The sequence below is a fragment of the Sphingomonas zeae genome (genome assembly GCF_014197135.1).
Lineage (GTDB): Bacteria > Pseudomonadota > Alphaproteobacteria > Sphingomonadales > Sphingomonadaceae > Sphingomonas > Sphingomonas zeae.
Genome location: NZ_JACIFA010000021.1, coordinates 1 through 46,172, shown reverse-complemented (window position 1 = coordinate 46,172; position 46,172 = coordinate 1). Strand labels below are relative to the sequence as shown.

Sequence of the window (46,172 nt, the reverse complement as noted above, 5' to 3'; positions counted from 1 at the left end):
CCCGCTACGATCGGTGCCCAACCGCCTTCTTCTCCGCCGTCGCCCTCGCTGCCACCATCATCTTCTGGCTTTGATCAACGAGTCCTGACCCTAGCCGATATAGTTGACGAGCACCGTCGCATCCGCGCCGGGCTTGGGTCCGCTCGCGGGGCGCAGCACCGTATAGCCGAGCCCGGACGGAGTTTGCGTGGTGCACGAACGCTGCGACGCCGGCACGATGGGCGTCAGCGGCAAGGGAATGATGCCGGCGTCCGGCATGGGCTTCGGGGCCGGGGCATTTGTCGACTTTCCGACCTGCGCCATCGCCGCGGTTGACGGGGCTACGATAGCCGCAGACAGGACGATGGCGACGGGCAGCCGACGGAGGGCGGGAGCAAAGGACTTCATGGTCGCGGTCGTAGTCGGCCTCCGCCCGGCAGATCAAGCCGTACCCGCCTTGCAGTGATCGTTACGGCTTCGCCTGGCGAAAAGCCCGCATCAATGCGGCGTCCAGCGCCGAGAGAAAGCGTGACCGATCCTCCTTACCGAACGGGGGTGGTCCGCCGACGCGATCACCTCCCGCCCGCAGGTCGGCCATGATGGCTCGCACGGCGACCGCGCTGCCGATCGAGCTGGTGGTAAAGGGCCTGCCGTTCGGCGCGATCACCGCCGCGCCCGCCTTGATGCAACGGTCGGCAAGCAGGATGTCGGCGGTGATGACGATCGCCATTCGGTCGACGCGTTCGGCAATCCAGTCGTCGGCGGCGTCGAAGGCATCGCCGACCACCATGCGCGTGATCAGCGGGTGGTCCGGCACGCGGAGCCGCGCGTTGCTCACCACCGTCACCGGGACGTCCAGGCGGTAAGCGACGCGGTAGATTTCGTCCTTCACCGGGCAGGCGTCGGCGTCCACAAGGATATAGGGGCGATGCTCCACGGCCGGGCCATGCCATGGTTGCAGACCGAAGCGCAATGTTATGGAAGCCGCGCCTGCCTCCCCCGGGGACCGATCCGGCCCAGCGCGAGTTTGCCTTTTCCGAAGGGAAAGCAAATGGATGACAGGATGGGGCAGGGGGCCGCGGCAGGCGAAGGAGCAACCGATCAGCGTGCTGGCGAAGGCGCGCGTTCGCCGCTTCAGGTGCCTCCCCGGGGTTGGCTGGCCGTCGTCAAACGAACCTGGAAGGAGATGGGCGACGACAATATCGGCATCATCGCCGCTGGTATTGCCTTCTATGTCTTTGCCGCGATCGTCCCGACGCTGGGCGCCGTCGTGCTGAGCTACGGACTGTTCGCCGATGCGGAGACGGTGCAGCATAATGTCGAGGCTGTCTTCGCATCGCTGCCGCGTGACGCCGCCTCGATCATCACGGATCAGTTGCTGACGGTCGTGGAGAGCGCGAAGGACAAGCAGGGGACCGGGCTGGTTATTGCGCTGGCTCTGGCCTGGTACGGGGCGACCAAGGGGTCCTCCGCCATCGTCACGGGGCTGAACGTTGCCTATGATACCCGAGAGACGCGGGGCTTTGTCCGGCTGAACCTGTTGCAATTCGCGATCGTCGCCGGTGGCGTCCTGCTGATCTTCGTCGCGATGGGTACGACCATGCTGCTGGCGTTTCTCGACGGGCTCATCCCCGGTGCGCCCGGAGTGGTGCTGGTGGCGGTGAGGCTGGGGGGCTATCTGCTGCTGGCGATGTTCGTCGTGACAGCGGCCGCGATGCTGTTCCGCTATGGACCGGACCAGCGGCAACCGCGATGGGTGTGGCTGTCCCCCGGGTCGGTCGGCGCGACGCTGCTGTGGCTGGCCGGCACAGCCGCGTTCGGCTTCTATGTCTCGCATTTCGGCAATTACGGGGCGACATATGGCTCGCTGAGCGCCGTCATCGTGACCCTGACATGGCTCTGGCTCAGCGCCTATGTCTTCCTGATGGGCGCGGAACTGAATGCCGAGCTGGAACGCCAGGTCAAGGGCGACGCGCCCACTTCCGTGCGTGCGCGAGAGAAGCATTCCATGTCATCGACCACCCGGCCACAGGCGGAGGCTTTGTCCGGGCGGATTGAACCGCTTGGCACCGCAGTGGTGCTGGCCGGTAGCGGAACCGTCGCGACCATCGGCTTCGCCTTGTTGCGCAGGGGGCGTCCCCTCGGTGTCCTCGCGATCACGATGGCGGCGCTTGCGGCCTGGCAGAAGCGGCCGAAATCAGAGGCATAGCCTCGTAGTTGTTGTCGTCGAGGCGGGGCGATGCCACAACCAGGTCTTTGGCGGAGCAGGTTTCAGATGCGGTTTTTCAGCGGGAACGTGGCGGTTGTGGTGACATCGGCGCTTCTTTGCGGAGCGGCATCGCAAGCCAGCACACTGGCGCCGTCAGGCGGCCATGATTTCGCAAGCGGCGATGCGGTTCGCGCACAGGTGGCGGCGATGCTCGCGGACATGAAGCCCGGTCAGGGGTTCGCATGGCGTCCGCTGGTCCAGGATGGCCCGCGGGTCGTGGCCATCGAGATCTGGAAGAAGCCCGGCCGACCAGCGATGCATCCGACAGAAGCGGAATATGTCGTCGTGCTGGAGGGGGCCGGTACGCTGGTGACGGGCGGAACATTGGTCGCGCCGGTCACGCGGGCGGCCAATCTCGTGGAGGGAGAGCGGATCGACGGCGGCACGACGCGGCCGCTTCGGCCCGGTGACGTCCTGCTCCTTCCCGCAGGGGTGCCCCACTGGTTCGGGGTCACGGGCGATCGCCTGGTGCTCCTCGGCACGAAACTGCCCGTCAGCCGATGACGGCTCTATAGGCTGTGTAGCCCCTGCGGCGTTCCTTTCTGTCCAGGATCCACATCAATGGAAATGGATTAGGGGGCCAGCCTAACGGTTAATGACCGAAGCGTCCCACAGACGCTTTCTGAAGAGCGGAAGCCGCCGAGGAGGTCAAGGACCGCGTCTCAGCCTCTCCCTCCCGCCCGCTCGGGCAGTCCGCGTACCGTCCCAATGATTTCCTGCGGCGCTGCATCAAATCAACGGGTTAGGCGTTGAGTGTGGCCGACCGATATGGCGCGGTCGAAGTGAAGCGCGTACCGATAATCAGGCTCCGATACCAGTGACACCATCGCATGATCAGGGGCCTTTGCCGCCCTGGAACGAAACGGCCCGCCTGGCAGCGCTCGACCGCTACGCCATTCTCGACACAGGCCGGGAGGCCGCCTTCGACGACGTGGTCCGCCTGGTCGCCGATTTGTTCGAGGCGCCGATCGCCGTCATCACCTTCGTTGCAACCGACCGGCAGTGGTTCAAGGCCGAGATCGGGATCGGGACGGATACCCTGCCGCCCGCCGCATCGCTGTTTCGGCACGCGATCCTTCAGCCCGACGTGTTCATTATACCCGACATGGTGGAAGACGAACGGTTCAGCCACCATCCCCTCGTCGTCGACGATCCCGGGCTCCGCTTCTACGCGGGGGCGCTGCTGGAGACGTCCGAGGGGCTGCCGATCGGCACGCTGAGCGTGCTGGATACCCAAGCGCGCTCCGACGGCGTCACCGAGCAACAGCGCTTCGCCCTGCGCCTGCTGGCACGCCAGGTCATGACGCAGCTGGATCTGCGGTACGAGATCGCGATGCGCGAGGAACGCGCGCGGCGTCTGGAGGCAGAGATCGCCGGACGCACCGCGGCGGACCAGGCCCATCGCGACAGCGAACGCCGCCTCGACGCCGTCCTCAACAATACGCGCATGGCCGTGTTCCTGATGGATGAGCATCAGCACTGCGTTTATGCGAACGCCGCGGCAGAGACGCTGACCGGCTATTCGCTGGCCCAGATGACGGGGCGGCCGCTGCATGACGTGGTGCATCACACCCGGCCCGACGGATCGCATTACCCGTTGGAGGAATGTCCGATCGACCGGGCCTTTCCCGAACGCGCGCAAATGGATGGCGAGGAGTTGTTCGTCCGGTTGGATGGTAGCTTCTATCCGGTGCGCTTCACCGCCAGCCCGCTGCTCGACGATCGCGGCCAGCCGGTGGGTACGATCATCGAGGCGCGCGACATCACCGCCAGCCGTGCGCGTGACGCCGCGTTGCGCGAGTCCGAGGCGCGGTTCCGCAACATGGCCGATCATGCGCCCGTCATGATGTGGGTCACCGATGCGGGGGGCCAGTGTACCTATCTCAACCGCGCCTGGTATGAGTTCACCGGACAGAGCGAGGACGCGGCGCATGGCCTGGGCTGGCTGGACGCGGTTCATCCCGACGATCGGGGCTGGTCGGGCGAGATGTTTCTGGCCGCCAATGCCACGGCCGAGGCGTTCCGGCTGGAATATCGGCTGCGCCACCATGACGGCACCTATCGCTGGGCGATCGATGCCGCGTCGCCGCGCTTCGGCGCGGATGGCGAGTTTCTGGGCTATATCGGCTCGGTCATCGACATCAACGAGCGGCGCGAAGCCGAGAACGCATTGCGGATCAGCGAGGAACGCTATCGCACCCTGTTCGAGTCGATCGAGGTCGGGTTCTGCATTGCCGAGATACAGTTCGATGGCGACCGCGCCGTCGACTACCGCTTTATCGAAGCCAATCCGGCATTCCAGAAACAGACCGGCCTGTTCCATGCCACGGGCCGCAGCGCGCGGGAGCTCGTTCCCGAACTCGAGCAGTCGTGGTTCGATCGCTATGGTCAGGTCGCCCGCAGCGGCGAGGCCATCCGTTTCGAAAGCGGATCGGACGCGATGGGCCGCTGGTTCGACGTCCATGCGTTGCGGGTCGGACAGCCGGACGCGAACAGGATCGCGATCCTGTTCAACGATGTCAGCGCCCGGCGGCAGGCGGAACTGCAACTGCGCGAGGTCAATGACACACTCGAACTGCGCGTTGAAGAGGCCGTCGCCGAGCGCAAGCTGTGGGCCGACGTCATCGAGAATACCGACGCATTGATCGCGGTGGTGTCTTCCGAATTCCGCTATCTCGCGCTGAACGCCGCCTATGCCGAGGAATTTGAACGAATCTTCGGCATTCGACCCAAGGTCGGCGATCATCTGCCCGGGCTGATGCGCCAGATGCCCGAGCATTGCGAGCCTGTTCTGGCCATCTGGCGCCGAGCGCTGGCGGGCGAGAATTTCTCGATCGTCGAGGAATTTGGCGACGCCAACCGCGCTCGCCCCTATTATGAACTGCGCTTCAACGCCTTGCATGATCGCATGGGCCATTTCGTCGGCGCGTTCCAATATGCGGTCGACGTTTCGGACCGGCTGCGCGACCAGGCCCGTCTCGCCGAGGCGGAGGAACAGTTGCGCCAGGCACAGAAAATGGAAGCGGTCGGCCAGCTCACAGGCGGCATCGCCCATGATTTCAACAATCTGCTTGCCGGCATCATCGGCAGCTTGGAGATTATCGAGCGTCGCCTGTCGACCGGCCGCGTCGATGGCCTGGATCGTTTCATCAGCGGCGCTCAGACATCGGCGCAGCGCGCCGCCGCGCTGACCCAGCGGCTGCTCGCCTTTTCCCGGCGGCAAACGCTCGACCCCAAGCCGACCGACGTCAACCGGCTGGTGTTCGGCATGGAGGACCTGATTCGCCGCACGGTCGGGCCGGCCATCAGGGTCGAGGTCGTGGGAGCCGGTGGTCTCTGGCCAGCCAGGGTCGATGCCGCGCAGCTCGAAAGCGCGCTGCTCAATCTGGCGATCAATGCAAGGGATGCCATGCCGACCGGTGGCCGGCTGACGATCGAAACCGCCAACAAATGGCTTGATGATCGCGGTGGGCGCGAACGGCAGTTACCGCCCGGCCAGTATCTGTCGATCTGCGTCACCGACAGCGGCACCGGCATTCCCAGGGATCTCATCGACCGCATTTTCGATCCGTTTTTCACCACCAAGCCAATAGGGCAGGGCACAGGCCTCGGCCTGTCGATGATCCATGGCTTTGTGCGGCAGTCGGGCGGCCAGGTGCGGGTCTATTCCGAAGCGGGGCACGGGACGACGATGTGCCTGTATCTGCCGCGCTACCTTGGCGAAGTCGGCGACGATCAGGTGCCGGACGAGGCGATCGTGGACGATGGCACCGGGCGAACGGTGCTCGTTATCGATGACGAAGCGACGGTCCGGATGTTGATCGTCGAAGTCCTGCAAGAGGCCGGCTATACCGCCGTGGAGGCCGAGGACGGCCCGTCCGGCATGAAAATCCTCCAATCCGCCATCCCGATCGATCTGCTGATCACCGATGTCGGCCTGCCGGGCGGAATGAACGGGCGGCAGGTCGCCGATGCGGCGCGGGACATTCGCCCTGATCTGAAGATCCTCTTTGTGACCGGCTTTGCCGAAAATGCGGCAGTCGGCAACGGACACCTGGCGCCGGGCATGGCCGTCATGACCAAACCATTCGTCATGACCGAGCTCGGCAACAAGATCGTGGAGATACTGGAACCGTCCGCCGGCCCCGTAGAATCCGCCTGAGCGACGGCGATCCGTCCCAACCTGTGCGGCATCATATCGAAAGCCATGAGGAACCGCTGCGATGGCATGGGGCCGCCCCCGGATCGGACCGGGGGCGGGCCGGGGCTTAGCTGTCGAGCGGCGCCTCCGGGTGGGCGCGACGCTGCGTCTTCGTCCAGCGCGAGGCCCAGGCGGTGATCGCCGGTAGCACGACCAGGGTCAGCGCGGTCGAGGTGATCAGCCCGCCGATGACCACCGTTGCGAGCGGCCGCTGGACCTCCGCCCCCGTGCCGGTCGCCAGCGCCATCGGCACGAAACCCAGCGAGGCGACCAGCGCGGTCATCAAAACGGGGCGCACCCGCTCCATCGCTCCGTCAGCGATGGCGCGATCGTCGTCCACCCCCATTGCGCGGTGGCGGGCGATGGCGCTCATCATCACCAGCCCGTTCAGCACCGCCACACCCGACAACGCGATGAAGCCGACCGCCGCGGTGATCGAGAAGGGGATGCCTCGCAACAGGAGCGCAAAGACGCCCCCCGCCAGCGCCATCGGCACCGCCGAGAACACGATGAGCGCCGGGATGAAGCCGCCCAGCGCCATGAACAGCAGTGCATAGATGGCCAGGAAGCAGATCGGTACCACCAGCATCAGCCGAAGCCGGGCCGATTGCAGGCTCTGAAAGGTGCCGCCCCAGTCGGTATACATGCCCGGCGGCAGCGCCAAGCGCGCAATCCGGGCCTTCGCCTCCTGGACAAAGCCGCCCAAATCGCGGCCCCGGACATTGACCTGGACGGTCATCATCCGCTTGCCGTTCTCACGGCTGATCTGGTTCAGCCCCTGGGTGTAGTGAAAGCTCGCCACCTCACGCAGCGGCACCGAGCGCGCGGTTTGTCCCTCGGCGGCGGGAAGCATCACCGGGATGGTGCCCAACGTGTCGATATCGTCGCGCTGGACATCGGGCAGGCGGACGACCACGTCGAACCGACGATCCCCTTCGAACAAAAGCCCGGCCTCGCGCCCGCCCAGCGCCGCGGCGACGGTAGCGGCGATCGTGTCGACCGACAGGCCCAGCCGACCCGCGGCCTGCCGGTCGATCCGGACGTCGAAGGTCGGCGCGCCACCGGTCTGCTCCACGCCGACATCCGCCGCGCCGGGAATGGTACGCACGGCATCGGCGATCTTCTGCGCCTCGATGCCCATGGCGTCGAGGTCGTCGCCATAGAGCTTGATCGCGACATCGGCGCGGACGCCCGCGATCAGTTCGTTGAAGCGCATCTGGATCGGCTGCTGGATTTCGGTCCGGTTGCCGATCACCTGTTTCATCCGCTCTTCGATCCGACGGACGATGTCGGCCTTGGTCCGCACCTCGGCGGGCCATTCGCTCTCGGGCTTGGGAATGACATAGGTGTCGGAGGCGTTGGGCGGCATCGGGTCGGTGCCCAGATCGGCATTGCCGTTCTTGGAAAAGACCAGCGCCACTTCGGGCAGCGTCTTGAGTGCATTCTCGATCCACATCTGCATCTGCGTCGACTGGTCGATCGAGGCGGAGGGAACGCGGAAATTGGTGATGGTAATGTCCTTCTCGTCCAGCTGTGGCATGAACTCCTCGCCGAGCAGCCCAAAGCCGAGGATCGCGACCGCGAATAGCGCGACCCCTCCCAGGATAACCGGACGGGGTCGGGCGATGGCGCGGGTCAGAACAGGTCGATAACGCGCCTTGAACCAACGGATCGGCCGGACCTCCGTCTCGTCCACCCGGCCCTTGATCAGGATCGCGATCATGGCGGGCACGAAGGTCAATGACAGGGTGAAGGCGCAGGCGAGCGCGATCATCAGGGTGATCGCCATGGGGGCGAAGGTCTTGCCCTCCACCCCCTGGAAGGTGAGAAGCGGCATGAAAGCCAGGAAGATGATCGCCTGGCCATAGACGGTGGGGCGGATCATCTCGCGTGCCGAGGCGGCGGTGGTCTCCAGCCGTTCCGCAAGGCTCAACAGCCTTCCCTGGACATGCTGGCGCTCGGCGAGGTGGCGCAATGCATTCTCGACGATGATGACTGCCCCGTCGACGATCAACCCGAAGTCGAGCGCCCCCAGGCTCATCAGATTGCCGGAGACGCCCAGCACGTTCATCCCGGCCGCGGTCATCACCATGGTGATCGGGATGACGGCCGCAGTGATCAGCGCCGCGCGGACATTGCCGAGCAACAGGAAGAGCACCACGATGACCAGCAATGCACCCTCGACCAGATTTTTCCGGACCGTGGCGATGGTCGCGTTGACCAGCTTCGACCGGTTATAGACCGGCTCGGCAAAGACGTCGGGGGGCAAGGTGCGATTGACCTGTACCAGCTTGTCGGCGACCGCGGTCGACACGACGCGGCTATTCTCTCCCATGAGCATCAGCACCGTGGAGATGACCGCCTCCGACCCCATGCGGCTGCCGGAGCCGGTGCGGACCGCGCCGCCGATCGTCACCTGGCCAAGATCGCGTACCCGGACGGGTACGGCATTTCGGGTGGCTACGACGGCGTCCTGAATGTCCTCGATCGACTTCAGCCGTGCATCGGCCCGCACCAGAAAGCTTTCGCCCGCGCGGCGGACATAATTGGCCCCGGCCGAGACATTGGCGCGCTCCACCGCGTCGGCCAGTTCGGTCATCGAGATGCCGTGGGAGGCGAGCGCCGCCAGATCGGGCTCGATCAGATATTGTTTGACGTAGCCGCCGTTGGAATCGACGCCAGCCACCCCTTTCACGGTGCGCATCTGCGGCCGGATGATCCAGTCCTGGACCGTGCGCAGATACGCCGCCTTGGCCAGCTCGGTGGTCAGCCGCTCGCCCTCGGGCGTCATATAACTGCCGTCGCTTTGCCAGCCCGGCTTGCCGTCGACCCGGGCCGCGCCGCGTCCGTCAGGATGGCGAAAGGCGATGGAGTAGAAGAAGATTTCGCCCAGCCCCGTGCTCAGCGGCCCCAGATTGGGCCGCGCCCCGGCGGGCAGGCTGTCCCTTGCCTGGGCGATCCGTTCGGTGATCTGCTGCCGCGCGAAATAGATGCTGGTGGAGTCGGTGAACACCGCCGTCACCTGGCTGAAGCCGTTGCGCGACAGCGAGCGGGTCATCTCCAGCCCCGGAATGCCCGCCAGCGCGGTTTCGATGGGGTAGGTGACCTGCTTCTCGACGTCGACCGGTCCCAGCGAGGGGACGAAGGTGCTGACCTGCACCTGACGATTGGTGACGTCGGGCACCGCGTCGATCGGCAGCCGGGTTGTCTGCCACGCACCGAACGCGGCGATGGCGAGCGTCAGGACCGCGACCAGCCAGCGCAGCCGGACCGAGCCGGACAGGATGGCGGCGATCATTCCTCGCCTCCCATATCCTTTTCGAGCTCGGCCTTGATCAGAAAGGCGTTGCGCGTGGCGATCCGCGTCCCCGCCTTAATGCCGTCCGCGATCGCGACCGTCCCGCCTGACCGGCCCGCGATCTGCACCGGCTTCGCCTGGAAGCCCCCGGCCGTGCGGAGGAAGACCACGTCGCGCCCGCCCAGCGTCTGGACCGCATCCTGCGGGACCAAGACGCCATCATGCGCGACGCCGCCACTGGCGAAGATGCGCGCTTGGACCATTTGTCCGGGAGCCAGCGCGCTGCCCGAGGCGGACGGCGTGACGATGACGGTCGCGGTGCGCGACTGCGGATCGACAACGCCAGTCGCAGCACGGACCCGGCCCGCGATGGTCTGTCCATCGCGAACGATCAGCTGAACCCGGTCGCCGCTCCGGATGCGCGCGGCCTCACCCGGCGGCACGGCGGCAGTGATCTCCAGGCGGCGGGGATCAGCGACGTGGAAAAGATCGGTCTCGGCCGCGACATATTGACCGAGCCGCGCGGCGGTCATCGTCAGGCGCCCGGAGATCGGACTGGTGACAGCGACGAAGCGGCCATCGCCGGTCACGCGTACCGCGCCCGCCGCTGCGGTCGCGCGAAGGGCATCGGCCTGGGCCACCGACAGATTGGCTCGCGCGGCGTCGAAATCGGCGCGGGGCGACACGCCTTGCGCCAGCAATCCGCGCTCGCGCTCCAGTTGCCGCCGGGCCAGCCCTACCCGGGCGGCGGCGGCGGCGCGGTCCGCCGTGATCTGCGAGGCGTCGCGGCTCTCGATCAGCGCCAGCGTCTGTCCGGCGCGTACCGTATCGCCCATGCGGACGAGGATGCGCGTGATGGTCCCCGGCGCGCGCGCGGTCAGCACCGCGTCGGCATCGGGCGTGGCCTGAACGGTCGCGGCCGCGATGATGGCGCGGTCCAACGTACCCGTTCCGGCGGCGGCGACGCCGATCTGCGAAGCGGCGATGGCTTGCGGCGAGATGGTCAGCGCGTCGCGGGGGCCTGTCTCGGCGGCCGGCGGGGCGGCGACGTGCGCGGCAGGCGCGTCGGGCTGGGTCAGACGCGCCACGCCGAAGCCGAAGGCGGCCGCCGCGAGGCCCAGTGCTGCACCCGCGTAAAGACGATGTTTGGCGATCATTGGACCGGTTCTCCGGCGATGCTGAGGCCCGCGAGGCGAGCGAGCGTGGTACGCGCATCGAAGCGCGCCATGTCGGCGTCCAGAATAACGCTGCGCGCGGCGCCAAGATTGTGCCGGGCGGACAGCAGCTCGATCAGCGGTGCCTTGCCCGCTTCATAGGCGATCCGTGCCAACCGATAGGCTTCCTCGGCGGTGGAGAGCGTCCGTCGCGCCGCCTCGCCGCGCGCATCGGTTGCAGCGATCAGGGCGCGGGCGGCGCGAGTTCCTGCCTCCGCTTCGAGCCGCGCGGCGGCGGCGCGCGCCTCCATGCCCTGCAACTCGGCCTGGGCGGCGGCGATATTGCCCCGGTTGCGATCGAACACCGGCAGCGGAACGGTGACGCCCGCGACGACGGCGGGGCCGTTTGCGACCCGCAACTGGCGCACGCCGAGTTGCGCCGTGATGTCGGGTGTCGCGCTCCTTTGCTGCACGGTGAGCGCGCGGGCGGCAGCCTCGCGCTCGGCCTGGGCCAGCCGGACGGCCGCGCTCTGCATGGGGTCGACCGGGCCGCTGGCTGGACGCGCGTTCATCCGGTCGATCAGCGATTCGGCCAGCCCCGTATAGGGCGTGGGCGAGCCCGCCATCGCGGCCAGCCTGGCGAGCGCGCCGACCCTTTGTGCGCGGGCAACTTCAAGATCCGATTCCATCGTGTGCAGCTCGGCCTCGGCCTGAACCTGACGCAGCCGCGCCTCCTTGCCCGCCGCGACCAGCGCACGCGCGACCTTCAGCACATCGGTGGCCTCCTGGACCTCATCCTCGGCCAGCGCGATGCGGCGGTCGGCGATCTCGGCCGCGGCATAGGCGCGCGCCAGTTCGGCCGCAAAGGCCAGGCGCCCTTCGATTCCGCGTGCCTGCGCCACCGCGACACCCGCATCCCCGGCGGCGATCCGTGCCGCGCGCTTGCCCCCCAGCTCGATCGGCTGATCGATCTGAAGCGTCGTCTGCTGCTGGTCGCGAGCGTTACGGCGCAGGTCGCCGACGAAATTCTCGCCATAGAGATTGATCGAGGGATTGGGTCGCGCGCGAGCCTGTTCGGCTTTGCCAAGCGCCTGATCCACATCGGCGTCGAGCGCCGTAATGCGTGGCGCCTCGCGGGCTTCGCGCAAGAGCTGTGCAAAGGGGGGCGCGGTCCGCGCCCATATCGCACCGGCGGGGTATAGCACCGCCAGCGTTCCGGCCAGCGCAAGGGTGCGCGACCGGCGAATGGAGCCGTTCATATCTTTTGTTCCTGCTACGATGGAGCTTGTCGGCGCGCTGGCGCCAGACGGGGCTCAGCGGCGCGGCGGTCGCAGCAGGGCGGCGGGATCAAGGCCGCCGGGCAGGTCGTAATTTGCGATCGCCTAGCGCCGGTCGGCGATGGGGATCAGGTGCGGGGTGGGGATGGCCCCGCCATAATCGACCCATTGGCCGATCGAATGGGCAAGCAGATGGATGGGCGCGTCCGGATCGCTTTTCGATCCGGCGTGATTGTGGACCACCGACACGACATGGACGGGATCTTCGTCATGCACCACCGCGTCATGCCATCCCGACAGCCCGATCAGGCCGAAGACCGCCAGCAAAGCCAGCAGGGCGCCCAGAACGGCGGATCGGGAATGACGCCTCGCCATGGTGGACAGGATAGACATGGAGCCGACCCCGAGCAAGCGGCTTGGTCGCGCCTATGACACGGGGACATCCGTGGCCGGCACCGTCCGGCACGATAGGCCGTCCATTCCTGCCAGTCCGTCTATGTTGTCGACCATCCCGCCACTTCACCCGTGATGCATCGCGACAGGCGAAACCGGGAAGGGATGATAGTCGCCAAGCACCGTTCCCCTTTGGGTGCCAGCGGAATAGGTAACGCGGTATGCGTGGCGCCGGGACAGGCGGCGACGTGGGGGAGTAGGGGAAGTGGTCGGTGTGGTTCGATCGCGCTGATCGGCTGATGGCCACGGACGCCCGTTCGCCCAGCACACCTATATGCCGTGGCAGAATCGGCGGTACAGGGGCTCTGGCCATCGCGCGCGGAAAGGCACGTGGGCTGTTCGGTAAACGGGGGAAGGGCATGGGCATGAACGCCGATCGGGAGACGACATCGCCTGACACGGGCCGGGTCGGGGAGGTGTTTCTCGCCTTCCTCAAGCTCGGTCTCACCTCGTTCGGCGGACCGATCGCCCATCTCGGCTATTTCCGCGACGAACTGGTGCTACGCCGCAAGTGGGTCAGCGAGGATGCCTATGCCGAGCTGGTGGCATTGTGCCAGTTTCTGCCCGGCCCGGCCTCCAGCCAGACCGGTTTCGTCCTGGGCCTTGCGCGCGCTGGCCCGCTCGGCGCGATCGCGGCATGGACGGCGTTCACCTTGCCGTCTGCGCTGCTCATGCTGGCCGTGGCGTCCGGCGCATCGCGGCTGCAAGGTGGCGTCGCCGCCGCCGCCATTCATGGGCTCAAGCTGGTCGCGATCGTCATCGTTGCCCAGGCGGTATGGGGAATGGCGCGGTCGTTGACGCCCGATCTCCGACGCGTGACGATCGCCGTAGCCGCAGCCCTCGTCCTCGGCCTTTGGGGCGGTGCCACCGGGCAGGTCGCCGCCATTGTCATCGGCGGAGTAGCTGGACTGTTCTTGTGTCGCGATCTGGCGGCCTCTCCGGCCGAGGGCCTTCCGACCCGGGTTTCCCGTCGCGTGGGGATGACCAGCCTGACGCTGTTCGGGGCGCTGCTGTTTTCGTTGCCGGTCATGAGTGCAGCGCTCGGCGAACCGGGATGGAACCTCTTCGATATCTTCTACCGAGCTGGCGCGCTTGTGTTCGGGGGCGGCCATGTCGTGCTGCCGCTTTTGCGTGCCGAGCTCGTCCCGACGGGCCTGATGACGGACGACCAGTTTCTGGCCGGCTACGGCGCGGCGCAGGCGCTCCCTGGCCCCTTGTTCGCGATCGCCGGATATCTTGGCCCGATCGCAGCCGGTGGCGCATGGGGCGCGCTTCCGGCGATCCTTGGCGTTTTTCTGCCCGGCCTCCTGATCGTCATCGGCATCCTGCCATTCTGGTCGCACCTGCGGCACAATCCCGTCACGCGATCGATCGTGGCGGGCGTGAACGCCGCGGTGGTCGGCATATTGGCGACGGCGCTCTATGATCCGCTCTGGACCACCGGCATAGGATCGTTGGCGGACGTGGCCGCCGTCGGTGCGGGGCTGGTCGCGCTGATGCGCTGGCATATCCCTCCGATCACGCTCGTTGTGGCGATGGTCGGCTTTTCGGCGGTAGGGGCCACACTGGCTTGATAGTCAGAGGCGACATCTCGCAAGCGATGGCGAAGCGCGACGATCCTCAATCCGCCTTCCACTTCACCGGGATACGGAGGTAGGTGACGCCGTTCGACTCCGCCTCATGAAAGCGGCCCGCACGGATGTTGACCTGAATCGACGGCAGGAGCAACTTGGGCACGGATAGGCTGGCGTCGCGCTGCTCCCGCATGGTGACGAATTCATCCTCGCTCACGCCGTCATGAACATGGCCGTTCGACCGGCGCTGCTCGCCTACCGTCGTCTCCCATCGGTAATCGTCGCGGCCCGGTGCCTTGTAATCGTGACACAAGAATAGTCGGGTCGCGTCAGGCAGCGCGAGCAGGCGGCGGATCGAGCGAAAGAGCGTGCGGGCGTCGCCGCCGGGGAAGTCGGCCCGGGCGGTGCCATGGTCGGGCATGAACAGCGTATCGCCGATGAACGACGCATCGCCGATCACATAGGCGACATCGGCCGGGGTGTGGCCGGGAACATGCAGTACCTGGACCTCCAGTGCGCCAATCGCGAAGCGGTCGCCGTCCTCGAACAGCCGGTCGAAGTCGGAACCGTCGGTTTTCAGATCGCCCATCGCGAAGACGGGACGGAAGATCTTCTGCACGTCGCGGATATGCGCGCCGATCCCGGCCCAGGCACCGGTATGCGCCTTGATGAAGGGCGCGGCCGACAGATGGTCGGCATGGGCATGCGTTTCCAACACCATGTCGATCCGCCAGTCATGCTCGCGCGCGAAGTCGAGGATGCGCTGTGCCGAGCGCGTATCGGCGATGCCGCTGGCCATGTCGAAGTCGAGCACCGGATCGATCACCGCCGCCGTTCGCGTCGCGGGATCACCGACCAGATAGCTGATCGTGTTGGACGGTTCGTCGAAAAACGCCTCGATAAAGGGCTGGGTCATGATTTTCTCCGTTAGTGCTTGCTAATATATTAGAAGATGCTACATAAGCAATAGCTAATGGAGTAGGGGCGATGCTGAAACCGCCGATGGATCTGGCAACTTTCGAGGCGAAAGCCGGGCAGGTTGCGGACACGCTGAAGGCGATCGGTAACGCGCGACGGTTGATGCTGCTGTGCAAGCTCGTCGAGCATGGCGAGGTGACGGTCAGCGATCTGGCGCGTGATGTCGGTCTGTCGCAATCGGCCTGTTCGCAGCACTTGGCCAAGATGCGCGACGAAGGCCTCGTCACCTATCGCCGCGAGAGCCAGACGCTTTGGTACGCCATTGCGGACGCCCGCGTCGAAACGCTGCTCGCCACCCTCTACCAACTCTATTGCAAGGATTGACGCGATGACGCTTGTCACCCTTTCCCCGGCCGATACCCGCGCCGCGATCGATGCCGGCGCGCGCCTGATCGACATTCGCGGCGCCGACGAACACGCACGCGAGCGCATTCCTGGCGCGATCAACGTGCCGGTCGATCGGATTGTCGATCTTCGGTGTGACGGTCGCCCGGTTGTCTTCCATTGCAGATCGGGCATGCGCACCGCCGCCCATGCGGGGCAGCTCGGCGCGGCCGCGGGTGACGTACCTGCCTATATCCTCGAAGGGGGAATCGATGCATGGCGGCAGGCAGGGCAGCCTATCGTCACCGATCGGTCGAAGCCGTTGGAGATCATGCGGCAAGTGCAGATCACCGCCGGCGCGCTGGTGCTGATCGGCGTGGTGCTTGGTCTGTTCGTCGCTCCGGCCTTCTTAGGCCTGTCGGCGTTTGTGGGGGCGGGGCTGATGTTCGCCGGTGTGACCGGGTGGTGCGGCATGGCCAATCTGCTGCGTGTCATGCCATGGAACCGGCGCGCGGCGGCCTGAGGCCATCATGGATACCGCCACCATCCTTGCCGCGCTCGTATCCGGCGGCGTGATCGGCTTGATCCTTGGTCTGGTGGGCGGGGGCGGGTCGATCCTGGCCGTGCCGCTCCTGATCTATGGTGTCGGTATCCGATCACCGCACGCTGCGATCGGAACCGCCGCCGTCGCCGTCACGGCCAATGCGCTGGCCAGCCTGATCGGCCATGCTCGCGCCGGTCGCGTGAAGTGGCGGTGCGCCAGTGTGTTCGCGGCGTCGGGCATGATCGGCGCGGGACTCGGTGCCGAACTGGGCAAGGCTTTTGACGGGAAGCGGCTGCTCGTCCTGTTCGGACTGGTGATGATCGGCGTCGGTCTCTCAATGCTGCGCAAGCGCCGCACGGTGGAAGCGCCGAACGTGCGGCTCACCCGCGACACCGCCGCGACGCTGCTGCCACGCCTGGTTCCGATCGGGATGGGCGTGGGGCTTGCCGCCGGCTTCTTCGGGATCGGGGGCGGATTCCTGATCGTGCCGGGGTTGGTCGTCGCGACCGCCATGCCTCTGCCCTTTGCCATCGGCACATCATTGGTCGTCGTCAGTGCACTCGGGCTGACAACCGCTACCTCCTACGCACTGTCCGGGTTGGTCGATTGGGGCGTGACGGCGCTGCTGGTGGCGGGCGGCGTTGGCGGGACGATCGCCGGTATCGCGCTGGGCAAGCTTCTCGGCACGCGCAAGGGCCTGCTCGAACGGGGCTTTGCTGCCATGGTGATCGCGATTGGGGCCTACATCACGGCCTCATCAATTTAGGTGACGCCATTTCCCGCAGCGGACGGTCAGTTGCGAACGGGCCGCTTCGCAAAACGTGCATCCAGCGTAGCTTTTATGAACGGCAATCGCCGGACCGGGTAGCAGCGCATGATAAAAGCGTTGCTTATGGAGCATTCGAACGAGGCGCGACCATTCTCCCCCATTCTGTCGCAGCGTCACCGCATCGGTCGGCCCGGCTGTTTCATGAAAGCGGCACTCGAACAGCGCGACGCCGAGGTTCGAATATTTGTATTTCGTCGCGCGGCCAGGGCCGGATCGCGCATCTTGAGGGAGCGGCGGACCTGACAACGGCTCATCTTGCCCCGCAGATGCCGTAGCAGTTTCTTGTAAGATCGTAGATACCGGTCCGAGGATGTTTCCGGAATATGATCATCGGCACCAAATGCTTCGAAACCCGTTCGCACTACCTGCGGACGGTGAAGTTGGCGTAATCCTGGATTTCCGCGCTTCCGAATTAAGTTGGTGACCCCTACGGGAGAAATCGCCAACATCGGGAAACGGCGGAAATCCGGGAGTTTCTAGATGGTGTCCCTTCGGCTTCTATACCTGTGAGACCCACTCATCCCTATACCAGCGACACGTCCGCGCCGCAGCGGTGCCGCGACGGAGCGGTCGTAGGTTTTCAGGATGGATGAGTCATCCTGAAACCTATCGTAATAGCGGCAGGACGTGGCGCGGCAGCGTCGGCGTGAACGGAGGGTGCCATGGCAGGTTCACCGCTCCTTGGACTGAGCAGCACCTCTCTGGAAGGCCGGACGTGACCAGCGTCGCAGCTCGAGCGGCACGGCGCGCTTGAACCATTCAGGTGTGTCGCTATCCAGCCAGCGCACTTCGCCAGCCTCTCTGATTATGAGCAGACGACGCCGCTTCGCGCTGTTGTCGAGGACATAGCAGCGTTCTGCAAGAGCCATCGCCGCCGGCAGACGGGAGAGCGAGTCCGGATAGCGGCGCACGATGGCTTCGGGCGGGACATCGTGCCCGCCATCCCCCACGCGGCTGCGTACCCGTTCGAAGGACAGTTCCGGCGAGTCGATGCCGACATACACCAGGGTGAGCTTGTAGTCCGCCTCGCGTGCTGCATGCATCAGCCGGAGTGTGCTGCTGCCCGAAAGAGTGGTTTCGATGGCCAGGCTTTCCCGTCTGGCTATGAGTCCGTTCCGCTGTCGGATCGCCAGCTCGCCTGCCATACGCTCATCAAGCCGGCCGTCGATGCGCGGCAGCTCCTGGGCGATTACGTCGGGATTGATGATGGTGAACACGTCCTTCAGGGCCCGTCGGCCGAGGCGCTGCATGACTAGCGTCGTCTTGCCGGCACCGTTCGGACCCGCGACCACCCAGAGCTGCGGTCTGGCCGATGCTCCTGCCGTCATGCGTGGCGTGACTTCGACCTCGGCAGTTCGATCCGGACGGTCTCTCGCGTTCCGTTGGGGTATTCCCTGACGACATGACCCTGCGGCGTGTCGCGCTCGCGGTAGGTGATGAACCGGCCGCGGGCAAGCATGGCCCTGGCGGCTTCATCGCTTCGCGCCTTCAGGGCTTCCCCGAAATCGATTTCGGTGGCGTGCTCGTCGTCTACCGAGGTCTGCATTGCGCTGTCCTTCGTCATCCGGCCTGACTTTTCAACGTCGGTGGTGCTCGCACCTTGGTCGTACGATACCATGACATTCCCTCCGTTCCGAATGGTTTGGAGACACTGCCGCTGAAGAAGATCAGACGCGTGTAGCTCCATAATGACCGCGGTGGGCAGATTTCGGGTAGCCCAACTCGGCACCATTCAGCCAAACGGAAGCCCCAGCCGCTTCGCCTTTCCCACGACGGCGTTGCGGCTGACGCCACCCAGAGCAGCGCCGATCTCTGATGCGGACGCGCCGGTCTGCCATAGTGTACGCAGCTGCTCGACCCGGCTTTCGGGCCAGGCGTTCGACGGCGTCGCGTGCTGCGGTCGAACTGCACCCGTGCTCTTTTTAACGTCCGTCGCCGTCGCGTTCTCCTCCACAGCGACGGTGTCCACATCGGAAGGCACCGCCTCAAGTTCCGGTAGCGCCGGGATGACCAGAGTCGGTAAGGGAGTGACCCGCCGCACCTCGTCGTCCGCCGAGCGGATGGCGAGCCCGCCGTCCACCGCCGAGATGCTGAAGTCGCGGTAGGATGCCGACCAGCGCGAGATCCGGTCGAGGTTCCGCGGCGAGAAGAACGCCTGGGCACGGCGGTACGCCGAGATGCCGTCCACGGCGTCCGCATGGGCGGCTTCGACGGCCTTCACCAGCTTCGTGATCTCTCCCGTGGTCATGGCATTGGTGTCGGCCCGATACGCGGCGACCGCCCTTGCGACGCTCGCCCGCAGGGCGATGAGGCGGTCACGGCAGTCGAACTGCGTGCGCATCAGCGCGCTGCCGTCGAGCGGTCCCAGGGAACCCCGCTCGCTACGCCAGATCGGCGTCTTCGGGTCGCGCTCTCCGAGCCGGTCCGCACGCTTCCGTTCGGCCGCGATATCGCGCACCTGTACGTCCTCGTGCAGGTCCGATCCCGAGTTGGCAGCGGCGCTGAGCAGATAGGCGGCGTTGGGATGCGCCTTCTCGATCTCCTTGCGCTTGGCGTCGATTGCGGTGAGGGCAGGGCCCTTCAATACGATTGCGATCGCAGCATCGAGCCCGGCCGCTCCGCCGTTGATGCGCCCGAGCCGCTCCAGGACGCCCTTTCGGCTGGTGAGCTCGGAAAAGTTGCGGCGGATGCGGGTGAACTCGACGCCGTAGTGACTGGCGGCGCAGTCCTTGCCGACCGAATAGCTGCGGCCCGTCTCGTTGGTGACGACGAAGCCCGACCAGTGGTTGTCCTTCTGGCAATGGCAGCACCAGAAGAACGGCTCTTCCTTCAGTCGTTTTCTTCCACCCGTGGGCCGCAGATCGTAGTGGCCGATGATCGTAGGCTCGAGCCGAGTGTCCGGCTTGTTGCGGCTGTAGCCCTCGATGCCGGCGGGGTCGTCGATACGGAACTGAAGGGTGGCAAGCTGCTGGTCGTCGGGCCTGCTCGTCGTTCGTGTGGACGTCGTCAATATGTGCATCCTCTCGATCGTCTCTGCCCGTCGCCGCACAGTGGCTCGTCTCGACGAGCCGTCCTGATGCCCGGTCATGCCGCAGGCTGGTTCATGTCTAAGCCGCCAGCAGCGACGTCTCCTCCTTGAAACTGAACCGCCGCGACAGGCATCGTGTGTCCTGATGTGGCCCACGGGCCAGCTCGAGCGTAAGCAGGCTGTCGTTCGGGAACGCGGGGCTCAGCTCCAGGCGAAGATACTCGAAGAGCTGGCGATCATGGACGGCAATGACGATTTGCCGCCTATGCTCCTTCGATAGCGTCCGCAGGAGAGCAGCGAGGTGAGCGATGTGGACGTCGTCCATCGACTGGACGGGATCGTCCAGGATCAGCCAAGGCAGCGTCTTCGGCACCGATAGATGGAGCGACAGGAACAGCGTCAGCGCCGCGGTGTTGAGGTTGCCCGCGCTGAGCATGGCGCCCGGCGTGCCGCCAGCAGCGCCTCCCGCGCGATGATCGGTGACGAGGCGCGGCTGGATGCGCTGCGTCTCCGCTTCGGGGATCCGGAACGCCGGAATGAACGGCTCGCCCGGCGCAAGGCGTACGAAGAGGTCACGCCAGAGTCGGTTGAGCCGCTCGTTAAATTCCCGGCGAATAATGCTCGATCGGATCGCGTCGACGGCGTCGCGGATCTTTGTCCCCTGTACCCTGACCTTCTGCGCCCGCTGCTGCGCCTCGGCGACGATCTTTGCTGTCGCCTCGTGCTGCCCGAGTTCGTCCGATAGACGGTCGGCCCGCGACTGGAGCGAGCGGATCGTTGCGATGGCGCTGCGGGCCTCGCGCCGCAGCGTCAGCCGGTCCTCGAGCTGTCGGTTCTCGGCGTCGAGGAAGGACTGGATCCGCTCGGCCGCCACTCCGAGGTCCTCGCCGTCGACGATGGGGGTCGTGGCGACGGCCAAGGCGAAGTCGGACAGCGTCTGGCGGGCAGCGGTCAGTGCCACGCTGCGCGACTGCGCCTCGGTGACGGCACGCTGCGCCGCCACCTGACCAGCGCGCAGGCGTGACCCTTCCTTCAGCGCGTCGAGAATACCGGCGAGCTCGGCCCCCGCCGAGTTCGCTTCGGCGGCGGCGCGGTCGAGATCGGCTAGCGTCCGCTCGTCCGGTATCGCGTCGGTCAGCGTGGCGATCTCCCGTTCGAGCCTATCGACGAGCGCCTGCGCCTGCGTGTTCGTACGCCCGAGCTCCAGCAGGCGCTGGGCTGAGGCGGATAGGCGGCGCACCTTGTTGTGAACGTGCTCTACCAGCGGGCCGGCGTTCAGCTCGGCATAGTCGCGATCGCAGACGGGGCAGGTCTCGCCGTCGATGAAGGCCGTCACTTCGGACAGTATCGAGGCGAGGCCGCCAGCCGACGTCGAGATTCCGTCCATTTCGCCGCTGATGGTCCTGAGGCGCGACCGCGCGACCTCCATCTCGCTCCTGGCTGCAGCAAGCCGCTCGACGTCGGCCTTGGCCTTGCTCGCGCGGGACGTCGCCTGGTCGGCGTGAAGCGTGAGGTGGCGGAGCGCGGCGTCGCCGAAGGTCGCCATGTCGCCAGGCAGTGACGTAGCGGGGAGGATCGCCTCGATCCTCGATCGAAGCGCCGAGTAGCGCTCCAGGTAGGTTGCAGCCCAGCGCTCGTACGCGTCGGACGACGGCTCCGCGGCGGGGAATGCGGACGTACCCGCGCCCGCCACCCGCACGAGATCCCGCCGGATGGAACCCAGTTCACGCCGGCGGTCCGTGATCGTCCCCAGGCGTTGTTCGTCGTCCGTCGGCGAAAGCGCCTGCTCGATAGCGTCCAGCTTGCGGTCGTCGAGTTCCAGGACGAGCCCGAGCGTGTCCGCCGCCTTCTTGATACCCGACATCTGGACGCCGATGTCCTCGATGATCTGCAGCAGGCTCGTCTTCTGGTCCTTGATGAGCGCGTCCAGCCGCGTCTTCTCCAACTCGTTCTCCGACCAGCCATCCACGACCTTGCGGACGTTGCGGACGTCCCCGAGCGGCTTCAGCCCGCTTTCGATGGCATCAAGGCGGTCCAGGCGCAGCAGTTCGCCGACGAACTTCGCCAGCGGGGAATCCGCGCCGCTTCCCGAATCCTGGTAGATCTGCAGGAGCTGCCCGAGCAGCGCCTGCGGCAGGTAGCTGCGCTCGCTGAAGAACGACGCGAGCTTCGCATCGAAGGAAATTGATGTCGCAATACCGTCGGGGGACAGCGTGGCGCCGTACCTGGCCGCGCCGGTACCTACCGTCGTCAGCCACACGCTACCCTGCGCCGCGGAGCGGTGCATCAGCTGCGACGCATAGTCCGGGTCTGCCCGCCGAAGCGACTGGACGCCTCCCGTAAGCGCAAGCTCGATGGCCGACAGAAGGCTGGTCTTGCCAGCGCCGTTCTCGCCATGCACGAGCACGACCTGCGCGTCGAGCGGGGCGTGCACGCGACCGCGGATGCTGCGGAAGTCGGTGACGTCCAGTTCCTTGAGAAGAAGATCGGTCATGCTTTCTTCTCCTCCTCTCCGTTGGTGACGAGTGCCGCATCGATCAGGCTCGCGATCGCCTCAGTCACGGCTTCGTCGCCGTGCTCCGCTGCGTCCATGATGGTCTTGATTGTCGCTCCATCGACGACGTTCTTCAACGCCTCCTCCAGCTGATCCTGCGCCGTCCCGTCCTGCTCGTCCGCGGCGGGCTGCGGGATTGACAGGGGCAGCAGCACGCGAATGCTGTCTTCCAGGCGATCGAAGTTCGGGGACCCCGCCTGGTCGATGGGAAGCGTGTCGACGTGCAGAACGCGCGCGGTATCGGCCAGCGCCTCGACGTCTCCGGGCAGCGTCGCCCCGGCCAGCACGACCGTCAGGACGTACCGCGATGCAGTGACGTCGAGCGCGCGGCTCAGCGCCTGGACCCGGGCACGAACCCGCGCACCTTCGCTGTCGCCGAACGATCCCGCCGTGGTGTCGACCAGAAGCACGAGGTCGAGTGCACGGCCGTGCCGACCGCGAAGCGCCCCGGTGAACTGAAACTCGACGCCAGCCATCCTGAACGGAGTCGGCAGGTCATCGTATCCGGCGTCGTTGAGGCGCTGGCGGATGGCATCGATCAAGGGCGATGGGGTCATAGCAGCACCTCGGCGGCGAAGGATGCACGCAGTTCGTCGATGTCGCCGGAGGCCTGGAGGAGGCTCTCTACGCTGACATGGGAGGGGGCGAGCGATCCTGTCCGACCCGGCGCGCTCGATGGCGACCTGCTCGAGCGAGAGGCTATCGTGAGATGCCAGGTGTCGTCTGAGTGGATGACGAGGGCGTTGTCGTTGGCGTACGCGCCGTCGGCCTGGAGGCGGATCGCTTCTGACGCCGACTTCACGAGGAAGACGGGGCGGGCAGGCGCTCCGGCGCGGTTCGCCTGAAGCGAGGCGATGCCCGCTGAGAGATCGTCGTTCGTTGGCGACGCCAGCGACCACTGGGCTGTCGACCTGCCATGCTCCAGCAGCGCAAGCACGATGGCGAGATGGCCGAGTCTGCTCGCTCGGGCATTCTGGTCCGTCGCCAGCAGGCCGATGGTGTTCGAACTGATCGGCTCGTAGGCTGCCGGATCATGCTGCAGCTGACCGCCCCGGAAGACGGCGACCGCGCGTGACCAGAGAGCAATCCCTTTGTTGACGGCGGGTGTCCGGCTCTGGTCCACCGCGTCGACGACGGCGCCGGCGGCCATCTGGTCGCGCAGCGCGTTCACGGAAGCGGTCAGAGGGGCGAGAAGCGCGCCTCTGCCGGTCGCGTCTAGCGCGAGCCCCATCAGGCAGTTGAGCTTGTCGGCCATCATCTTGAGCACCAACGCGACCAGGACCTGTTCGCCCCACGCACGCATGTGGCTGGCCGCGTTTATCGCTGCCACGTTCCCGTTGTAGTCGTCGCCATAGACGATCCGCAGGACGTCGCGTTGACCCTGGGTGATCTGATCCTCGCAGAACACGTGGCCCGGGGCATCCGGTGCGCAGGGCCAGGGCCACTTGTTGATCCCGGTCGCCGCGGCGAACACGCCCTGCAGGTTCATGTCCTGGATCGACAGGCCCACGACCATCGTCTTCCGGTTCGTGGCGATCCCGAGCACCTCGTTCCGCATGGCGGCGAAGTCCGGGTTGTTCGGCCACATCGTGATCTGCGTGTGGCTGCCGGTGAGAAAACGGCGGTACCGCCCCTCGTCCTGCTCGGCGTGTATGATGCATCCGTGGAACTTCAGCAGCTTCGCCTGACCAGGGGGATCCCGAAGCTGGCCTGGATCGACGACGACCTGAAGGATGCCGGGGATGCCGCCGCCGAGACGATGGACTGCGGCTTCGATGAAGCCGTCCCAGTTCCCGGATGCGATGGTCTTTACGGCACCCTCGAGTACGAGAAGCGCGATACACAGGTGCGCCGCCGCCGGCGGTGGCGGATTCTCGAACTGGCGCCGGATGTCGATCGCGGTCCAGAGGATGAAGTCGCCGGGTTCGGCACCGACGCGAATATCGAGGACGCGCGAATAGCTGTTCCAGAGCGCGTCGACGATCGCATCGCGTGCGCCCCATGTCGCGAACGGCGAGTGGACGTCGACGCCGACTGCCGCTCGATCCGTACCGGCTAGCTGCAGAGCCTCGTCGAGCGCGGGCATGTATTCGGCTTCAGTCGCCGGATCGACAGCCCGTACGCGAAGGTACTCAATCGCCGCTGCGACGAGACCGCCGAGGCTCGGTGCCTTCCGCGAGATACCCGAACCGACCCACAGCGCGAACTCGCCGTTCTCGACGGCCTTCGCGGTGGCGGCGAATTCGCCGTCGAGCTTCTCCAGAACTTGGCGCACGGTGATGTTGGTCGCGTTGGGTGCGAGACCCACTTCATGCCTCCCCGATCGGCATGACGAGCGTCACCCGGACATATAAGATGCTATGCACGATCCCCTTGGAACGCAACGGCTTCTGACGCGATTCGGGGTGCTGCGCTACGCCGCGACGGGTTCAGGTGATCCTTCGAGCGGGAATGATGCGCTGCCCGGCGTCCAGAAATCGGTGTGATCAAAGTGGTTCGCGTAGAACCCGCGCGACAGGGTTGCCCGGCGACGACGCCTGGACGTCGGCTCCTCGACCGCGAAGTCGTCGCCGTCCAACCGCTGGAGCTCGTAACCCTGCGGCATGAGCCGTGGCTGAGCGACAATGGCCTTGAGGTCCTCGATGGACAGGGCGGGGTGACCCATCTCTGGCATGTCACCGAGATCGTCCACGTCGTCGATGTCGACGTTCGGCGTGTCGATCGCGCTGATCGTGTTTGCCACCATCGCATCCACGTCGACGTGCGCGCCGGCGAGCGCCAGCGATCCAATCTCCCGGCTGATCGCCGACAGGATCGGCTGCAGCCCGCCGACCATGTCCTCGAACAGCTTGATGCGGCCCGACAGCGCCAGATAGACCTCGGTCTCGACGGTGTCGTGGTAGTGAAGATTTACGATCCTGATGTTGTCGAAGCGCTGGCCGAGCCGGTCGATGCGGCCGATCCGCTGTTCCACGCGCATCGGGTTCCACGGCATGTCGTAGTTGATCAGCGAGCCGCAGAACTGGAAATTGAGGCCCTCGGCCGCAGCGTCCGTGCAGAGCAGGATGTCGCCCTTGCCTTCGCGGAACCGCTTCTTGATGTCAGCCCGGGACACCAGGCGCCAGCTTCCGTCCGGCGTGCGGATCTCGCCGCCACGGCCGGAGAAGCAGATGACCTCGCGACCCGTCTGATCGGCAAGCCAGTCGCGCAGCCCGTCCATGGTGTCGGTGTAGCCGGTGAACACCATCGTCTGCTGATAGCCTTCAGCCGCCAGCCGGGTGAGCTCGTCCTTGAGCGCGCGCGCCTTGGTGTCGATCGGCAGCCGTTGCAGGTCGTAAAGGATTTCGCGGATCGCGGCGCTTTCGAGCAGCCTGCGGGCGACCTCCTCCTTTTCCTTCACCTCGTCCGTCTCGACCTCCTCGCCGCTCTCCTCCAGGTCGAACTGGTCGTCGTCGACCTGTCGGTCGAGGCGGCCCTGAAGGCTATGTGCGAGGGCGGCGAAGCTGGAGGACAGGCGCTTGCGGTAGATCGTCAGCACGAAGCCGATCGCGGTCTTCTGCGCCTGGTCGGCGTTCTGATAGGCGGAGCGGATGAAGTTCTCGACCCGCTCGTAGATATCGCGCTCGGCCGGCTCCATGTGGATGAAGCGATCCTGCACGTCCCGAACGGCGATACGCGCCTGGAGCTTCCCCTCGGCCTGGTAGCGGCGGAGCAGCGAACGCGTGTGTCGCGACATGAGCGCGGCGACGGGCGTCCAGCGCTTCATGATGCGCACGGCGGCGGCGCGGTCCTCGCCGCTGAGCTGGCGGCGCGGGATCGAGGCAGCCCCGCGGAGCGCCCCGATGATCCGGCGGGTGCGGATGGTCGACAGCGGCTGCCCGGCGCTGCCGCCCATGCGGGCCGCCCGCTCCGGCGGCAGCGCGCCGAAGAATGCCTCTGTCGCGCGAAAGAGGAAGGCGCAGTCCTCCATCTTCTCGACGGAAAGGTGCGGGTCAGCCAGCGCGGCGAAGTAGCGCTCGTACGCGACGGCGTCCCATTCGGGGGGCATGCCGAGCAGCGACAGCAGGTCGTACAGCTCCATCGCGTGGGTCTGGAGCGGCGTCGCCGACAGCAAAACCAGGCCGTGCGTACGATGGCGCAGATCACGCAGCAGCCGCATCAGCATGTTCGGCGTGACGCGACCACCGGTCCGCTTCTGCCGGGCGTGATGCGCCTCGTCGACTACCACCAGATCGTAGGGTTCCGCCTCGAGCAGCTCGGGCCGCCGATCGCTGCGACGGGCCAGATGGCTCGACATGATTACGAACGGCTCGGCCGACCAGGCGTCGCGTGTGACCGGCGTGTCGACGAGCGACTGGGTCGCGGCGTCGTACCGGCGGAAGGACTTTCCGTCATAGATCGGCCAGTCGAGCGCGAACTTCTCGCGCAGCTCGGCCTGCCACTGGGTGCAGACGTTCTTGGGCGCCAGGATGATCCCGCGCTTCAGCCGCCCGGCGAGCCACGCCTGTCGCACCAGCAGTCCGGCCTGCACCGTCTTACCGAGGCCGACCTCGTCGGCGATCAGCAGCCGCGGCGCGTGGTCCGGCACCTCGCCGTACATGCGCAGGAAGGCGCGGCGCTGGTGCGGCCAGGCCTCGACAGGAGACGTCGCCTCGCCGACCCAGATCCCGCCGTTCACGTCACGGGCCGCGGTGCGCAGCCGCTGCCAGAGGTCAGCGCGTTCCTGATCCCAGTCGTGCAGCGGAACCGGCGGAGCCACTGGCTCGGGCAAGATAACTGGTTCCGGCTTCGCTGCCGGCTTCTCCTGCAGCCGCGTCGGCAGCTGGTCGTCCGGTGGCAGGAAACGGAGCAGGTCGAGTCGGACGGCTGTCGGCACGTCATAGGTGCGTATCCGCTCGGCGCGATCCGCCCAGTACAGCGCGAAGGACCGGTCCTCCTCGTCGACATATTCGACGTTCGGTGTCCAGGATTTGAAGACCGTGAACGTCTCCCCGTTGCTCATCCAGCCCTGGACCGTCTCGTTGACGGAGCCGGTGAATGCAATGCGATCGCCGGTCTTGTCCTCGATGATGCCGGTCTTCTCATGGAAGATCGCCGTTCCGGCGACCGGCTCGCGCGTGACCGGATGGCAGGGCAGGGCGACGCGGACGTCTAGCATGCCGCGGGCGACCAGCCAGGCGAGAAGCTCGAGGGCCTCCCGCTCGCTCGTCGACACGTTCTCCGGCAGGCTGAAGTCGGCCTTGGCGGCGACGACGTCCATCATCGACATGCCACGCGCGATCGCCTCGACCTCCCCATCGTCGAGGGTGCAGCCGACGAGCAGGCGCATCTTGCCCTGGTTAAGCGCAAGATGCTCGATGCCGCGCGCCGCCAGCGCCAGGCTGCCCGCCCGGAAGTATCCGGTCGTGCGGTCGTAGCGGATCGCAGACGACAGCGCCGGCACCCAGAACCGCGACACCAGGTCGCCGTCCTCGCGGCTGTACTTCAGCTTCCAGGTGCGGTCCTGCAGCAGCATCTCACTCGGCCGCCATCAGCTCGCGGTACAGCTCCAGCTGCTGCGGCTCGCCGATCTCGCCCTCATAGGCGATGCGGCGGAGCTTCTCGAGCGCGTCGAAGTCGTCGGCCGCCGGCTTCACCGCCTTGTCGGCGTCGATGCCAGAGAACGTCTTGGACGGCGGCAGCACCTCGAGCAGGGCCTCCATCGCGACCTTGAACTCGTCCTCCTTGGCGACCCCAGCCTGCTCCAGCATCTCCTGGGCCGCCTCGGCACCGCGGGTGCGCATGACGTGCGCCGCGTGATGCAGCGCGTCGATCATGCCGCGTGAGCCATCGGCGGGGCCGACCGCGCCCTTGGCGACGCGGGTGGCGGAGTCCCACAGCTTGATCTCGGCCGCCTTCTTCTCGGCAAGCCGGCCGATCACCTGCGCCTCAAGATCTACACCGACCGCGCGGGCGAGCCGCAGGGCTTCGTCATATGGGAAGCTGACCGCCTTGAAGGCATCCCAGGCGAGCACGTAGAATGCCGTCGGGCCGTCCATGTCGGCCTGAGCCTTCGCGGACGCGAGCTGGGCGAGGCGCCAGGCCTTCACCTCGCGACGGGCGGCGTTGAGCGCATCTTCCGGCCGCACGGCGTAGGGATCGAATTCCTCGAACATGTCGCCCTGCGTGCGCCGCTTCTTCTTCGGCTCGGGTGCCGGCGTGCCGCGGGTCAGCGGCCAGTGGCGCGAGAACGCCTCCAGCGCGGGGCCGAAGCTGGCGAGGTAGAGGTCGACGCCCTGGATGCCGGCCTGCTGGAACTCGCCCACGCGTGCACGGACGGCGCGGGCCACCTCCGGCTCCACGTCTTCCCAGTACATGGTCTCGCCCTGCGCATCCTCGCGCGGGCGGCAGACGAGAAAGATGGTCGAGTTGGCGGCGGCCTTATCCTTGATATGAAGGCTTGCGGAAAACTCGGTGTTTACCGGCCACGACGCGGTGATGATAAATCCCGCGTCCATGAGAGACAAGGCAAGTGCATCCCATGCGCCCGTCTCCTTATGAGTGAACATCACCGTCATGATGCCGTCGTCTTTGAGGACGCGACGGCACTCTGAGAATATACCTTCCATCTTCATGCGATAATCGTCATCAGCCAGACGGGCCGCACCCTTCTGGCCCTTGAAGTGGGCTTTGTTGGCCACCGCTTCGGCTTCCTTGTCGGCCAGACGCCGAGTAAAGAGTTCGGGCACGACGAGGCCGGCGGTGCGCTTCAGCCAGACGTAGAAGAAATCCGACAGCTCGGCATACATGACGTTGGCGCCGTAGGGCGGGTCCATGACCACGGCGTCGACGGACCGGTCGGCGATGTGCGGCATCGACGCGCCAGAGCCATTCTGAACTGTGATGGAACCCGACACGCCTGCAACGCTGTCCAGCATGTCGCCGCGCTTTCCACCAGCAACCATGTGAACCAGTTCTTGGAGTGCCTTTCGTGTGGCTTCAACAGCCCAATCGTGGCCAAGGCCTTCAACCATGACTGCCATCTCACCATAAGACCATTTGACAGCAAAGTCGTGCCGTTCGAACAGATTGGCGACCACCTCACGCTGCGAGATCCATCGAGAACTGCGCGAGTTGAAAGTCGTCAACTTGTCGACGCAGAAGCTGAGGTAGACATAGGCGGCACGCCTTACATCAGACATCGACCCTTCTTTGTTGTCACGATCAAATAGCTCCTTGAATACCTCGACTCCGGTGCCGTGCACAAGAAGCTGCCTTGGTGAGAACATGTCCCTCCAGAGAGGCATGCCGTACTGGCGCGGACGGTCATCGTTAGTGTTGTCTGGATATTGCTCGGAGGGGACCACATCACCGGCCTCCCATTCAGGGAGCTTTTCCGCTAGCATCTTAGAAATCTGCGATTGATCATAATCGCGGCTTTGGGGCGCTCTGTAGCCTCGCACCCACTTGATCTTGTTCTTCCCGGTCTTGGTCTTGGCGACAATCTGCCGTTTGTAAACGACGGCGTACAGCTGATCGCCGAGCTTTCCTTCTTGACCCTGGCGCTTGATCTCATCCCCCGAGATGGTGCGGTTGCAATCGCTGAACGGACAGATTGCATCGCCACCCGCCACAGTTGCTTCAGAGTGGTCCTTAGACGACGTTGTGATCTCGAAGGAGCAGGCTCGAGTTTCATCTCCGGGCCCGCTTCCTAGTCGTGGATGCAGCTTAATTCCCGTACCATCCGGGGCGAGGCGCCAGTTCGGAGCAAGTGGAAGGCGACCTGCGCAATACGGGCAGGTGATGCTCCGGGCCCAGAGGTATGCGTCTGGGCGGCAATCTTCTTCTGGTTCCGCGGGGTAAAGCCCCGCCAGCCGGGTCCGAACCAACTGGGACCACTCGGGTCCGATTTTAGCGAATTCGTCGAGTACCGCTGCCCCAAAGTGAGCTGGATACTCGATAGTTGCCTTCTGGATCAGGGTTGCGACTGGGTTTAGATCGTTAGCAATCGCAGAGACGCCCAGCCGAAGAGCTTCAAGGGGGATGGCTCCCCCTCCGGCGGTAGGGTCGAGCACCACAAAATTCGCACCCTGACCAGTTTGAGCGCGGTCTTGAGCAGACGGATTGTAGGCGAACGCGCGAGGATAGCCGTATGCATCGGACCCTAGCCGTTCGCCGAGGCGATCAGCTCGTTCGATGCGGCCACGGGCCGCGATGGGATCTCCATGAATTCCGAGTGTGAACTTGAAGGCGTCGCGATTGGCGTCCTCGGGCAGAATTGACGCTAGCACCGCTGCTCGTGACGCGACCAGCGGCCGCCGAGCCCACCACACGTGAAGGCGGTTGGGCGCTGGGAATGGTGTCATCGGCGTACGCTCACGCACGCTCTCGATGCCGATTTCGGCAATAGGCAGCCAGCGTTCGATCAGGCGAGTGGTGGTCATATGTAGTCCGATCTCAGCGCGCTGGCGCGGTCAGGAGAATGCGAAGGGCGGTAAGCACGCGACGCGGGTTCTTGCGGTGGACGGCCATGCCGAGCCAGTATGCGGCTTCCTCGCGCGCCATCGCCTCGATCCCTTCGGCGACGTGCACCATCGCCGCGCGCGACCGCATCGGCGCCAGCGTGCGGAAGAGCAGAGCAAGCCGCAGCGCCGCGTCCTCGCGGATCGGCGACCGCAGCCCCTCGATCGGCATGACCTCGAGCCGGATGCCGGCGTCCTTCAGCTTTTTGAGGATGCGGACCTGGTTGATCTCGAGGTTGCGGCCGGCCAGACCCGCCATGCGGACAGGCACGTGAATGTGCGGTGACGCCGGCGAGGGCATCTGCCAGATCTCGACCTGAAGCTCGTTGCCGACGATGCGCCGTGCGCGCACCTCATAGGCAGGCTCGATGGTGGGGAGCGTCACGCGCTCGACCCTAGCAGTTCTGGATACCATAGGTTCATGCCTCTGCGGTGACTTCGACGAAGGCGGCAGACGTGCCGAACTTCGTCAGTCGTTCGATGATCTTTTCCGGCTCATCTCCGGACAGCGCGAGGCCATCGGCGAATTCGAGCTGGATTCCTGTCTCCACGTGCTTCTCCGCCGCGGCGCGCAGCTGCGGCTCCACAAATTCCCGGGTCTGCTTGGCGTCGGCCACCGTGCCGTCGATGGACATCGAGATGACCGACCCAGCGGTCGTCTCGAACTCGATCGTGGCGTTGGCCTTCTTCGTCGCTCCGGGTACGCTTTCCACCACGTTGAGCAGCATGAAGAAGTGCCCGACCTCGAACGGCGTCAGCGACAGGCTCGACACCTTCTCGATCTTGGCGGCCCGTGCGCGCTGGAACACGGTGGAGAGCGCGTCTTTGAGCACACCCTCGCCGCTGAACGTCTGGGCCGATGGCGTCGACGGAGCGGGCGTGCCCGCCGGTTGACCACCGGCACCCGGCTGAGCGCCGAACGGAACCGCCGGAGCCTGTATGCCGCTGCCATTGCCATTCGGCTTTGTCGACGTAGTGCTACCCGGAACATCGCCGCCGTTCACCATCGGACCGCCGATCGGCGTCTCAGGCTCCGGCGTCTTCACCGAGCGCGGGAAGATGCCGTGGTCGCGAGCATAGTCCGCCGTGGAGATGATGGAGCTGCCGTCGATCACGATGGAGGGCACGGGATCGCCCTTGCCGGCGGTCAGGCCCTCGCGCTGGTAGACGAACACCCCATCGGTGATCCCCTTGATCACCAGCTTGCGGAACGGGTCGTCACCGACGTGCATCGGCAGCGACGGATCGCGGCGGAACTCGGCGCGGAGGTCGGCGGCGGTCATCTGGCCGATGCGCTTCAGCGGCGTGCGGTCGCGCACGAACTGCGGCAGGTCCGGCTGGTCCTCGGGCGTGCGCAGCTTGCCGATGTCGGAGAGCTGACGGACGATCTGGGTCTGGCCGGAGCCGGGACGCTCGGACGCCGAGTGCTGGTCGATGGTCGCGAGATCGAGCGAGACCGTGCCGCCGCCGAGCGCGGTGCGGCTCGGGTAGAAGAGGTGCCGGTAGCACTGCTGGATGGCGATCGCGATGTCGGACTCCGACCGCCGCGCCAGCTCGATGACCTGCGCCTTCTGGTGGTCGGCAAGCTCGTTCAAGCGGTCGGCGCGCTTGAGCTCCTGCAGCGCCAGATGGCGAGACACGGTTGCGGTAAGGTGCTGGACGTGCCGATCGTCGGCAACGAGGAACACGAGGTTGTTGCGCAGCTGGCGCAGCCCGCCACCGTCCTGTCCCTTGCGCTGGTAAATGGTGGAGATCAGGTCCGGCACCTCGTCGACGACGTTGCCGATGCTGAGTGCCTGGTGATGGACGATGGCGAGCCGCGGCTTGCCGTCGCCGATGTCGTCGGGAACGTCGAATGCGCCGGCCGGGAACGGGATCGCCTCGAACGAGCCGTTGCCGCCGAAGATGTCCTTGATCCGGCTGTCGGTCTCGACCCGCAGGGCCTCGGCTTCGACGTTCCGCTCCTCGCGGGCGATGATCTGGGTGAGGTTCGCCTCCGCGTTGAAGCGAAGCGGCGCGCCGGGACGGTCGTCGAGATAGGCCGAGCCCTGGATGAAGGCGGCTTCCGCATCCGACACGAAGCTGAGGTCGGCGTCGGGCGACAGCACCGAATAGCGCAGGTGCGCCGGCGTCAGGCCGCGAAGCTCGTTGTTGTACGCCATGGTGTGGACGAAGATCGTCCGGGCGACGTAGCTGGCGTACGGCAGCAGGCCACCGAAGCGATCGGCGTCGATGCCGGCGGCCAGCGCCGCCCGGCCCGCCTTGCCGTCGATGTCGTTGAGGATGGCGGAGTCGTACTGGCTCTGGTTGAGGCGGGTGGTGAATTCACGGCGGATGCCCTCGTCACCGAGATCCACGTGATGCGTGTGGATCATCGCCGCGTCCTTGGGGCGCTTCGCCCACACGCTGGCGACCGTCTTGGCGAGAATGCGCAGCATGCCGCGGACGCGCTGGAAGTCGGCAAGTGTCGCGGTCTTGCCGGTCAGCGTGTCGAGCAGGTCGGGGTGGAAGGGGTAGCTGGCGGCAAGCGCCGTGCGAGCCTCGGCGCCCTGGTGACCTGCGTCGATGCGATCGCGGTACTGGGTCCAGAGCTGGCAGTAGGCGTCCATCGTCTCCTGCGGCACGTCGACGCGCTCGAACAGGCGGCGCTTCAGCACCGCGGCGGTCTCATCGTCGCTGGTGGGGTTCAGGATCGTCGCCTTGCGGCCGGAAACGCTCTCCAGCTCGCTGACGATCCGCGAGATCTCCTCGTTCTCGCGAGCGAAGGCGTCGGTCGCCTTGCCGTCCGAGCGAACGGCAAGCGTGAACACCACGGCCGCGCGAGGGCGGCTTTCCACCGCAGCGAACAGCGCCTTGAGAAAAGCCGAGATCTGATCGCGGCCGTACGCGTCGGGGCACTTGCGCAGATACTCGCCCAGCTCGTCGAGGACGACGAGCACGGTGCGGTCACCGAACACCTCGGCCAGCGTGTCGGCGCCGGGCGCCCGGCGCATCTCGTCAGACTTGCGGACGATCTCGTATCCCGCGGCGCCTCCGATCTGATAGGCGATCTCGCCCCAGGGCGTGAACGCGCGGATGCCGTCGCCCATCGTGCGACCGTTGGACGGGTCCGAGGCTTCGCCATCGAACGCCGCGACCGAGGTGCCGGTCGGCAGCGAGGGCAGGGTGACGAACTCGCCCATGTTCGGCACGCTGGCGCCCTCGCGTGCGCCATGGATCAGCGCGATGAGACCGTGCGTCTTGCCGCCGCCGAAGCTGGTGTCGAGGCGGAACACCGCCGAGGACGAGCCGTGGCCGGACAGGCGGCTGAGCACCTGACCGAGTAGTTCCTTGAGGCCGGCGGTCGGGTAGGTGTTCGCGAAGAACCGGCGCGCGTCGACATAGTCGGCGGGGCCCTGGCCGGAGAGTACGGGACCGAGGCGCGCGGCGAACTCCGCTTCGGACATGGTGCCGTTCAGGATGTCCTGCCGGGGCTGGCAGGTTCCGAAGATCGTCGTCGAGGCCATGTGGTTACCTGTTCTGGAGGCGCTCGGCGAGCGCGATGACGTGAGCGAGCTGGTCCGCCCGAGCGCGGAGTAGCGGGAGGAGACGGGAAGGCAGATCGGATGGTTCGCTGTGCTGGCCGACCACCCAGTTCCGGATCGTACGGTCGGTGACGCCCAGATCGCGCGACAGCGGCGACTGCCACTGGGCGCCGTACAGGGCCTCCCCCGCCGCTCTGAGGGCGCTTTCTTTCTCCATTTTCTACCTTCTAGGAAGAGCGGCAAATTGCAGCAAGATCGCGGTGCAATTTTCTCGCGACCGATCCGCAAGGATCCTGCGGATGGCCTGTATCCTGGGGAGCGGCTGAGGAGCTGGAGCCTTGCTGGTGTCCAGGAACGACTTGGCGCAACCGGGCGGTGGGTAACAGGTGCTTTCTGTCAGGTCCGCAGCGGACGTTTTCGTCAGGCACGACGCCTCGCGCGCGTGAGAGACTCTCTTCTCTTATCTTATAGAGTCTAGAGATTAGAGAGATCTGCGCGCACGCGCTCGCGATCGCGCGCGTGCATCGGATGAGCGCTGAGGTCAATGGCTTGAAAGTCGCGGAAAACCGCCGATGTTGCCCTCGATGACGATGTCGCAACGAACTTCTAGTTGCTGGCAGGCGACGCCGATTATGCAGACAAGTGCATAAACCGGCGCTCGATGCACATATGTGCATAGTCGTCCGGCCGAGTCGCGAGCGACGCCGATGCACACATGTGCATAAAATCTCCCCCGATGCACATGTGTGCAAGCGAGGGCGGATGCACATGTCTGCATAATCCACCCCTAACTTGTACATGTGTGCATCCGCGGCGGCATGCACACATGTACATACTGGGGCCGATGCGGACTTATGCTGATGACGTGACGTCTTGGCGAGGTGTCGACGGGGTGGCCAGCTGGCCGGCTCGCTCACCTTTGCGCCGGGCACACCGCCTTCCGCACCGAGGGGCCATGGCGCATCGTCATAAAGTCGCGATGACCTCAGATCGCGAGATCGACTTCTAGGTCCGCCAGCAGTCGGGATGCCGACGCTGGGCCGGCTGGATGAGTGGCATACAAGCGCGACATGATCCTCGACCTGCAGTTCCAAGGAAGCTGGACCGACCCGATGAACCATCTCGCGGCGGTTGATCGGCCCGGCTGCATCTATCAGGCGTCGAGCTTCCTGGTGCGATCGGTCATCCGCTTGGTATAGGCCTTTTCCTCTTCCGGGTCCGGGAACGTCAGCCCCTCGAGTCCGTCGACGATCGGGCGAAGCTGATCGATAGTCCGAAGATCATCCAGCAGTTGCGCCCGGCTGTAGGTATCCGGATCGATGGGGGCGCCATCGTAGCGGCGGAGGGTCATAGCAACGCCCTGAAATTCGCCATCGGCGAGTTCCTGCAGCTTCTGGTGTCGCTTCGAATACCGGTCAAGCGGACGATCGAAGTCCTCGCAGCGCCCCGGAAGCGCACGATGAGTGATGTTCGTGCAGTGGACCGTTGGGATCAGCCAGCAGTAGACCAGGCGCTTGCGGGCCTGCTCGACGTCGCCGGCCTCGAGTGCCATCAGCACGAGCGACTGAACCTGGGCGACCGGAAAGCCGTGCTCAACGTCCTTGAGGGCGGGCTCAAGGCCAGCTCGTTCTTCGACAAAGAACTGCGGCTGCGACTTCCGGGTCCATGGAAGCAGATACTGATCACGGGCAAGCCGACCCACCGCATCTCGCCTCCGTCGCTGCGCCACGCGTGCGAAGGAAGGTACCTTGTCGACCAGCAGGTTGAGGAAGCGGATGTCAGCATCGAGCTTCGCCGGCAGGAAGAGCCCGGCCCAGTCGGCGACTTTCACACCGTGCCAGCCGCGGTCCAATTGCTTCGACCATGATGCCCGGATTTGCGCTGTCGTGCTGACTGCTTTCACCACTTCATTGTCGTCGCTGGTGTAATCCGATGCATCTTCCTCTTCGAACATAGTCTGTCATTCTCCATATCTATCGACTGACCTTGGTGCGCTAGCGACTAAAGGTTCGTTATCGTAACAGTGCAGCCACTTCTTTTCGCCCGACTTCACCACCTCCCACCCGGTGGCGAGAAGCGCGATATCCACCACGGCGAAGGTAAGCCCTGTCCTCGTCCAGCCGAACGACAGCAGGATCGCTGGCCAGCCGATGGCGAGCAGGATCATCAGAACTCCAATCAGACGGGTGGCAGGGTGCCACCATCTTGCAGGCTGCTGGTACTGCTCGTGCACGATCACGGCGCCATCGTCGCCATCCGGCCAGACGTCTCGCACGACCAGCCGGGCGTTTCGTGGCAGTTCGGCGCGATCGGCTTTAAGGCGGGCGGCCCGACGGTCGTCCTGATCGGACCATGCCATCAAGCGGCACGTCGTTTGTCGAGGGTGGCCGCAAACTGCTCGCGCTGCTCGTCGGCGAACTGCTTCGCCCAGCAGAGGCCGTCGACGAGTTCCATCTGCTCGATGGTGGAGCAAGAGATCTCGAGCAGCCGCGGGCTGGCATAGATGACCGCCAGGCACTTAGCGCGGCTGATCGCGACGTTCAGGCGGTTGCGGCTGTACAGGAACTCGATGTTTCTTGGTAGGTCGTCGCCCGACGAGGTCGCCATCGAAATGAGCACGACCGGCGCCTCCTGGCCCTGGAACTTGTCCACGGTCCCGACCCGCGCGCCATCGGGGAGTACGCGCTTCAGCAGCTCGACCTGCATGTTGTACGGCGAAACAACCAGGATGTCGTCGGTGCCGATCACGCGCTCCTGGCCGTGCCGATCCGTCCATCGGCCACCCAGGACTGAACGGTAGGTGAGGGCGAGCCTATCGGCTTCAGCCTGCGACCGCTGGCTGCATCCGGCATGCTCGACGTCAACGAAGCGGAGGCCGGCCGGCGCGAGCGCGTCGGGATCCCGCGTGCAGTCGACCTCAAGGCGCTGGCTGGCGGTGGTTGCCTCCGTTTCCAGTCGCCCCTCGTACACCGCGTCGGAGATGAAGCCGCACAGGTCGGGATGCATCCGCCGGGTGACGGGCAGGAACACGCCCTGCTCGGCAGGAACGGTCGCATGACCTTCGAGCAGGTAGTCGAGAGCGGACATACCGCTGCTGCCCGGGTGCGTGCCCTTGATCGGCTGCGACAGCTGCATCTGGTCCCCGACCAGCACGACGTTGCGCGCGGCAACGCCCATGGCGACGATATTGGCGAGGCTGACCTGCCCGGCCTCGTCGATAAAGAGGTAGTCGAAGGCTTCGTCCATCTCCTCGCGCGCGAACAGCCACGCGGTGCCCGCGACAAGCTGGTGGTAGGGCTGGACCCCGCTGCCGCTTCCGCCGATCACGTCCTCGATCCAGCCGCGCGTGCCGAGCGCCTGATCCTCGCGGCTCGACTTCTTCATGCCCCGGCAGGCCAGACCCTGGGCGCTGGCGACCGCCTCGACGTCCGCAAGCAGGTTGTTGATGGCCTTGTGCGAGTTGGAGGCGATGCCGATGCGCTTGCCAGCGGCGAGCAGGGCTACGATCGCCTGCGATGACGTATAGGTCTTGCCCGCACCGGGAGGTCCCTGGATCAGCAGGTAGCTGTCGTCGAGCGCCAGCAGGGCGTCGATGGCACCGGCTGTCGCGTCGGTACCATCCGCGACGATCGCCTGACCTGGGGTGCGGCCAGCGAGGATCGGGCGGTCACGGCGAAGAACGGAGGTGATCGCGCGGTATCGGTCGCCGCCCGCGGCGATATGCTCGGCGTAGCGGTGGATGGCTGCACGCAGCACGGCATCGCCGATTGGCCCGGTCGGAATGAGCGCGGCTCCGGGTTCCAGCGGTGAGCGGCTGGGGCCGAGCTTCAACTCTATGACGCGCGCCTCCTCGTCCAGCGAGACGATGTCGCCGGCCGGTTCGAGCGTCCCGGAGCGGAGGGGAGAGTCCCCGACCTTCAGCTTGAAGTCCTGCGCCGGAAAGGTGAAGGTATAGACGGTCGAGCGCTTCTCCTTGCGGGGCGCGATCGTCGGGTGAGGCATGAGCTCGGCGAGACTCTCGGCATCGTTCAGTAGTGCCTCGCGGTCCATGTCCTGACGCGCGAACATCGCCCACCAGGACGGCTTCGCCTCGCGGCGATGGAACTCGAGCAGATCGACCAGCAGCCGGCGCCACGGCGCATCTTCGGCCTCGATCAGCGTCTCGGCGAGGCGGCGTGTCCGTTCGTCAGCCTCGCTTCGCGCCGCCGCCTTGGCAGGATCCGGCGCGGCGACTTCGCGGCCTTCGAACCAGGACATGCCGGCTGGCCGTAGGGAGAGCAGCCAGTCGCGGCACATGCGCGTCGAGCGGCAGTCGATCTCGTTGTAGTCGGCGATCTCGCGGAGCAGCTGCTCGTCACCCAGTCGTCGCCAGCGCTCGTAGATGATGATGCTGTCGCCGGCGTTCTTGACCTCGCCCTGGCGGCCGCCGGGCAGGTAGAAGGCCTCCATGTTCTTGATCGAGTAGCGCGGTTCCGACGTCCGGATGGACTCGGCGACGACGCGGTAGAGGTCGACGAACTTCTCGCCGCGCAGGAGGTCGTCGACCTCCGCCTCGCGCGTGCCGTGATACATCGCGAGCTTCTTGAGCGCGGTCTGCTCGTACGCCGCGTAGTGGTAGATGTGAGCCGCGGGGAAGCGAGCGAGCCGATCGATCATGAAGTCGACGGTCTGTTCGAACGCGAGCTTTTCGCTCTCGCGATCGTGCCCCCAGAACTCATGGAAGCGGTCTTCGCCGTCATCGTCGAAGGCGACCAGGCCGAAGAGATACTCGAGCCCGCCGTCGAAGAGCGGGTCGCCCTCCATGTCGAAGAACATGTCGCCGTGATCAGGCCGCGGCAGCCGCGCGAAGCCACGGCCGGGCTGGACGGGCAGGGTCTCCACCTTCCGTTCCCCTGTCCGTCGCTGATGTGCCTGTAGTCGCGCCTGATTCGAGAGCCGCACCACGGTATCGGGCTGCATTCCGTCGATGCGGGTTCCCGCCGGCAGCAGGCCGAGCGTTCCGATGTCGTCGATGCCGGCGCCGCGCAGGGCCGCGATCTGGCCGCGCCCCATCCCGGCGACGATGGAGAGGTGGTCGGCGGCCTCCCATTCGGCGTCGCAGCTGTCCGACCAGCGGCAGAAGGTGCAGTGTCCGCATGGGTCGCCGGCCGACGTCGCCGGCGGCGCGTCAACATACGCTTCGAACCGGCGGCGCGCGAAGCCGAAGTAGTGCAGCACCGACGACGTGCGCAGCGAGGTGATCTCGCCTGAACCGAGCACCACGTGCATCTGCGGAGGGATCACGCCCTGCACCTCTGCCAGCATCTCGGCGTAGACGCAGAGCTGGAGGACGTGCTTGGCCTTGGCCGACCGCGCCAGCTTCGTGTCGGCGACATCGTAGGCGTAAGCTCCCAGCGACGAGTGGACGTCGTCGCGCCGAAGGAGAAAGTCGGAGTAGCCGTGCCAGCGGCCAACCAGGAACGCGCCCTGGTAGACGACGTCATGGCCTTCCTGCATCGCGCGCCGGGTTGCCTCGGCGCGTTCGTCGAGCGTGCCGGTCGAGGCGATCTCGACGACGGAGCGGCCCTCGTCCTGCAGGCGGCGCAGGTACGCGCGTTCGTGCTGGATGCCTTTCTCCTGCAGGAGGACGGCGTTCTCGTCATCGGCAGCGAAGGTCGTCGGCGAGACGAGGTTCCGCACGTCCAGTACGGTGGCATGGCCGCAGCCCATGAAGTTGACGAGGTCGCTCGCCGAGAAGATCGTCCGTCCGCCGTAGTTCCGCATCTTTCCCCCATCTGCGGACCGCCATCCGCTGGACTGCATCATGCATGTCCATCATGAAGTCGCCACAGGACAGATCCTGTCGCATGGGGAGGGTTGAGAATGTCCTATCGCAATGCGATCGATCTTCTGACCGTCGCGTCCCGCGCCGCAAGTGCGCGAGGGATCAGCCTCGAGGAGATCGCCGAGCTGATCGAGCGCGACTACAGGACGGCGCAGCGGCTCGTTCGGGCACTTCGCGAACGATTTCCCGAACTCGACAGCTTTCGCGACGAGGAATCAGGAAAGATGCGCTGGCGGCTTCCATACAAGGCCATTGCGCCGCTTCTCGCTCCCACCGCGGAGGAGCTCGCCGCGCTGACGCTGGCGGAGGAGATGCTGACGAACGGCGCGGGCGCGGACCAGGTGCAGGCGCTGCGATCGCTTCATGGCAAGATCCTCGCGCTGATCCCAGGCGAGCGGAGCCGGCGCATCGAGGCGGACGAGGACGCGCTCCTGCTCGCGCTCGGCCATGCCGCGCGCCCTGGGCCTCGACCGGTAGGGCGCGACGGTATCGACCATGCCATCTCCACGGCGCTGAAGGGGACCTCGCGATTGCGGATCCGCTACTGCGGCTGGAAGGACAAGGTCGCCCGCGAGCGGATCGTGGCGCCGCACGGGCTGCTGCTGGGCGCTCGGCGATACCTCGTCGCAGTCGATCTGGATAAGGTAGGCGGCGGCATTCAGCATTTCCGGGTCGAGGCTATCGAAGAGGCAGTCGTGCTGCCCGAGTCCTTCGTGCGGAAGGCCGGCTTCGACCTCGACGAACATGCGCAGCGCTGCTTCGGCTCGTACCAGCAGGAGGACGGGATCCACGATGTCGCCTGGCGCTTCGCCCCGCACGCGGCCCCACGGGCGACAGGCTTCCTGTTCCATCCTGCTCAAATTGTGGAGCACCAGAAGGATGGTTCGCTGGTGGTCAGATTTCGCGCGGCGGGCCTGCTTGAAATGTGCTGGCACCTGTACATGTGGGGCGACGCGGTCGAGGTGCTGTCGCCGCCGGAGCTCGCCCGGATGGTTGAGGATCACCGACGCGACGACTTCGCGTCCATGCCGTAAGGGCTTGGGGGTCAGGGCGCGCCCTGACCCCGCGCCCCGGGGCATCAGCAGTCCGGGAGGTCGTCGAGGTTGTTCTTCGACGTCGTGTCCCGGTCCGTGCGTAGGTACTTGCCGGTCGGACCGTTCACGACCCGGATCTTCGTCTCCGGGTAGTGCGTCCAGTTCACCCAGTACTCATGCAGGCCGCTCTCGATATCGCTGATCGCGTCCGCCTTGCTGCGCGGCGACCAGTATTCGCCCGAGTTGCAGAGCCGGGTAATGTCGCCCTGCGAGTTCTTGCCGGTCGCCCGGACGTAGCGCTTCGCCATGCTCAGCCCTCCTTGACGGTGGTGTGAGGGCTGGCCTTCCCGTGAGCGGTGGTGACGTACCGGCCCGAGATGGCGCTGCGGTAGTGGCCGCCGGACGTGCCGCTCGCGCCCGCGGTCTCGCGGACGGTGGTGTGAGCGCTCGCCTTGCCGTGGCTGGCGGTGACGTACCGCCCGCTGATCGCGCTGCGGTAGCTGCCGCCGCTTCGACCCTTGCTCATGATGGTGTTCTCCATGCTTCCTGCGAACCGAATCGTCGCAGGAGGAACATGGACAGGGCACACGACATATCCTGTCGCTTCCGCTTGCCGTCAGCTGTACAATGCGCCGCGGCCTTCGACACTGGACTGCGGCCCGCGCATGATGGGCTGAGGGGGGAACTCACGATGCGATTCGCTGCCGCATTTCTGCTGGCTTCCTGCGGCCCGACCGCAGCCTGGGCAAACCCAAAAGGCGATCTTCCGCTGCAGACCATGACCATGGACGAGATCATGCAGGCACGTGCCGCCGGCACCGGCTGCGCCTGGCTGGGAGGGGAGGGCCGCACGCTGCGGGTCGCGATGAAGGAAGATCGCGGAGCCGTGAAGCGCGCCGGACGCGTCATCCGCCTCGTTCCTGCCGCTGGAGCCAAGGAAGTCTTCCCGTACACTTACCACCGCTGGACGGGTGAAGGGATGGAGATCGCGATCGAGGACAGCGGCAGGCTTGTAGGACAGGGCACCGAGCACCTCGAAACCACCGCGAAGCTCACGCTCACCGAGAATGGACGCAGCCGCTCGTGGCAGGGCCGCCTCAGCTGCGGTTCGTGACGCGATCGTCGGGGCAGGTGGCTATCAGCCGCTCGTAGCGGCGCGCAATCTCCCTGAAGCGTTCGACGCCTGCAAGATCGCCCTCGACCGCGAGGGCGCCGATTCTCTCCGCGATCCATCTCGGAGCGTCCCTGCCGTGAAGGCGCTCGATTGCGAGCGCCTCTGCCTAGCGCATCCGGTCTTCCGCGTCGACCATGACGTGCTGATCCAGGAAGTAGCCGCTCACGTCAACGAGGTCGCGCTTAATACCATGAGCTTCGGCATGCGATAGCGGTATGTCACTGTTCCCGAAATGTTCGTCGCGTCCTATAACGGTCGGCAGCCGGAGACCAATGACCCATGCCGCCCCTTATTCTTCACGATATGCCGTTTCAAATGGTACCTAGCGAGGCGCGCCTTCTTGTCGAGACGACGCCGGCCGGGTTTCCGTCCCCGGCACAGGACGACATGGAGGAGCCGATCGACCTGGCCGCCTGGCTGATCGATCATCCGGCGGCGAGTTACCTGATGCGGGTGGCGGGGCACTCGATGGCGGACGCGGGTATCTCGGACGGCGACCTTGTCGTCGTCAGCCGGGCCGTAGAGCCCCGTCCCGGCGACATCGTAATTGCGCTGGTCGATGGCGATCGCACCATGAAGCGGCTGCGCCGCTCCGGGGGTCGGCTCTGGCTGGTGCCCGAGGCGGAAGGATACCAGCGCATCGCCGTGACCGAGACGACCGAGATCTGGGGCGTCGTCGTGGCGCTGGCGCGTCGCTACCGGCGATGAGCACGATCGCGCTGATCGACTGCAACAACTATTACGTCAGCTGCGAGCGCGCCTTCGACAGCAGCCTTCACGGCGTGCCGGTGGTGGTCGCGTCGAACAACGACGGGTGCGCGATCGCCAGGTCCAGCGAGGCGAAGGCGCTTGGCGTGAAGATGGGCGACCCCATCCACTTGATCCGCGACCGGCTGACGAAGCACGGCGTGGTGGTTCGCTCCTCCAACTACACGTTATATGGCGACATGCAGCGACGCGTCGTCGCCGCCGTCGAGGAATTCGCCAGCGAGGTCGAGATCTACTCGATCGACGAGACCTTCCTGGACCTCGAGCCCTTCGCGAACCGCGATCTCGTCGCCCACGCCAACGCGATGCGCGACCAGGTGCGGCGCTGGACGACGATCCCGACCTGCGTCGGGATCGCGCCGACCAAGACGCTGGCCAAGCTGGCGAACGCGGCGGCCAAGAAGAACCCCCTGTTCGATGGTGTCGCCGACCTGCGCGATCCCGTGCTGCGCACCTGGGTTCTCGACCGCTTTCCAGCCGCCGACGTCTGGGGCGTGGGGCGGGCCACGGCCGCGAAGCTCGCTGAACTGGGTATCACGACCGCGGGGCAGATCCGCGACATGCAGATGAAGCAGGCGAGGGGCCTTGGCACCGTGGTTCTCGAGCGGCTCGTCGCCGAGTTGCAGGGCGTGGCGGCTAGCGCGGTGGAGGTCATCGAGCCGCAGCGGAAGGGCATGGCGGTCACCCGCAGCTTCGGCACCCCGGTGGATGACCTCGACACACTGATGGGAGCCGTCTCGCAGTATGCGATGCGGGCAGGCGAGAAGCTGCGGAGCCACGGCCTGGTGGCGGGGCAGCTCACTGTCTTCTTCCAAACCAACCGCTTCAGGTCGGACGCGCGCCAATATCAGGCTCTGCGCCGCATGACGCTGCACCCGATGACGGCGGACTCGCTCGAACTGCTGGCGGCCGCGCGGCGTGGAGCCGAAGCGGCATGGCGCGATGGCTTCGCCTATACGAAGGCGGGGATCATGCTCGACGATCTCGTTTCAGCCGACCTGCGCCCAAGGACGCTGTTCGAGGGAAACGTCGAGCGGCGCGACCGGCTGATGACCGCGCTGGACGAGGTGAACGGCCGATTCGGCAAGTTCACGGCGGTGCCGGCGGCGCAGGGCTTCAGGCGCGAGTGGAGGATGCGGGCCGAGAACAGGTCGCCGGCCTGGACGACGCGCATCGAGGAGGTTCCCGTCGTCCAGGCGCGATGAAGTTCGGCTCGTTGACCTGCCGAAACCGTCGGCATAGCCTGCCATGACGGACCAGGCGGCGGTTCAATTGCGGGGGCCTATGTACGACGAGATCATGCTGGCTTCCAGCGAAGGCGACGACCGCTGGGAACAGGACCATGCTGCTCTTGAAGCTGCCTGGCGGGAAGCGGGAACCTGTCCAGTCCCCATCGCGCGGTTCTCGACTGCCTCCGATGTCATAGGCCACTTCTACTTCGCCAGTGGTCCTGCGGCTGCCGCCGCGTTCTATCTCACCAAGCGGGCGTTCGACGCGCTGAGCGTCTGGCTTCAGGGTCGTGCCGGCCGCAAGGTCCATGTGCGGCTGGCCGACGGAACGGAGCTGTCGGCTGCGACGCCGGGCGAGCTGGCTGAGGTCGCCGATGTCGTCGAGCGGCTCCGCCCGAGCCCGCCTCCAGTTGCAAGCAGCGACGCTCCCATCGCGGATCCGGTCGGGACCGAGCGTTGATGCAGGGCGACAACGAGAGCATCAGGACGACCGATCGCAGGATCGCCCTTCTGATCGACGCGGACAACGTCTCGCATGCCAAGATCGCGGCGATCCTGGCCGAACTCTCGAAATACGGCACGGCGAACGTGCGCCGCGCGTACGGCGACTGGACGAGCACGGGTCTGAAGGGTTGGAAGGACAAGCTCCACGACTTCGCGATCAGGCCGATCCAGCAGTTCAGCTATTCGACGGGCAAGAACGCCACCGACATCGCCCTCGTGATCGATGCGATGGAGCTGCTCTACACGCAGAGGCCGGAGGCGTTCTGCCTGGTCTCGAGCGATGCCGACTTCACTCCGCTGGTGATGCAGCTGAAGGCCAACGGGCAGGAGGTATACGGCTTCGGCGAGCGCAAGACGCCATCGCCGTTCGTCAGTGCCTGCACGACCTTCCTGTATCTGGATACGCTCGAGGGAGCGGCGGAGCCGACCGCCGTGTCTGCCGAGATGGCCCAGGAGGCTGCGAACACCCAGCATCCCGACGGGCCGCAGGACGTCGGGGGCGAGCGCATGCCGTCCGTACGGCGCCCGCTATCGCAGGATACCAAGCTGGTGACCATCCTGCGCGGGGCCATCGAGGCTTCGGCGCACGAGGACGGGTGGGCTGCCATGTCGGCGGCAGGAAGCGCCGCGAAGCGCCAGGCTTCGATCGATCCGCGCAACTATGGCGTCCGGAACTTTCCGGCGCTGTTCGCCGCCACCGGCCTGTTCGAGATCGTCAAGATGGACAACGGGCAGGGGTTCGTCGCCGATCGGCGTAACCGGGACCGTGCCCCTAAGCCGACCAGATAGGCTGATGGCCGAGGCTACCGGTATTCGGCCGGGATCGGATGGCCGGACGAAAGATGAAGCGCCGCCCATTCTGACCGCCTGCGCCATACGCCTGGTCCGATGAACCGGCAGCGGAAGCTACAACAGCGCAGGTTGCCTCGCTGATCGCGTCGGGAACTCCGGTCCCCGGACTGTCATCCGTCCGGCATCATAGGGGCGCTGCAGGTTCACCAAGGCGTCCTCTCCGGCTCGTGGGACATGCGGGCGCGAGTGCACATGGCGCGATCTCCTAGAGCGGTTTCCGTTCAGTCTGGGTCATAGCCGCAGGAGCTGAAGTAGTTGGCGCATTCCTGCGGCTGGAAGAGGTCGACCAATCTGCCGATG

General features: G+C 65.9%; 36 protein-coding genes and 1 pseudogene. 13 read left to right on the top strand and 24 right to left on the bottom strand.

Annotated elements, in window-relative coordinates; all coding sequences use genetic code 11:
• Nucleotides 1-90: 90 nt before the first annotated feature.
• Nucleotides 91-387 (bottom strand): hypothetical protein, encoded by a 297-nt coding sequence (locus GGR45_RS18485; RefSeq protein WP_175310408.1) that lies wholly within the window; start codon nucleotides 385-387, stop codon nucleotides 91-93.
• Nucleotides 388-448: 61 nt separating this feature from the next.
• A complete protein-coding gene (locus GGR45_RS18480) occupies nucleotides 449-916 on the bottom strand; it encodes a YaiI/YqxD family protein (RefSeq protein ID WP_175310409.1) in 468 nt (155 codons plus the stop codon).
• Between the two features lie 114 nt (nucleotides 917-1,030).
• Here GGR45_RS18480 and GGR45_RS18475 point away from each other — a divergent pair, with 114 nt between their 5' ends.
• From GGR45_RS18475 to GGR45_RS18465, 3 genes are all read left to right on the top strand, one after another.
• A complete protein-coding gene (locus GGR45_RS18475; protein ID WP_175310410.1) occupies nucleotides 1,031-2,188 on the top strand; it encodes a YihY/virulence factor BrkB family protein in 1,158 nt (385 codons plus the stop codon).
• Between the two features lie 66 nt (nucleotides 2,189-2,254).
• Nucleotides 2,255-2,752: a cupin domain-containing protein gene (locus GGR45_RS18470; RefSeq protein WP_175310411.1), complete on the top strand. Its 498-nt coding sequence runs from the start codon at nucleotides 2,255-2,257 to the stop codon at nucleotides 2,750-2,752.
• A gap of 340 nt (nucleotides 2,753-3,092) precedes the next feature.
• The gene (locus GGR45_RS18465; protein ID WP_175310412.1) at nucleotides 3,093-6,410 is read left to right on the top strand and encodes a PAS domain S-box protein; all 3,318 of its coding nucleotides are present in this window, start codon (nucleotides 3,093-3,095) and stop codon (nucleotides 6,408-6,410) included.
• Nucleotides 6,411-6,516: 106 nt separating this feature from the next.
• Here the strand turns inward: GGR45_RS18465 and GGR45_RS18460 are convergent, their stop codons facing one another.
• From GGR45_RS18460 to GGR45_RS18445, 4 genes are all read right to left on the bottom strand, one after another.
• Nucleotides 6,517-9,747 (bottom strand): efflux RND transporter permease subunit, encoded by a 3,231-nt coding sequence (locus GGR45_RS18460; protein ID WP_175310413.1) that lies wholly within the window; start codon nucleotides 9,745-9,747, stop codon nucleotides 6,517-6,519.
• Nucleotides 9,744-10,904 (bottom strand): efflux RND transporter periplasmic adaptor subunit, encoded by a 1,161-nt coding sequence (locus GGR45_RS18455; RefSeq protein ID WP_175310414.1) that lies wholly within the window; start codon nucleotides 10,902-10,904, stop codon nucleotides 9,744-9,746. The genes GGR45_RS18460 and GGR45_RS18455 overlap by 4 nt, the downstream gene beginning before the upstream one ends.
• Nucleotides 10,901-12,160, bottom strand: coding sequence for a TolC family protein (locus tag GGR45_RS18450; protein ID WP_175310415.1), 1,260 nt, complete (start codon nucleotides 12,158-12,160; stop codon nucleotides 10,901-10,903). The genes GGR45_RS18455 and GGR45_RS18450 overlap by 4 nt, the downstream gene beginning before the upstream one ends.
• A gap of 123 nt (nucleotides 12,161-12,283) precedes the next feature.
• Nucleotides 12,284-12,571, bottom strand: coding sequence for a hypothetical protein (locus tag GGR45_RS18445; protein WP_175310416.1), 288 nt, complete (start codon nucleotides 12,569-12,571; stop codon nucleotides 12,284-12,286).
• 425 nt (nucleotides 12,572-12,996) lie between these two features.
• Between GGR45_RS18445 and chrA the strand changes: the two genes are divergently transcribed.
• Entirely contained in the window at nucleotides 12,997-14,205 is a 1,209-nt protein-coding gene (gene chrA, locus GGR45_RS18440) for a chromate efflux transporter (RefSeq protein ID WP_175310417.1), read from the top strand.
• Between the two features lie 46 nt (nucleotides 14,206-14,251).
• Here the strand turns inward: chrA and GGR45_RS18435 are convergent, their stop codons facing one another.
• Nucleotides 14,252-15,121, bottom strand: a complete 870-nt coding sequence (locus GGR45_RS18435) for an MBL fold metallo-hydrolase (protein ID WP_175310418.1) — start codon at nucleotides 15,119-15,121, stop codon at nucleotides 14,252-14,254.
• An 86-nt stretch (nucleotides 15,122-15,207) separates the two neighbouring features.
• Between GGR45_RS18435 and GGR45_RS18430 the strand changes: the two genes are divergently transcribed.
• Genes GGR45_RS18430 through GGR45_RS18420 form a run of 3 tightly spaced genes read left to right on the top strand, consistent with a single transcriptional unit; the run spans nucleotide 15,208 to nucleotide 16,817 of the window.
• The gene (locus tag GGR45_RS18430; protein ID WP_246358316.1) at nucleotides 15,208-15,507 is read left to right on the top strand and encodes an ArsR/SmtB family transcription factor; all 300 of its coding nucleotides are present in this window, start codon (nucleotides 15,208-15,210) and stop codon (nucleotides 15,505-15,507) included.
• Nucleotides 15,508-15,511: 4 nt separating this feature from the next.
• The gene (locus GGR45_RS18425; RefSeq protein ID WP_175310420.1) at nucleotides 15,512-16,030 is read left to right on the top strand and encodes a rhodanese family protein; all 519 of its coding nucleotides are present in this window, start codon (nucleotides 15,512-15,514) and stop codon (nucleotides 16,028-16,030) included.
• Between the two features lie 7 nt (nucleotides 16,031-16,037).
• The gene (locus GGR45_RS18420) at nucleotides 16,038-16,817 is read left to right on the top strand and encodes a sulfite exporter TauE/SafE family protein (protein WP_175310421.1); all 780 of its coding nucleotides are present in this window, start codon (nucleotides 16,038-16,040) and stop codon (nucleotides 16,815-16,817) included.
• A gap of 734 nt (nucleotides 16,818-17,551) precedes the next feature.
• Here GGR45_RS18420 and GGR45_RS18415 read toward each other — a convergent pair.
• From GGR45_RS18415 to GGR45_RS18350, 14 genes and pseudogenes are all read right to left on the bottom strand, one after another.
• Nucleotides 17,552-18,208 (bottom strand): ATPase, encoded by a 657-nt coding sequence (locus GGR45_RS18415; protein WP_175310422.1) that lies wholly within the window; start codon nucleotides 18,206-18,208, stop codon nucleotides 17,552-17,554.
• Nucleotides 18,205-18,444, bottom strand: coding sequence for a hypothetical protein (locus GGR45_RS18410; RefSeq protein WP_217497849.1), 240 nt, complete (start codon nucleotides 18,442-18,444; stop codon nucleotides 18,205-18,207). Before GGR45_RS18410 ends, GGR45_RS18415 begins: the two co-directional genes overlap by 4 nt.
• Before the next feature lie 180 nt (nucleotides 18,445-18,624).
• Nucleotides 18,625-18,756, bottom strand: a pseudogene (locus GGR45_RS20065) (GcrA family cell cycle regulator); the annotation flags it as partial.
• Nucleotides 18,757-19,987: 1,231 nt separating this feature from the next.
• Nucleotides 19,988-22,402: an AAA family ATPase gene (locus GGR45_RS18400; protein WP_175310424.1), complete on the bottom strand. Its 2,415-nt coding sequence runs from the start codon at nucleotides 22,400-22,402 to the stop codon at nucleotides 19,988-19,990.
• Nucleotides 22,399-23,004: a hypothetical protein gene (locus GGR45_RS18395; RefSeq protein WP_175310425.1), complete on the bottom strand. Its 606-nt coding sequence runs from the start codon at nucleotides 23,002-23,004 to the stop codon at nucleotides 22,399-22,401. Before GGR45_RS18395 ends, GGR45_RS18400 begins: the two co-directional genes overlap by 4 nt.
• Nucleotides 23,005-23,015: 11 nt before the next feature.
• The gene (locus GGR45_RS18390) at nucleotides 23,016-24,770 is read right to left on the bottom strand and encodes an SIR2 family protein (RefSeq protein WP_175310426.1); all 1,755 of its coding nucleotides are present in this window, start codon (nucleotides 24,768-24,770) and stop codon (nucleotides 23,016-23,018) included.
• A gap of 105 nt (nucleotides 24,771-24,875) precedes the next feature.
• Nucleotides 24,876-27,977: a DEAD/DEAH box helicase gene (locus tag GGR45_RS18385; protein ID WP_175310427.1), complete on the bottom strand. Its 3,102-nt coding sequence runs from the start codon at nucleotides 27,975-27,977 to the stop codon at nucleotides 24,876-24,878.
• Nucleotide 27,978: 1 nt separating this feature from the next.
• The gene (locus GGR45_RS18380; RefSeq protein ID WP_175310428.1) at nucleotides 27,979-30,885 is read right to left on the bottom strand and encodes a DUF1156 domain-containing protein; all 2,907 of its coding nucleotides are present in this window, start codon (nucleotides 30,883-30,885) and stop codon (nucleotides 27,979-27,981) included.
• Between the two features lie 13 nt (nucleotides 30,886-30,898).
• A complete protein-coding gene (locus GGR45_RS18375) occupies nucleotides 30,899-31,348 on the bottom strand; it encodes a DUF7680 family protein (protein ID WP_217497850.1) in 450 nt (149 codons plus the stop codon).
• A 34-nt stretch (nucleotides 31,349-31,382) separates the two neighbouring features.
• Nucleotides 31,383-34,469 (bottom strand): ATP-binding protein, encoded by a 3,087-nt coding sequence (locus tag GGR45_RS18370; RefSeq protein ID WP_175310430.1) that lies wholly within the window; start codon nucleotides 34,467-34,469, stop codon nucleotides 31,383-31,385.
• Between the two features lie 4 nt (nucleotides 34,470-34,473).
• On the bottom strand, nucleotides 34,474-34,704 hold the full coding sequence (locus GGR45_RS18365) for a hypothetical protein (RefSeq protein ID WP_175310431.1): 231 nt from the start codon (nucleotides 34,702-34,704) through the stop codon (nucleotides 34,474-34,476).
• Between the two features lie 936 nt (nucleotides 34,705-35,640).
• Nucleotides 35,641-36,441, bottom strand: a complete 801-nt coding sequence (locus GGR45_RS18360; protein WP_175310432.1) for a hypothetical protein — start codon at nucleotides 36,439-36,441, stop codon at nucleotides 35,641-35,643.
• A 6-nt stretch (nucleotides 36,442-36,447) separates the two neighbouring features.
• On the bottom strand, nucleotides 36,448-36,849 hold the full coding sequence (locus GGR45_RS18355) for a hypothetical protein (protein ID WP_175310433.1): 402 nt from the start codon (nucleotides 36,847-36,849) through the stop codon (nucleotides 36,448-36,450).
• Nucleotides 36,846-40,250 (bottom strand): TM0106 family RecB-like putative nuclease, encoded by a 3,405-nt coding sequence (locus GGR45_RS18350; protein ID WP_175310434.1) that lies wholly within the window; start codon nucleotides 40,248-40,250, stop codon nucleotides 36,846-36,848. The genes GGR45_RS18355 and GGR45_RS18350 overlap by 4 nt, the downstream gene beginning before the upstream one ends.
• A gap of 99 nt (nucleotides 40,251-40,349) precedes the next feature.
• Here GGR45_RS18350 and GGR45_RS18345 point away from each other — a divergent pair, with 99 nt between their 5' ends.
• Entirely contained in the window at nucleotides 40,350-41,345 is a 996-nt protein-coding gene (locus GGR45_RS18345; RefSeq protein WP_175310435.1) for a helix-turn-helix transcriptional regulator, read from the top strand.
• A 44-nt stretch (nucleotides 41,346-41,389) separates the two neighbouring features.
• Here the strand turns inward: GGR45_RS18345 and GGR45_RS18340 are convergent, their stop codons facing one another.
• Both GGR45_RS18340 and GGR45_RS18335 read right to left on the bottom strand, forming a co-directional pair.
• Complete coding sequence (locus GGR45_RS18340; protein ID WP_175310436.1) at nucleotides 41,390-41,653, bottom strand: DUF3892 domain-containing protein; 264 nt, start codon at nucleotides 41,651-41,653, stop codon at nucleotides 41,390-41,392.
• A 2-nt stretch (nucleotides 41,654-41,655) separates the two neighbouring features.
• On the bottom strand, nucleotides 41,656-41,886 hold the full coding sequence (locus GGR45_RS18335) for a hypothetical protein (protein ID WP_246358315.1): 231 nt from the start codon (nucleotides 41,884-41,886) through the stop codon (nucleotides 41,656-41,658).
• 150 nt (nucleotides 41,887-42,036) lie between these two features.
• Here GGR45_RS18335 and GGR45_RS18330 point away from each other — a divergent pair, with 150 nt between their 5' ends.
• A complete protein-coding gene (locus tag GGR45_RS18330; protein WP_175310437.1) occupies nucleotides 42,037-42,459 on the top strand; it encodes a hypothetical protein in 423 nt (140 codons plus the stop codon).
• Here GGR45_RS18330 and GGR45_RS20060 read toward each other — a convergent pair.
• Nucleotides 42,443-42,610, bottom strand: a complete 168-nt coding sequence (locus tag GGR45_RS20060) for a DUF6961 family protein (protein WP_425505894.1) — start codon at nucleotides 42,608-42,610, stop codon at nucleotides 42,443-42,445. The genes GGR45_RS18330 and GGR45_RS20060 overlap by 17 nt on opposite strands.
• Before the next feature lie 224 nt (nucleotides 42,611-42,834).
• Here GGR45_RS20060 and GGR45_RS18320 point away from each other — a divergent pair, with 224 nt between their 5' ends.
• The 4 genes from GGR45_RS18320 to GGR45_RS18305 all read left to right on the top strand — a co-directional run bounded on the left by GGR45_RS18320 (nucleotide 42,835) and on the right by GGR45_RS18305 (nucleotide 45,809).
• Entirely contained in the window at nucleotides 42,835-43,227 is a 393-nt protein-coding gene (locus tag GGR45_RS18320; protein ID WP_217497851.1) for a LexA family protein, read from the top strand.
• The gene (locus GGR45_RS18315; protein WP_175310438.1) at nucleotides 43,224-44,492 is read left to right on the top strand and encodes a Y-family DNA polymerase; all 1,269 of its coding nucleotides are present in this window, start codon (nucleotides 43,224-43,226) and stop codon (nucleotides 44,490-44,492) included. The genes GGR45_RS18320 and GGR45_RS18315 overlap by 4 nt, the downstream gene beginning before the upstream one ends.
• Before the next feature lie 79 nt (nucleotides 44,493-44,571).
• A complete protein-coding gene (locus GGR45_RS18310; protein ID WP_175310439.1) occupies nucleotides 44,572-44,976 on the top strand; it encodes a hypothetical protein in 405 nt (134 codons plus the stop codon).
• Nucleotides 44,976-45,809 carry an NYN domain-containing protein gene (locus GGR45_RS18305; RefSeq protein ID WP_175310443.1) on the top strand — a complete coding sequence of 278 codons (834 nt, stop codon included), beginning with the start codon at nucleotides 44,976-44,978 and terminating at the stop codon, nucleotides 45,807-45,809. The genes GGR45_RS18310 and GGR45_RS18305 overlap by 1 nt, the downstream gene beginning before the upstream one ends.
• Nucleotides 45,810-46,172 lie beyond the last annotated feature (363 nt).

Excerpts from the sequence above, each read along its gene's own strand:
- GGR45_RS18485 (WP_175310408.1), bottom strand. The coding sequence starts at position 387 with ATGAAGTCCTTTGCTCCCGCCCTCCGTCGGCTGCCCGTCGCCATCGTC.
- GGR45_RS18475 (WP_175310410.1), top strand. The coding sequence starts at position 1,031 with ATGGATGACAGGATGGGGCAGGGGGCCGCGGCAGGCGAAGGAGCAACC.
- GGR45_RS18470 (WP_175310411.1), top strand. The coding sequence starts at position 2,255 with ATGCGGTTTTTCAGCGGGAACGTGGCGGTTGTGGTGACATCGGCGCTT.
- GGR45_RS18460 (WP_175310413.1), bottom strand. The coding sequence starts at position 9,747 with ATGATCGCCGCCATCCTGTCCGGCTCGGTCCGGCTGCGCTGGCTGGTC.
- GGR45_RS18455 (WP_175310414.1), bottom strand. The coding sequence starts at position 10,904 with ATGATCGCCAAACATCGTCTTTACGCGGGTGCAGCACTGGGCCTCGCG.
- GGR45_RS18450 (WP_175310415.1), bottom strand. The coding sequence starts at position 12,160 with ATGAACGGCTCCATTCGCCGGTCGCGCACCCTTGCGCTGGCCGGAACG.
- GGR45_RS18445 (WP_175310416.1), bottom strand. The coding sequence starts at position 12,571 with ATGTCTATCCTGTCCACCATGGCGAGGCGTCATTCCCGATCCGCCGTT.
- chrA (WP_175310417.1), top strand. The coding sequence starts at position 12,997 with ATGAACGCCGATCGGGAGACGACATCGCCTGACACGGGCCGGGTCGGG.
- GGR45_RS18435 (WP_175310418.1), bottom strand. The coding sequence starts at position 15,121 with ATGACCCAGCCCTTTATCGAGGCGTTTTTCGACGAACCGTCCAACACG.
- GGR45_RS18430 (WP_246358316.1), top strand. The coding sequence starts at position 15,208 with ATGGATCTGGCAACTTTCGAGGCGAAAGCCGGGCAGGTTGCGGACACG.
- GGR45_RS18425 (WP_175310420.1), top strand. The coding sequence starts at position 15,512 with ATGACGCTTGTCACCCTTTCCCCGGCCGATACCCGCGCCGCGATCGAT.
- GGR45_RS18420 (WP_175310421.1), top strand. The coding sequence starts at position 16,038 with ATGGATACCGCCACCATCCTTGCCGCGCTCGTATCCGGCGGCGTGATC.
- GGR45_RS18415 (WP_175310422.1), bottom strand. The coding sequence starts at position 18,208 with ATGACGGCAGGAGCATCGGCCAGACCGCAGCTCTGGGTGGTCGCGGGT.
- GGR45_RS18410 (WP_217497849.1), bottom strand. The coding sequence starts at position 18,444 with ATGACGAAGGACAGCGCAATGCAGACCTCGGTAGACGACGAGCACGCC.
- GGR45_RS18400 (WP_175310424.1), bottom strand. The coding sequence starts at position 22,402 with ATGACCGATCTTCTTCTCAAGGAACTGGACGTCACCGACTTCCGCAGC.
- GGR45_RS18385 (WP_175310427.1), bottom strand. The coding sequence starts at position 27,977 with ATGCTGCTGCAGGACCGCACCTGGAAGCTGAAGTACAGCCGCGAGGAC.
- GGR45_RS18380 (WP_175310428.1), bottom strand. The coding sequence starts at position 30,885 with ATGACCACCACTCGCCTGATCGAACGCTGGCTGCCTATTGCCGAAATC.
- GGR45_RS18370 (WP_175310430.1), bottom strand. The coding sequence starts at position 34,469 with ATGGCCTCGACGACGATCTTCGGAACCTGCCAGCCCCGGCAGGACATC.
- GGR45_RS18365 (WP_175310431.1), bottom strand. The coding sequence starts at position 34,704 with ATGGAGAAAGAAAGCGCCCTCAGAGCGGCGGGGGAGGCCCTGTACGGC.
- GGR45_RS18360 (WP_175310432.1), bottom strand. The coding sequence starts at position 36,441 with ATGTTCGAAGAGGAAGATGCATCGGATTACACCAGCGACGACAATGAA.
- GGR45_RS18350 (WP_175310434.1), bottom strand. The coding sequence starts at position 40,250 with ATGCGGAACTACGGCGGACGGACGATCTTCTCGGCGAGCGACCTCGTC.
- GGR45_RS18345 (WP_175310435.1), top strand. The coding sequence starts at position 40,350 with ATGTCCTATCGCAATGCGATCGATCTTCTGACCGTCGCGTCCCGCGCC.
- GGR45_RS18340 (WP_175310436.1), bottom strand. The coding sequence starts at position 41,653 with ATGGCGAAGCGCTACGTCCGGGCGACCGGCAAGAACTCGCAGGGCGAC.
- GGR45_RS18335 (WP_246358315.1), bottom strand. The coding sequence starts at position 41,886 with ATGGAGAACACCATCATGAGCAAGGGTCGAAGCGGCGGCAGCTACCGC.
- GGR45_RS18330 (WP_175310437.1), top strand. The coding sequence starts at position 42,037 with ATGCGATTCGCTGCCGCATTTCTGCTGGCTTCCTGCGGCCCGACCGCA.
- GGR45_RS18320 (WP_217497851.1), top strand. The coding sequence starts at position 42,835 with ATGGTACCTAGCGAGGCGCGCCTTCTTGTCGAGACGACGCCGGCCGGG.
- GGR45_RS18315 (WP_175310438.1), top strand. The coding sequence starts at position 43,224 with ATGAGCACGATCGCGCTGATCGACTGCAACAACTATTACGTCAGCTGC.
- GGR45_RS18310 (WP_175310439.1), top strand. The coding sequence starts at position 44,572 with ATGTACGACGAGATCATGCTGGCTTCCAGCGAAGGCGACGACCGCTGG.
- GGR45_RS18305 (WP_175310443.1), top strand. The coding sequence starts at position 44,976 with ATGCAGGGCGACAACGAGAGCATCAGGACGACCGATCGCAGGATCGCC.